We start from the raw sequence: 57671 nt of genomic DNA on the forward strand, positions 1-57671 counted from the left end.
TTCATGGGCAAAAGCCGGACTTCCATATATGGGAGTTGGACGAAATTTAGCGTATAAAAAAGATGAGTTTTTTAATGTAAATGGTTTTATTGATCATATTCAGGTTCGTTCCGGCGATGATGATTTATTTATCAATCAGGCTGCAACCAAATTGAATACTACAGTATCGTATGCGCCTGAAAGTTTTACATATTCAAAACCAAAAGAATCTTTTAAAGACTGGTTTACACAAAAAAGAAGACACGTTTCTACGGCTGAACATTATAAGTTTTTTGATAAATTTCAATTGGGACTTTTCTTTTTCTCACAATTATTCTTCTTTTTATCAGTTATAATTCTGCTGGCGTTTCAATTTCAATGGATTGCTGTTGTAGCAATTTTAGCAACTCGTTATACTGTAGTTTGGACTGTGATTGGTTTTTCTGCAGGAAAACTTAAAGAAAATGATATTAAAATTTGGTTTCCAGTATTAGAAATTGTGCTAATTGTAACACAAATTAATATCTTTATAACTAATATTTTTTCAAAACCTGTATATTGGAAATAAATTCTAAAATAGAAAAAGCAAAAAAAGGTGACCAGGTCGCCTTTACTTTTTTATTAGATTATTTCTGGAATGAAGTTTATGGCTTTATGCTTAAACGTACAGAAAATGAAACTACCGCAGAAGATATCACCATTGAAACTTTCTCAAAAGCTTTTGATAAAATAGGTTCTTATAACCCGGAATTTCAGTTTAACACTTGGTTAATTGCCATTGCAAAAAATGTTTATATTGATTTATTACGTAAAAAGAAAACCAATCTTTTTATAGAAATCACTGATACTGAAGACCAACAGGCATACAATATTGCCGACACTACTCCATCTGCCGAAGATGCATTAATTAAAGAGCAAAACCTCTCCCGTTTGCTTTTATGCATCAAAGAATTAAAACCCCATTATCAGGAAGTAATTCACCTTCGATACTTTCAGGAAATGTCCTATCAGGAAATTGCTGACAAAATTAATGAGCCTCTAAGCAACGTAAAGGTAAAATTACTTCGTGCTAAAAAATTATTGGCAGAAATCATTGAACGTAATAGATAATTTATTATCTTTAAGAAAAGAATAAGATATAATCATATTTTTTCTTAAAAAAATAATTTATTCACACACTAAAACAACAACTTCTACGTTGTTTGCTTAAACCCAATTCACTATCGCGTATGATTTAAAGTTACTTAACCTTAAAATCCAAAAATCATGACTAAATTAAGCATCTATGAAAACAAGTGGATCGACCTTGTTTTCGAAAACAAAAACAAAGAATACGGAGCGTACCAATTACGCCAGGAAAATTCTAAAACAACAGTTACGGCTCTATTTATGGCCTTGTTGTTACTAACTGCCATAGGAAGTGTATCGATGTTGCTTAATAAATTTAGAACAATTGATCCCATTGAGGAGCCTGTTCCTATTACACCTCTTACTTTAACTGATGTTGATCCAATAGTGGTTCCAAAAACAAAGGATCCTGTTGCCCCACCAATGAAATCAACGCCACCGGCAGCAACAGCACCAGTAACGTCAACTCAATTAACAAATCCGGTTATAGTACCTACAGATCAGGCAACACAAACTATCGCAGCTAATGTGGACAATACTCCTCATGTAGATAATGCTAATGGAACGGAAGGAACTGTAGTAAATGCAGTACCTGGAAATACTGGCGGAGAACCTGCAATTGTTGATACGGGAGAAACTGGAACTACAATTGTTAACGTAGCCGTTTTAGACAAATTACCAGAATTCCCTGGAGGAATTAAAAAGTTTTATACTTATGTGGGTAACAATTTTACAAAACCAGAATTGGATGCAGAAAAAGTATTACGTGTGTATGTTTCATTTGTAATCGAAAAAGACGGTACAATGACAGACATTGTAGTTAAAAACGATCCAGGATTTGGAATGGGGAAAGAAGCTGTTAGAGTTTTAAAATCATTAAGAACAAAATGGGTTCCGGGAATATTAGCTGGAAAACCAGTTCGTACAGCGTACAATCTTCCAATAACAATACAAACAGGACAAACTGAATAAAAATAAAATATAGAAAAAGAAAAGCAGAATTTAGGTTCTGCTTTTTTTATGGTTTTAATTAATGACATATCTTTATCATTAATTTATAAGTTAAAAATGCCTTTTACATTTGCCCATCCCGCAATAGTTCTGCCTCTAAATTATTTACCTAAAAAATGGTTTTCATTAACTGGACTTATCATCGGAAGTATGACTCCAGATTTTGAGTACTTTATTAGAATGAGAGTAGAAAGTCATTACAGCCATAGTATTGATGGTGTTTTTTGGTTTGATCTGCCGCTTGCAATTCTACTAGCATTTACATTTCACAACATTGTTAAAAATCAATTATTCCAGAATTTACCCGAATTAATTCGATCACGAGTTCTTACTTTTAACCAATTTAATTGGAACAGGTATTTCAAACAACATTGGATTATTGTAGTAATATCAATTTTAATTGGAACTGCTTCACATCTTTTTTGGGATAGCTTTACACATGAACATGGCTATTTTGTAAATCATATTGCCTTATTTCATGATTCCATTTCTATTTCTCATCTAAAAATTCCAATTTTTAAAGCTGTACAGCACTTAAGCACTTTTATTGGCGGGTTGATTATTTTATTTGCTTTTTCTAAACTTCCAAAAGATAATACTTCAACAAAACCTGTAAATAAAAACTATTGGATTTGTCTTGTTTTATTTTCACTTATTATTTTAGTCTTTCGATTTGCGATAGGATTAAACCCAAAACAATATGGACACTTAGTAGTTTCTGTAATTTCCTCTGTTTTATTTTCTCTAATATTGACTCCTCTTTTTTTAAATCTAAAAGCAATTGCTAAAAATTAACAAAATCGATTACTTTTACATTAATTAAAAAACGGAGACAATTAATCAACTTTTAAAAACAATAAAATGGGAATATTTTCAGCTCTTATGGGCAATGCCGGTACAGTAAGTCAGGAAGATTTACTTAAAAAATACGGTCAGCTTTTAACAGATAACGAAGAAATTGAAATGGGTTTTAAACTTATTCGCGATACTTTTATCTTCACAAATAAAAGATTAATCTTAGTTGATGTTCAAGGATTAACAGGAAGCAAAACTGAATATAAATCTATTGCTTACAAAAGCATTACTCGTTTTAGTGTAGAAACTGCGGGAACATTTGATCTTGATGCAGAATTGAAAATCTGGGTTTCAAGCGAATTAAATCCAAGTATTGTAAAACAATTCAATAAATCTGTAAACGTATACGATGTGCAAAAAGTTTTGGCACATCATGTTTTAGGTTAATTTAGAAATAAAAAAACGGCAGATTTAAATCTGCCGTTTTTACTTTATATCAAAAACTACTTTTTCTTCTTTGTAGTCGTTTTTTTCGTTGTTGTCTTTTTAGGAACTGTATTGTCAATTTTTTGCTGAACGTATGGTTTGTAAACTCCATCTTTTTCAGCTCTTGCTTTTGCATCATCTGCTCTTTTCTTAGAATCAGGATGCGAACTCATCATTTGATCAATAAATGACGCTTCTGCACCTTCACTCATTTTAGCTAAAATTCTAAAAGCAGATTCTTCTGCATTTACATTATAACCATTTTTCTTTAAGAAGTTATAAGAATATAAATCAGCTTCTGTTTCTTGTTTACGGCTGTGTTTGCTATCAATTAAAGCACTTCCAATTTTCCCTAACTGGCTATCTGTAACTGCAGATATTTTTGTCGATTGTGATGAAGCTCCATCAATTAAAGCTTCTTTTTGGTAAGCCGCACGCATTGCATCTCTTGAATCATTATTAGCAACGTGTCCAATTTCGTGACCAATTACAGCTAATAATTCGTTATCATCCATAATATCCATTAATCCTGAATATACACGAACACTTCCGTCTGCGGTTGCAAAAGCATTTACTTCTTTTACTTTATATACTTTATAATTTAAAGTAAAACCATCACCTGCTGTATGTTTTCCAAATACTCTGTTTAATCGCAAAGTATAACCATCAGTTGCTGGCGCTACTTGATTGGTAGAGTCTAATTTTCTAACCGCTTCTTTAGATAATGCTGCTGCATCTGCATTTGTTAAAGTGAAAGCTGCCACACCTTTTTGAACTGCTCCTATCGCCTTTTCACCAAAATTAATCTGTGCATTCATTTTTGTAAAACCAAATGCTGTAAATATTAGTCCTACTATTATAAATCTTTTTTTCATGTTTTTATAATTACAATTTAACAACAAATGTAAATAACATAATGCTATTTCATTTCACACAAAGTTTATTTTTTTAACAAATTAAAGATATGAATTTTAAACGAGCTATTTATCAATATTGTAGGTGTTTCTGACATAACGATCAAAAAAAAACCGGTAAATTCTGCAGAATTACCGGTTTTACTTTTATACAAAAATTACTTCTTTTTTGTTGTTGCTTTTTTAGCAGTTGTTTTGGCAGGTGCTTTAGTTGTTGTTTTTGCAGGTGCCGTATTTACAATTTTCTGCTGTACATAAGCTTTATACAAACCATTTTTTTCGGCTCTTTTTTTAGCATCATCGGCTCTTTTGCCAGAATCCGGATGTGAACTCATCATCTTGGTAATAAAAGATGATTCTGCACTTTCACTTAAATTTTGCAAAATTCTAAACGCTGATTCCACTGCATTCACATCATAGCCATTTTTTTTCATGAAATCATACGAAAACGTATCTGCTTGAGATTCTTGCTTTCTACTGTGTTTGCTGTCGATCATTGCGCTTCCTATCTTTCCTAATTGAGATCCTGTAAGTGTCTCAATTTTTCCTGATTGTGATGAAGCGGCATCTAACAAAGCTTCTTTTTTATATGCTGCTTTAATAGCATCTCTTGTATCATGATTAACTACGTGACCTATTTCATGTCCAATAACGGCAAGTAATTCATTATCATCCATAATATCCATTAAACCTGCAAATACACGAACACTTCCATCTGCACAGGCAAAAGCATTAATATCTTTTACTAAGTAAACTTTATAATTTAAAGTAACTCCTTCACTTGAAGTGTGTTTTCCAAATAAACGATTTAAACGAATTGAATATCCGTCTGTCACTGCGGCAACGGGATTATTGGCATCCATTTCAGCAATTGATTCTTTTGCTAAAGCAGCAGCATCTTCATCGCTGAAAGTAAATCCTGAAACACCTTTACCTAAAGCTCCCATAACTTTATCTGAAAGTATCTGTGCATTCATTTTTGTAAAACTAAAAGCTGTCAATAAAATTCCTAATACAATAAATTTCTTTTTCATGTCTTTCTAAACTATTATTAAATTAATAGCAAAAATATTACAGCAAAAATCCTCCATTGTCTAAAAAAGGCAAATTTGCAGCAGATTAAGGTTAAAATTGAAATTTTAAAAAAGTCAGGCTAAATATCAAAATCTTAAGTAAAAATTAAAAAGATAAGCTTAAAACATATTTATAATCAAACTATTAATACTTAAGCTTCATAATCTTAAATAATATTAGGAGATATGAAAAGTAAACGAAAAGCAAATTAGCATCATCAAATAAACAACATTCCGTATCTTTGTGTTCAGATTTATGATATATGGAAACAGTCATTGAAAACATACCACCTGCAAAACCGAAATGGTTAAAGGTAAAATTACCAATTGGACAAAAATATACTGAACTACGTGGTTTAGTTGATAAATACAGCTTAAATACGATCTGCACCTCTGGAAGCTGCCCAAATATGGGAGAATGCTGGGGAGAAGGAACTGCAACTTTCATGATTTTAGGAAATGTCTGCACCCGTTCCTGCGGTTTTTGCGGTGTTAAAACCGGACGCCCGGAAACGGTAGATTGGGACGAACCTGAAAAAGTAGCTCGTTCTATAAAAATCATGAATATTAAACATGCTGTAATTACAAGTGTTGACAGAGATGATTTAAAAGACGGAGGTTCTATCATTTGGATAGAAACTGTAAAAGCAATCCGTAGAATGAACCCAAATACTACTCTTGAAACTTTGATTCCGGACTTTCAGGGAATTGAAAGAAATATTGACAGAATTGTTGAGGCAAATCCTGAAGTAGTTTCTCATAATGTTGAAACCGTTCGTCGTTTAACACGCGAAGTTCGTATTCAGGCAAAATATGATCGCAGTTTAGAAGTTTTACGCTATTTAAAAGAAAAAGGAATAAACAGAACCAAATCTGGAATCATGCTTGGTCTTGGTGAAACCGAAGAAGAAGTTTTCCAGACTATGACTGATTTACGAAATGCAAATGTTGATGTTGTAACTATTGGACAATATTTACAGCCAAGTAAAAAACATTTACCTGTAAAAGAATTTATTACTCCTGAGCAATTTGCCAAATACGAAAAATTTGGTCTTGAATTAGGATTCCGTCATGTAGAAAGCGGACCGCTTGTTCGTTCTTCATACAAAGCACAAAAACATATTTTATAAAAAGTTTAATTGTTTAATCGTTTAATTGTCAAACCGATTAAACGGTTAAATGATTCAACAAATAAACAAAACATTGAAAACAAGAATTGCTATTAATGGTTTTGGAAGAATTGGAAGAAATTTATTCCGTCTTCTTATAAATCATCCTGAAATTGAAGTCGTTGCAATTAATGATATTGCAGATAACAAAACCATGTCGCATTTAACAAAATACGACAGTATACATGGAGTTCTTCCTTTTGCTGTAAGTTATGATGAAACAGGAATTATTGTAGACGGAAAACATATTTTATTTTTTCATGAAAAAAGCATTTCAAATCTGGACTGGAAAAGCCATTCGATAGATATTGTAATTGAATCGACCGGAAAGTATAAAACGCATGAAGAATTTAATGCACATATTGAAGCCGGAGCAAAAAAAGTAATAGTTTCTGCACCATCAGAAGTTGATACTATTAAAACAGTAGTTCTTGGAGTTAATGAAAATATATTAGACGGAACAGAAAATATTGTTTCAAATGCGAGCTGTACAACAAACAACGCCGCTCCGATGATTAAAATCATTGAAGAATTGTGCGGAATTGAGCAAGCATACATTACAACGATACATTCTTACACGACAGACCAAAGTCTTCATGACCAGCCACATAAGGATTTACGCAGGGCCAGAGGGGCAAGTCAGTCAATTGTTCCAACAACTACGGGTGCAGCTAAGGCATTAACAAAAATTTTTCCTAAATTGCATGAGAAAATCGGAGGCTGCGGCATTCGTGTTCCGGTTCCCGATGGCTCATTAACAGACATCACGTTCAATGTTAAACGTGCTGTTACGATTGAAGAAATTAACATTGCATTTCAAAAAGCCTCAAAAACAAATTTAAAAGGAATACTAGATTACACAGAAGATCCTATCGTTTCTGTTGATATAATTGGCAATACACATTCGTGCTTATTCGACGCACAATTAACCTCTGTCATTGACAAAATGGTAAAAGTTGTGGGTTGGTATGATAATGAAATTGGCTATTCATCAAGATTAATTGATTTGATTTTACTGATAAGAAGAACATAAGAATTCATTGTAAATGCACTGCCATACATGAAGTACTATCTTTTATCTGTTGTTTGTTTTTTTAATTCATTTTTGTATTCTCAAATCAAACAGAATACAGATAGTGTTTCCTATTATAATAAACTGGCTAATAAAAAACTGAATAGTAAAGAGTACAATGAAGCTGTCTTTTACACTAAAAAATCAATTGATTTTTGCGAGACGAATAACATTCCCGAAAATTTAGCCAACCAAACTTTTAAGCTTGGGAAAATTTACTACAATCAGCGGAAGTATGACGAAGCGTTAAAAAACTTTCACAAAAGTGTTTCTTCCTTTGACAGCGTAAAACCAACTTGTACCAAAATCTTAGCATTACAATATATTGGCGCTGTAAACACCGCAAAAGGCGATTATAAAACTGCAGACGTTTATTATGCAAAAGCTCAAAAACTTTTAAAACAGCTTGGTATTGTTGATAGTTCTGAAATTTTAGACTATCAAAAAGCAATTGCATATAAAACCAATAAAAATTTCTATCAGGCGACCAAAACCTTCCGCAAAATTATCAGGGTGCCAGATAACCCATTAATCTTAAAAACTAAAAGTGATACTTATTATCAACTGGGATTAATTGAAACGCAGCTTAAGCGGAATGATTCTGCCATGGTTTATTTTGAAAAAGCGCTTGATTATACCGAGAAGACAAATGACCTTACGCAGAAATCAAAAATAACTTTAGCGATAAGTCAATATTACAAACAAAGCAAAAATTTTGATTTAGCTTATTCTTACTTAGATGAACATTATCAATTAGAAAATTATATTCTAAAACTAAAAAATGCTAAAATAGATTTTAACGAATTTCAAAAATTCAAAAAAAATCAAACTTTAAACAATACACTTAAGCGGGAAAGTGAAGAAAAAATCCAGCTTAAAACGTATCGTTATTCTAAATTAGTCAGCATTTTAGCGATTGCCTTAATTTCGATTCTATCTCTTTTGAGTCTGGCGTTATACAAAAACAATATTATTCGTAATCAGAATAATTTACTTTTAAGAGAAAAAAACAAAGAACTTATTTTGGCTAAAAACAAAGCCGAAAAAGCCTCAAAAGCAAGATCAGAATTTTTATCAACCGTAAGTCACGAACTGCGGACACCGCTAAATGCAATTAACGGAATCACACATTTACTTCTTGAAGATAACCCGAAAAAAGCACAGCTAAAATACTTAGAATCTCTAAAATTCTCCGGAAATTATCTTACTACTTTTATAAACGAAATTCTTGAAATTAATAAAATCGACTCGACTAAAGTGGAAGTCGAAAACATTAGTTTTAATTTAAAAGAATTGCTTTTTAATATTCAAAGCTCTTTAAAAGAACTGGCAACGGCTAATAAAAACTATTTTAACTTAGAAATAGACGATGCAATTCCAGACAATTTAATTGGTGACCCAACCAAATTATCTCAAATTATATTAAACCTGATTAATAATGCATTAAAATTCACCCAAAACGGAAATGTGAATGTAATTGCTAAATTATTTGGGCAGGAAGATGAAAATGCAACCGTTTATTTTGAAATAGTCGATACCGGAATTGGTATTCCCGAAGATAAACTTCAAACCGTTTTCGAAAGTTTTTCGCAAGGTTCTATCGAAGTAAACCGAAAATACGGAGGTACAGGATTAGGTCTTACTATTGTAAAAAAATTAATCGAACTTTTAGGAGGCGAAATCAAACTAAAAAGTGAAGTTGGCAAAGGATCAACTTTTACTTTCAAATTAAATTTTAAAATTAATAACGAACCTTTGGAAGCTGTTACAGAAGAAAAACCATATAACGACAAACAATTAAAACACAAGTCTATTTTACTGATTGAAGACAACAAAATCAATCAAATGATTACGCGTAAAATGCTTGAAAACAAAATGATTACCTGTGAAATTATCGACAATGGCGAAGATGCAGTTGAACTTTTAAAAGTGAAACGTTTTGATATGATTTTAATGGATGTTCATTTACCTGGAATTAACGGAACTACTGCAACGCAGCACATTAGGGATTTCGATAAAACAACTCCTATTATTGCATTGACGGCTATTTCGCTTGACGAAAACAGAGATATGCTTTTATCTTTTGGAATGAACGATGTAATTACAAAACCTTTTGTTCCTGACGAATTTTACAGTACAATTGCTAAGTTTTTTGATTAGCACAAAGCTTCTAAGATGCTGATTTTCTAAGATTCTGAGTTTTCTTTTATATACTGTAAAATCGAAACATCAAAATTTTGCTGGTGATTGATGAATGTGCTTTTTATGGGCAGATAATACAATTGAGAAACCAGTTTCGAATCTTTTAAACGAACATAATCTTTCTCAGTTGTAATAATCTTTCTTCCGTTTGCTTTATTTTGAATGGAATCTAAATCGGCATCAGAAAAATGATGATGATCTGGGAAAGTCAAACATTCATCATTTTCATTTTTTAAATAATCAAAAAATGGTTTTGGTTTTGCAATTCCGGCTAAAAGCAACTTTGATTCTGATTTTATTTCATCCACAGTAATCTTTTCATTTTTACCATAAATTACAGTATCGTAATCTATAAAAGTAAAGAAGATTTGCTGCGAACAATTTAGCTTTAACTTTAAACGAATCTCTTCTTGTTTTTCTTCCGATAAATTATTTGGGCATTTAGTAACCACAACAATATTAGCTCTATTGGCTCCGCTTCGGCTTTCTCTTAAATTTCCTGTTGGCAGCATAAAATCATCTGCATATAAATCGCCATAAGAAGTCAGCAGAATATAAAATCCAGCTTTTACTTTTCGATGCTGATAAGCGTCGTCTAATAAAACTACCTGAGGTTTTTCTTTCTGCGAAAGCAATTGTGTGATTCCGTTTGTTCGATTCGCATCAACCGCAACCTGAACATTTGGAAATTTTTGATAAAACTGAAAAGGTTCATCGCCCAGAATTTCAGCATTTGAAGCTGCATCTGCCAAAACAAAACCTTCCGATTTTCTTTTATAACCCCGGCTTAAAGTCGCCACTTTATATTTATCAGCTAATAACCGAATCAAATATTCAATTTGTGGAGTTTTTCCAGTTCCGCCCACACTTAAATTTCCAACCGCAATAACCGGAACATTAAAAGAAGTTGATTTTAGAATTCCTTTATCAAAAAGAAAATTGCGAATGCTGGTAATGAATCCGTATAGAATGGCAAAGGGAAAAAGTATTTTTCGAAGTAAGTTCATAGAATTATTTATCTGAATAATGACCCATTGCAGAAATTACAAATACGGTTACAATATCTTCCTGGACTTTATATATAATTCTATCTTTAGAATTTATTTCTCTAGACCAAAACCCGCTTAATCCATATTTTAATGCTTCTGGTTTCCCAACACCTTCATAAGGTGTTTCACTAAGCTCTTCTAAAATCTGATTAATTTTTTTGATACTAGCCTGATTACCTGCTTTGAAATGTTTTTTTAAATGTGACTCCGCTAATTTTTCTATTTTAAGCCTAAACTTCCCCATACATCTTTTGGATCAACCTCTTTATAATCACCTCTTTTATCTGATTCTAATACCATTTTTACAAATTCAGGATTATAGGGACTTTTTTCCTCTTTAAGTTTTTTTGAATCTGTTTCAATAATCTCAATTTCATCAAACCCTTTAAAACTATCAAACATGGCGATAAAAGCTTTCCCTATCTTAGTGCGTTCGTTTATTTTTACAGTTAGCGTTTTCATAGTTCTTGATTTAAACACAAAGATACAAAAAGTAAACCATTCGTTTATAGAATGTAAATCAAGTCACAGAACAATCTGGAGCATCTTCTAATCAAGTATAGTTTTATTGAAGTAGTTTTTTTCGTTAATTTGTTTTAGGTTTCAGTTGTCAAAAAACTTGAAACCTGAAACTTGAAACAAAATAAAAAAATGAAAATCAAAGACATCATAACCGTACTAGAAGAAATGGCGCCTCTCGCCTATGCAGAAGATTTTGATAATGTGGGACTTTTAGTGGGGAATCCGGAAAACGAAAGTAACGGAGTTTTAGTTTGTCATGATGCATTAGAAAATGTAATTGAAGAAGCCATAACTAAAAATTGCAATCTCGTAGTTTGCTTTCATCCTATCTTATTTTCTGGAATTAAAAAAATTACCGGCAAAAACTATGTCGAGCGAGCTATTTTAAAAGCAATTAAAAATGATATTGCTATTTATGCCGTACATACCGCTTTAGATAATCATCCGCAGGGAGTTAATAACATTTTCTGTAATACTCTAGGTTTAATAAACACCAAAATTTTAATTCCAAAACAGCAATTTTTACAAAAATTAGTAACTTATACTGTTCATGATAATTCTGAAAAAGTTCGAAATGCAATGTTCGAAGCCGGCGCAGGAACTATCGGAAACTATGATAACTGCAGTTTTAATTCTGAAGGTTTTTTCACTTTTAAAGGAAATGAAAAAAGCAATCCAACAATTGGAGAAAAAGGAAAATTACATACCGGAACAGAAATAAAAATCGAAGTTATTTTTGAGAAGCATTTACAATCTAAAATTTTAAAAGCGCTTTTAACGAATCATATTTATGAAGAAGTGGCTTATGAAATCTACGATCTGCAAAATTCACATCAAAATATTGGCTTAGGAATGATTGGGGAATTGGAGAATGAAATGGATGAAAAGGAATTTCTTCTGCACATAAAAGAAATTATGATTGCCCGCGGCATTCGTCATTCTGCCTTTACAGGAAAAAAAGTAAAAAAAGTAGCCGTTTTGGGAGGTTCAGGAAGCTTTGCCATAAAAAATGCAATTCAGGCTGGAGCCGATGCTTTTTTAACTGCTGATTTAAAATATCATCAGTTTTATGAAGCAGAAAACAAGTTACTTTTGGCCGATATTGGTCATTTTGAGAGCGAACGCTATACAAAAAACTATATTGTTGATTATCTTCGAAAAAAAATTCTTAATTTTGCGATCATTTTATCGGAAGAAAATACAAATCCAGTTAAGTACTTATAGAATATGACGAATACGAAAGAATTAAGTGTTGAGGACAAGTTAAGAGCAATATATGATTTACAGCTTATTGACTCTAGAATTGACGAAATCAGAAACGTTAGAGGAGAACTTCCTTTAGAGGTTGAAGATTTAGAAGATGAAGTTGCAGGTTTGAGCACTCGTTCAGAGAAACTGAAAAGTGAACTTGAAGTGATTGAGGAGCAAATCAAAGCAAAGAAAATTGCTATTGAGGAGCATAAAGAGGTTATCAAGAAATACACAAAACAACAAGAATCAGTTCGTAACAACAGAGAATTTAATTCTTTGACTAAAGAAGTTGAATTTCAGGAATTAGAAATTCAATTAGCTGAAAAGCAAATCAAAGAAATGAAAGCTTCTATCGAGCATAAAAAAGAAGTTATTTCTAATTTAAAAGAAAAACTTGATGCTAAAAGCTCTCATTTAAAACATAAAAAATCTGAATTAGACGCTATTATGGCTGAAACTCAAAAAGAAGAAATCTTCTTATCTGAGAAATCAGCTGAATTTTCAGCTCTAATCGAAGACAGATTATTAGCTGCTTACAACAGAATCAGAAGCAGTGTTCGTAACGGATTAGCTGTAGTTTCTATTGAAAGAGGTGCTTCTGCAGGATCTTTCTTTACAATTCCACCACAAACTCAGGTTGAAATCGCTTCTAGAAAGAAAATCATTACTGATGAGCACTCTGGAAGAATTTTAGTTGACACTCAATTAGCTGAAGAAGAAAAAGAAAAAATGGAACAATTGTTCTCAAAATTCTAAATATCAAGTCCCGATTTAATCGGGACTTTTTTTTTGCATATTTTTTTGCCACAGATTAAAAGGATTAACACAGATTAAATTATTCTTACGCTGAATAAAATCTTTTTAATCCTTTTAATCTGTGGCAAAACATTTTTTACCTTTAGAAAAAAATTTAAGTTTTGGGAATTAAAAAAGGAATTCGTTTTATTACATTAAAATCAGTTGGATCTTATATTAACTTTTTGAGTTATGTGCGTCCGCAAAAAGCTCTTGAACTTTCTTATGCACTTTTTAGCCAGCCGAGAATTGGAAGACTGCAAAAAGAAACACTTCCAAAAGTTTTAAGACATACCGAAACAGAAACTTTCCATCATAACGAACATCATTTTCAAACCTATATCTGGAAAGGAAATGAAACCAAAATTTTACTAGTTCATGGTTGGGAAAGTAATGCTGCGCGCTGGAAAAAAACATTGCCGCATTTACAAAAATCAGGAAGTACTATTATTGCAATTGACGCTCCTGCCCACGGACAAAGCAGCGGAAAAGAATTTAATGTTCCGCTTTATGCCGAATTCATCAATAAAGCCGTAGAAAAATATCAGCCTGAAATTATTATTGGGCATTCTATTGGCGGTGCGGCCTGTGTTTATCATCAATATTTATTTCCGAATACGAGCATCAATAAAATGGTTATTCTTGGCGCTCCTTCTGATTTAAAAACTTTGATTGATAATTACATTTCAATGCTAAGTTTGAACTCCAAAATGTTACCTCTTTTAGAAAGCAAATTTATAAATCGCTTCAACTTTAAACTGGAAGATTTTTCAGGGCAAAAATTTGCATCTCAATTTACTATTCCTGGTTTCATTGCGCATGATACTTCAGATAAAATCGTCGCTTTTGAAGAAGGAAAAAAAATAGCCAGCAATTGGAAAAATAGTCAGTTTATTGAAACCAAAGGTTTAGGCCACGGAATGCATGATGATGAGTTGTATGATAAGGTGATTGAGTTTCTTTTTGAAGGTTCAAAGTAACAAAGAGACAAAGGTTCAGAGGTTTCTCTTACTGAGACCGCATTTTTGTCATCCTGAGCGAAGTCGAAGGGCTCACAAGTAGCTCGATCAAGATTGGCGATTTTAGGAACGGAGTTTCTTGCGAAGATTGCTTCGCCAATTCACTATCGCTCGTGTCCTCGTTCCTCGGAATGACAAATGTTAAGGAAAAATCTAAAATTCTAACAATCTAAGAAGTCTAAATTGTCTAAACAACAATTTTAAAATACTTAAACAGCTCCTTCTCTCCTTTTCCGGTAATAGTAATTGCTCTGGAATTAACGGTTTTTCTGAGCCAGTCTTCCTTTATCATTTTGTTGAAAAGCAAAGTTCCGACTGAACCGGCAATATGATTTCTTCGTTCACTCCAATCTAAACAAGGTTTTAAAAATATTCGCTTTTGTTTTTGCGCTTCTTCTAAATTAATTCCAAAATCAGAAAACCATTTTTCTCCTTCCTTGCTAATTTCAAACGCATTGTTTTTTTCTACAACTATTTTTTGTTCCAATAAACTATCCGTTAAAGCAACTCCAATTTTTCCGGCTAAATGATCGTAACAAGTTCTACAGAATTTTATTGGAGGATAATTTTCTGTTTTATTTTTTAAAGAAACTGCTGGTTTCGGAACTATGTTTGCCATTGCTTCAAGCGCGTATGCAACTTCCTTATTCGAAAATCTATAATATTTATGACGTCCTTGTTTTTCTACACAAAGCAAATCGGCATCGAGAAGTTTTCCTAAATGCATACTTATATTTTGCGGCGAAGTATTTGCGCTGACTGCTAATTCTGTCGCTGTAAAAGCTCTTCCGTCCATTAAAGTCCACAGAATTAAAGCGCGCGTTGGGTCGCCAATTAAAGATGCCGTTTTTATAAATTGATCTTCCATTTAGATATCGATAGTTAAGTACAGAATGAACTATTGCTTTGTAAAGTTAAATAACTTTGCTAAAAACATTCCATATGACTTCTGCTTTATTTCTTCAATCTAATACTGCCGATCCCTATTCGATCTATAAAAACATGCTCAAAAACAACTCTGTTTTTTGGGATGAAACAAATAAAATATGGGCGATTTATTCGTATGAAGATTGTGTTTCAATTTTAAAAAATCCTAAAGCTGAGATTCCGCCAGTAAATCCAGACAACGAACAAAAACTGAATAAAACGGCATTAGAAATTTTAAATAATCTGACACGATTATCAAACGGAATTTCGCATGAAATTTCAAAAGAAATCGCGATGTTATTATTTTCAAAGATGAAATTAGTCGATATTAATTCAATTATTTCTCAATTAATACAAAGTAATTTAGTCGAAAATAAAATGGATTGGGTAAATTCGGTTTGCAAAAAACTGCCCATTTTAGTTGTTTTGAAAAGTTTTGGTTTTGAAGAAAAGGATTGTGATTTTATTTCAAACCAAATGGAATCTTTAGTTAAAATAATGCTTTCGCAGAAAACAGAAGAACAGATAAAATATATAAATGAAATTGCGCCAGAAATCTTTTCAATTGCCGAAAAACAGCTTTCTTCATTGTATTTTTACGAATCTATCCTAACCAAAATTTCAGAATCAAATTCTCTTTCGCTCAGCGAAATTAAAACAATAAGTATTAGTAATTTAATTGGATTATTTATTCAGAGTTTTGATGCCGGAAGGGGAATTTTGAGCAATTCATTATTGCAGATTCTTAATCATAAAACTTTTTCCAGTAAAACGGAAATTGAAAAATCGGTTATTGAAACTTTGCGTTTTGATCCGCCCATTCATAATACAAGACGAATTGCTGTCGAAGATATTTTTATCAGCGAAAGCCAAATTAAAAAAAATGACTCGATTTTAGTCGTACTTGCATCCGCAAATCGAGATCCGAAAAAGTTTGAAAAGGAGTCCAATTTTGATATGGAAAGAAATAACAATGCCGAAAACCTAACTTTTGGAACTGGCAGACATATGTGCCTGGCAAAACATTTCTCCATTCATTTAGCTGCCGAAGCTTTATGGTTTTTATTTAATGAATTTAAAACCGTAAAAATTTTAGAAAATAATATTCAATACGAACCAATGATTAATGCCCGATTACCAAAAACAATCTGGGTTTCATTACAATAAAAAAAATAAAAATATGATAGCTGTAATTTTTGAAGTGATTCCAAACGAAGGAAAAAAAGAGGAATATCTTGATATCGCTGCAAGTCTGCGTCCTGAATTAGACCATATTGAAGGTTTTATTTCGATAGAACGATTTCAGAGTTTTTCTGATCCTTCAAAAGTTTTGTCTTTATCTTTCTGGAGGGATGAAGAGAGTATTCAGCAATGGAGAAATCTTGAAATGCATCGCGCTGCGCAGGCAAAAGGTAGAAATGAAGTTTTCAAAGATTATCATTTACGAATTGCAACCGTTGTGCGTGATTACGGAATGTTTGAAAGAAAAGAAACTCCAGAGGATAGTTCGATTTTTCATGATTCTTAATTAAGGTACTGAGGTTCTAAGTTGCTAAGATTCTAAGTTTTTTTTAGTTCAAAGCTTTTGAAAAATCTAAAATCTGAATTCTAAAATCTAAAATCATTTTTTTGCCTACTTTTGCAGTATGGAAGAAAATCTTAAACGTCTTAATAAATTTATTGGTGAAACGGGATATTGTTCTCGTCGTGAAGCCGATAAATTAATTGAAGAAGGACGTGTAACAATAAATGGCGCTGTGCCGGAAATGGGAACTAAAGTTTCGCCAGATGATGAAGTACGCATAGACGGAAAGTTAATCGTGGAAAAGCACGAAAAAATGGTTTATTTAGCTTTCAACAAACCAGTTGGAATCGAATGCACCACTAATTTAGAAGTCCGAAATAATATTGTGGATTATATCAATTATCCGAAACGTATTTTCCCAATTGGAAGATTGGATAAAGCGAGTGAAGGATTAATTTTTATGACGAATGATGGTGACATTGTAAACAAGATTTTACGTGCCAGAAACAATCACGAAAAAGAATATACGGTTACGGTTAACAAACCTATTACAGATCGTTTTATACAACGAATGGGAAATGGTGTTCCGATTTTAGATACGGTTACCAAGAAATGTAAAGTCGAGCAAATTAGTAAATACACTTTTAAAATAATTTTGACTCAGGGTTTAAACCGTCAGATTAGAAGAATGTCTGAATATTTAGGCTACGAAGTAACGGCACTTAAACGTATCCGAATTATTAATATTTCTTTGGATGTTCCGGTTGGGCGTTACCGCGATTTAACCGATGCTGAAATTAAAGAATTAAATCAGTTAATTGAGCCTTCGAGTAAAACGGAAGAAGCGAGTTTTCCTAAAGTTGAAGCTCCAAGTCAAAGTTCGAATCGAAGAACAACATTTATTTCAAAGCACGATCCCCGATTTAGAAAAAGAGGTGATAACAATTAAATAAAGTCCCATTTGAAATTTCAAATGGGACTTTTTAATTTATTTCTTATTATCTAAAAATTCATAATACAAAGCCTTAGATAAAAAACCTGCATTTTGATAATTTGAAATTAATTCTTCTCTTACCGCTTCTGGATATTTTCCATCTAAATTATTTTTTGAAAGATATTCTCTTCGTGCATCATCATTAAAATTTAATCCGCTTAAAAACACAGGTTCTACTCCTTTGTTTACCGAAATATTATAATTGGTTACTAAATTTCCCCAATTTACATAACTGCATATCAATATTGTTCCGTAGAAATACCAAATCATTTGGTTGAAAAGATAGGCGTTGGTTTTTTGTTTCGTGATCTTCAAGAAAGAATAAACTAAACCGATAATAGCCAAAATTAAAAAAGCATAAACTCCGAGACGTTTGTATGTTAAACCATAGAAAGAAACATATTCTGAGTTTTTAACGATGGCACTTACAATTAAAACTACATTTAATATAATCCATACTTTTGCCAGTTTTTTTAATGTTGTTGCTTTTTCATCAAAATTAAATCCGCCTTTAAAGTAAAATAAGATTACGCCAACTGCCATTAAAATTGAAAATATAACTGCATTTACACGTTCGTGTGTATCTGCACTTAAATTTGTTTTTTCGACTACTTCAAAAAATTGCTCGTAATTATATGTTCCGATGAAAATTAGAAGCATAATATTCAACATAAATAATGTGATCACGCCGCTTTTTCTTTCAAAATCCAAATCTAAAAATGAAAATGTACTTTGATTTTTTACTTCAGAAATGTTAGTGAATTCATTGTTTAGTTTTGGGTTGAACTGATAAGAAACATCCGGAACCCAGTAATTCCAAAAACTGAATGAGATATAAAATCCCAAAATGCACATAGCGATTAATTGAGGCAGATTGATATCTAATGTATAATCAGTAAATAATGAAGAGAAATGATTACTCCCGAAAGAATAAACGATAAAAAATAATCCAAGAAATATTACCGGAATAATTACAAACGCTACTAGTTTTTTAGCAAAATCATTGTGTATTTTTCGTTCAGGAAGCCATTGACTAAATATAAAAATACGCCCTATTGTAGTAATTCCGTTTAGGAATATTAAGGGAAAAATCTGAACGATTTTAAGTTCTCCATCCTGCGTTTTAAATTGTAAAAACAGAATTGATAATGCTAAAGCAAAAAATGAAGCGGCATCTCCATACCACGCAAAGGCGAAACAAGACAAAATAGAAGTCATTACCAAAACAAGATGTGATCTGTTTACAAACTTTTCCTGAAAGAAATAACTAATTAACAGAGTGAGTATTACTCCAAAAATAGAGATATTGATTCCGACAGATTCATTGTAAAAAAGCAGTATAAAAACCGCTGTACAAGCTAAAATAATTTGATGTTTTTTCATTTTTGTAGATTTTTATTTGTTATTGGTCAAAAATGTAATTGCCTTATCTGCTAATTGTAAAAACACTATCGGCAATTTCATGATTTTAATTTTAAAAGTACTTTGCGATTCAAAGTTTTTAGGTAAAAAAATATAGTTATTAGGATTTCATTAATTTTTCGAGATAAGAAAGGTGTTCTTTGAACGCTGCGCGGCCTAGCGGCGTTACCTGATAAGATGTTTTGGGCTTTTTGCCAACAAATTCTTTCTTAACTTCGATGTATTCAGATTTCTCCAACGCAGAGGAATGACTTGCTAAATTACCATCGGTGATATTTAAAAGTGTTTTCATCTCGGTAAAGTCTACCCAGTCGTTAACCATCAGAACGGACATAATACCCAGTCTGACACGGCTTTCAAAATCTTTATTTAGTTTATCAATAATTCCCATTGGGTTATTTGTATTTTTTGAACATCACCAATCCATATGCGATATGCAGGATACCAAATCCTAAGATCCAAAATATTAAACCATATCCAATATAAAAAAGTGAAATACATCCTAACAAAAGCTCAGAAAAACCTAGATATTTTATATCTGAGAATGTATATTTTTCGGCATTGATAACGGCTAGTCCGTAAAATAGTAAAGTCGACGGCGCTACTAAACCGTAATATCCGTGATATATTAATGCTAAACAAAATATCCCTCCTGCTGCAAGTGGAACTGCCAGATTAAACAACATATTTTTTGTGGCAGAGGTCCAAATTGGCAAATTGTATTTTTTACTTTTCCTAACGGTAAAAAAGGTTCCGAATACAAAGGCACAAACTAAAATTATTACGCCAATCCAGATTAATTCTGAAACTAAACTGCCAGATAATATTATATGTTCGTCAGTGAAATATTCGATTCCATTTACTTTAAAAAGCTGATAAACATACAATCCGCCAATTAATGCCGAAAGTCCCGCGAAAACTCCTGAAAGTCCGCTTAACGATATAAATCTTGAAGAACGTTCCATCATGGAACGAATATGTGCTAAATCTTCTTGGTGCTTTTGATTCATAATTAAAGTACTTTGCGTTACAAAGTTATTATTTATTTTGAATTGACAAATAAAAAAATGAGTTTTATTTTAATTAAATTAAATCGCAGACATAATGAATGAATTGTTAAATCAGAAAATGTATAATCCCTACGGGATATTTTACCTGTGAAATAATATTATAACTACCGATATATAACTCCTAACGGAGTATCTCGGAGAGATTAAATATCGGTAGCTAAATCATTTACCACGATTTTTTGTCTCGTAGGGACTACACATTTTAATTAAAATTCATAGTCATACCTACAAGGTTTTGAAAACCTTGTAGGAACGGGATTTGTTGTTATCTGAGTGCTGCGTGAGGGATAGGAGCTGGCTACCGAAGTAGCGCGGATAGCCCGACCGTCCCGATATAAGAAGGCGTATTTACATAAAGTATATTGGCCTTCTTATCTCGGGACGGTCACGCCCAAAGTATAAAAACGAAAAAGCCTATTCGTAATGAACAGGCTTTTATATTATCGTAAAATTTCAATTTAAAACCATCTTCTTCTTTTGAATAAAAAGACTCCGAAAGTCGATAAGATTACGGAGACTAAAAGCAGAATCCAAATTCCGTATTTACTTTCTTCCAAGCCGTTTGGTACGTTCATTCCGTACAAACTGGCGATTAAGGTTGGAATCATTAAGATGATCGAAATCGAAGTCATCTGCTTCATGATATTATTCATATTATTCGAAATTACTGAAGCATAAGCATCCATCATTCCGGTTAAGATGTTACTGTAAATATTGGCTGTATCCTGCGCCTGGCTTAATTCGATTTCGACGTCTTCTAATAAATCCAGGTCGTAGCTTGCTTTATATGCTCTTAGATTTTTTATGCGATGGAACAAAACATCATTTGCTTTTAATGAAGTAATAAAGAAAACTAAACATTTTTCGATTTGAAGCAATGCTTGTAATTCTTCATTTTTAATGGATTTCTCTAAATTATCTTCTGCCAGTTTTATTTTCTGATTGATTTGTTTTAGGTATTTTAAATACCAAACACTTGATGAAAGAAGTAATCTTAAAACCCAGTCGCAATTATCTTTTACCTGAATGTTTTTGCGTTGTGAATACAACATAAAATCGTGTATGATTTCTGTTTTGTAAAAAGTTATGGTTACGCAAACATCGTCTTTAAAAATTACGCCCAGAGGAATGGTTTGAAAAGGAAGTTTGATGTCGTTACTTTTTATTGGAACGCGCATGATGATAAGCGTCCAGCCGTCTTCGATTTCGATACGTGGTCTTTCGTCGATATCTTCAATATCATTGTAAAAAGCTTCGGGAATTTGAAGTTCTTCTAGTAAGTATTTTTTTTCTGTTTCTGATGGATCTTCAATGTTGATCCAGCAGTTTGGAGTCCATTTTGGTATTTCTAGTAATCCGTTGTTGTTTGTGTAAAAGGCTTTCATTTCAAAATACAGGGTTTTAACGCAGCATTTTGAAAGATTTCAAAAGCTGCTTTTTAATTTAATACTAACGAATAATAATCGTCCATTTGGAGAAGTGTTTTTTAAGTGTGGCAAAAGTATCTTTTATTTTTAAGAACCAAAACTTTAAAGTATTAATTATATATTAAAAACAACAAAGCCTGTTCGTTTGAACAGGCTTTGTAATATATTAGAAACAAATTACTTGTTTTTTTGGCTTCTCATTTTGCGTGCTAAAAGTGTATTTTTAAGCAACATTGCAATTGTCATTGGTCCTACTCCACCCGGAACTGGTGTAATAAATGATGCTTTTTTACTTACTCCGTCAAAATCAACGTCGCCTTTGATAACATAACCTTTTGGGTTTGATGCGTCATCTACACGAGTAATTCCAACGTCGATGATTGTTACTCCATCTTTTACCATATCAGCTTTTAAAAATTCAGGAACTCCTAAAGCTGTGATAATTATATCGGCATTTTTAGTGTATTCTTCTAAGTTTTTAGTACGGCTGTGTGTTAACGTAACTGTCGAATCTCCCGGATTTCCTTTACGGCTCATTAAAATACTCATTGGTCGGCCAACGATATGGCTTCTTCCAATTACTACGGTATGTTTTCCTGAAGTTTCTACTTTGTAACGCTCTAACAATTCCATAATTCCAAATGGTGTTGCCGGAATGAAACTTTCCATTTCAAGAGCCATTCTTCCAAAGTTTGTTGGGTGAAATCCGTCTACGTCTTTATCTGGATCAATTGCTAATAATATTTTTTGCTCGTCGATGTGTTTTGGTAAAGGAAGCTGTACGATATATCCGTCTAGGTTATCATCTTCATTTAACTCTTTAATTTTAGCAAGCAGTTCATCTTCGGTAATGGTTTCCGGCAGACTTACTAAAGTTGAATCAAATCCGATTTCCTGACATGATTTTACTTTACTTCCTACGTAAGTTAAACTTGCTCCGTTTGTTCCAACTAAAACTGCGGCTAAATGAGGTACTTTTCCTCCGGCTGCTTTTATGGATTGAACTTCGACTGCAATTTCGTTTTTAATGTCGTTAGATGTTTTTTTACCGTCTAGTAGTTGCATTGTGTTTTGTTGTTTTTGTTTCAGGTTTCAAGTTTCACGTTACCGTTGAAACTTACTATTTATGTAATTAAAAAAGTTTCAAGTTTTGGCTTCTTAACTTGAAACCTTAAACTTGAAACTTTTATTATTTTATCTCGGCATTCCTCCTGGCATTCCTTTCAAGCCTCCCATCATTTTCATCAGGTTTTTTCCGCCTGGACCTTGCATCATTTTCATCATCTTGCTCATTTGGTCAAACTGCTTCATTAACTGATTTACCTGCTCGACTTTCGTTCCGGAACCTTTTGCGATTCTGGCTTTTCTTTTTACGTCGATGATGGCTGGTTTGCTTCTCTCTCCCGGCGTCATGGAGTGAATGATTGCTTCTATATGTTTAAAAGCATCATCTTCTATTTCTACATCTTTCATGGCTTTTGAAGCTCCTGGTATCATTCCTACCAAGTCTTTCATATTACCCATTTTCTTTACTTGCTGAATCTGAGTTAGGAAGTCGTCAAAACCGAATTCGTTTTTAGCGATTTTCTTTTGAAGTTTTCTTGCTTCTTCTTCGTCAAATTGTTCCTGAGCTCTTTCTACAAGAGACACAACGTCCCCCATACCTAAGATACGCTCAGCCATACGATCCGGATAGAAAACATCAATTGCTTCCATCTTCTCGCCTGTACCTACAAATTTGATTGGTTTGTTTACAACAGATTTAATCGAAATTGCTGCTCCACCACGAGTATCACCATCTAATTTCGTTAAGATAACTCCATCAAAATTTAAGATATCGTTGAAAGCTTTTGCTGTATTTACAGCGTCTTGTCCTGTCATAGAGTCGACAACGAACAATGTTTCTTGTGGTTGAATTGCTTTGTGTACACGTGCAATTTCATCCATCATTTCCTGATCTACTGCTAAACGTCCTGCAGTATCGACGATAACTACATTGAATCCGTTTGCTTTTGCGTGTTTGATTGCGTTTTGAGCAATCTCAACAGGATTTTTATTTTCTGGTTCTGAGTAAACCTCAACACCTATTTGGTCTCCTACAACATGTAACTGATTGATCGCTGCCGGACGGTAGATATCACACGCTACAAGAAGTGGTTTTTTGTTTTTCTTCGTTTTTAAGAAGTTGGCTAATTTTCCTGAGAAAGTAGTTTTACCAGAACCTTGAAGTCCAGACATTAATATAACGCTTGGATTTCCAGATAAATTAATTCCGGCAACATCACCTCCCATTAATTCTGTCAGCTCATCTTTTACCAGCTTCACCAATAATTGTCCTGGCTGAAGCGTTGTTAAAACGTCCTGACCAATTGCTTTTTCTTTTACTTTGGTTGTAAAATCTTTAGCAATTTTAAAGTTAACGTCGGCATCAAGTAAGGCACGACGAACTTCTTTTAAGGTATCGGCAACGTTTACTTCTGTAATTTTACCGTGTCCTTTTAATATATGGAACGCTTTATCTAACTTATCACTTAAATTATCAAACATACTATTTTCTTTATTTGAAGTGCAAAGATAATCTAATTAGATATTTCAGGCAATTTTTATTTAACTGCAATTTTGCCACTAAGGTGTGTTGTTTTGCCACAAAGACACTAAGGCACAAAGTTTTTATTTCATGCAGATTTTAAAAATCTTTTTAATCCTTTTAATCTGTGGCTATAAATAAAAAAAGCGCAAAGAATAAAAATCTTTGCGCCTTAGTCTCTTTGTGGCTATATTTTAAAACTGGAAATATATAAACGGTTGTGAACCGGCAACCGCTGTCGCGTAAACGATCCAGTAAACAAAGCCCAGAATTATTGCTTTTATTAGTAATGGCGTTTTATCAAAAACCAATTTCATTTTGTCTGTGATAACTTCTGGTAAGAAATGCCAAACGTATCCAAATAACATTAATAAGAATACATTTTTATATCCTAAAACAATAGCTTTCCAGTTTTGCGGTTCGAAAGTTAACTGACCAATATTATTGATTACCTGCAAGGCTGTTTCGAAATCTCTGGCGCGGAAAAAGATCCAGCAGAAAACTACAAAATGGAATGTAATTAGAATCGAGAAAAATCTCCATAAGAAATTACTTTTTCCGTCTTTTTTAGAAGGAAAGAATTCAAGGAAGATTTTATGAACCGCTAAAGCTAATCCATGTAAAGCTCCCCAAACAATAAATTGCGCTCCGGCTCCGTGCCACAATCCGCCTAAAAGCATTGTGGTAAAAAGGTTTAGATTGGTTACTAACGTTTGTTTTCTTTTATTCGAAAGCAGAAATGACAAACAAAATAATGCAATTGAAATTGAAGCAATAATCAACGGAATTATACTTGTATTGTAACTTGTGATTCCCCAAAGTAATAATCCGAAGAAGAATAAACTTGGAAATAAGAATCCGGCGAACGAACCTTCTCTGTTTCCTCCTATCGAAATGTATAAGAAATCTTTTAACCAGGTTGAAAGTGAAATGTGCCATCTTCTCCAGAAATCGGTAATAGAAGTTGATTTATATGGCGTTCTAAAGTTGGCTGGTAATTTGAATCCTAGCAATAAAGCGATTCCAATTGCCATATCTGAATATCCTGAAAAATCGCAATAAATTTGAATAGCATATCCGTAAGATGCCATTAAATTTTCGAACGAAGTGTAATTTAAAGGCGTATCAAAAACACGATCTACAAAGTTTATAGAGATGTAATTTGAAATTACCGTTTTCTTAATTAATCCGCCAATGATCAAAAACAAGGCATTGTTTACATCTTGTCTTGTTAAGTTTAGCTTTTGATAAATCTGCGGAAGAAAATCTTTTGCACGTACAATTGGCCCGGCAACTAACTGCGGGAAAAACGAAACGAAAAATAAATATTCGATGTAATTCTTCGTTGGTTTAATTTCTTCACGATAAATCTCGATAATGTAACTCATCGATTGGAAAGTATAAAACGAAATTCCGACAGGAAGAAAAATGTCATGAAATTTAAAATGTCCATTGAACATATCGTTGTATGTCCCTATCATAAAGTTCATGTACTTGAAATAACCCAATAATCCCAAATTCAGGATTACACTTATAACCAAATATACTTTCTTGGTAGCGACTTTTGTTTCTTTATAGATAATTTGGCTCAAGCCATAATCCACAACTGAAGAAAGTAATAATAGTAAAAAGTAAATTCCACTTGACTTATAATAAAAGAAAAGCGAGAAGAGAATAACGTACGTTAATCTTAAATAAAATGTTTTGCGTAAAAAGCCGTACACAAAATAAAAAACAAGAAATAATCCTAAGAATAAACCTGTATTAAATAATAGTTTTTCGTCTGGATTATAAATAAACCAGCCTTTAACTTGTTCTATTGTAATTGCACCAAAATTTTGGATGAACCAATTATTGATGTTATCTATTGTTATCAACTTACTTCTTTAATTTAAAATTATCGTATGCTTTTAAAAATGCCTCTGAAAACAAATTTCCTTGTTTTTCGTATCCTTTTTTAGAATAATGAACCCAATCAGGACCAATTAATTTTGCCGATTTTAGATTTCGAATTCCTTCCATTCCGCCAAATTCATCGTATAAATCCCAAACTGCAAAACCATCTGTCTGCGCGATTTCAATAATTTGTTTGGTGTAATCTTGAATAAAAGTGTTTGGTCTTTTTCTTAGAAGAGACGGCGGCGGCGTCATAACAATTATCGGAACATTTATATTCTGCGCTTTTATATTGCTTATAAATTCTCTTAATTGTTTGATGTAATTTCCTGATTCTAGTTTTTCGTAACTTTCATTTGTTCCGAGTGAAAATACCAGCATATCCGGATGCAAAGCTTTTAACTGCTCAAAAAATAACGGATATTTATTATAATCTGAATATTTTGCTCCGTTCACTCCAATGCCGCTGTAAATTAATCCCGGTGCATCTTTTTCTAAAAATATTCCGTTTAGTTGGAATTTTGAAGCTTTTTTATTCGGAATCAAATAAATCTTATCCAAAGCTTTTTCTGAATTATAATAGTGTGAATACGAATCAGATTCCATGTTTAAAGAAACATATTCAGACGTTTTTATATTTCTGGACTGTGTTTCGTTTGTTGGAATTCTTAATATTCTTCCTGCACGAATGTTATTTGATTTTAGCGAATTTGCTCTTTTTATTTCGGTAATCGAAACGTTGTATTTATCTGCAATTACAGAAATCGCTTCTCCTTTTTTAATTTTATGCTTAATTATTTTTGGTTCTGCTGTTTCAATAAATTTTGTTTGAGATGCTGTTGACAAATCAAACATATCTTCGTTTTGAGGGGTTATTATTTTTATTGAATTGAACTTATATACCGGATCTTTAATATTCAGTTCTAAAACAAATCCGCCAGAATCTCTCCAAAGTCCTATTCCGCTTAAACCAACAGGATAATTTCTAATCGGATATATATTCCGATACGTTTCCCAAACTCTGTTGCAGCGAAAACGCTCGTTATAAGATCCGTTTGTTTTAGCCAGTTGATACGGAAAAACTAATCCACGACCGGCATTTCCAAATTTTCTTTGCAGATTTTTCCTGATTTCATTGGTCATTAAATCTCCCTGAATGTGAGAATCTCCAATATGAACAATATTTATTTTTTGATTGTTGTCGCTTTCATTGTCTTTTAATTTCTTAAAAAAACTTTCTAAAACTGTCGCATTATAAATATTATTCCCGTTGAAAGATTCAACTGTTGTTGAATCGATTTTACTAACCATATTTTTAGTTATTGGAGGTGAAACTGGATTTTGCGGTTTATCATTTGTTGAGAAAAATAGACAACAAAAGAAAATAATAAGTTTATTCATTTACGCTATCTTTTTCTACAGAGACGGAATCTGCTTTGGGTTTTCTAATCGCTTTAGGTCTAACGCCTGTTTCACGTTTTTGACGTAAAATTTTATATTGTTCGTATCCGTTATTTAACTGACTGTATAACAAATTACCAATTGCTTTTGCACCTCTTTGGTTAAAGTGTGTGTAATCTTTATTGGCTTTTGCCGGAGTTTCATCAACCCATTTTACCATCGATCCGTCACCGCCCATTAAGGTATATAAATTTACAAATCCTGATTCGGTTTCTAAAGCATATTTTTTCTGTGCTTTCATTAATGGAACAACTGCAGAATCGGTTTTCATTTCTAAATCGTATTTAGTCGATTTATCTGCGGTTGAAACAATTAAAATAGAAACTCCCGGAAATGATTCTTTTATTTTATTTACGGTTTTTGTCATTCCTTTTTCGTACCAGAAATAGTTTTTGGTTCCATAATTCAATACGTTAGTTCCGTAGTGAAGTACGATTAAATCGTATTTCAGGTTATTATCAAAGGCTTGCATTACGCTGGCATCAAACATAGAAATTGGCAATCCTGAATTTCCTCTTTGAGAGAAATTATCAACGTGAACACCAATACCGTTATCAAAATTAAATCCGTAAATTGGAATTGAATCGGCGTGAATAAAGTTTGCTTTGAAAGCTTTTATACTTCCCGAAGTAACTTTTAAAGTGTTTACTAAGTTGTTTGGAGAAAGGCTTTTTTTCAAGGTATCTTTTCCGATAATGAAATTTACGTTTCCTCTTTTAGATGCTCTTCCATAAAATAAGGTTGGATTATCTAAAGTAGTAGTATGTTTTGGAAGTCCCGCTTCATACTGAACCCAGGTTGGGTTTGTTTGATCATTTGCAAAAAACACGTGTCCGTTTACACCAAAAGGGCTTGTGGGTCTTTTTACATTTAAATATGATTGTGTTTTCCAGTTTTTAGAATAGGTAGCTTTAACAGAACCTCTTGACGCTGCAGATTCTGAAGTTATGGATACAAAACCAACACCATTTCCGCCAAAGCGGTCCTGATAATTGTTACGCACATCCTGAACAATTAAATCTCCATCGGTCATAGAATCTCCGTAATAAGCAATTCTAACATGCCTTTGCGGATTTTGTTCGAGTTGATATAATTTTTCGTAAAAAGAAATCAGGTATTGATATCCTTTGTAATTATCGAAGGTTTCAGATGGAAATTCGATCCCTTCAGAAGCATCATAAACAATTTTCTGCTGACCCAATTTACGCTCGCTTTCTTCGATGCTGTCACTCTTTAGCGACAATGAATCTTTAGCTACTGACTCCAGAAGCAGGCTGTCTATAAGTACATTTTTGGAATCTACTTTACTATCAGAAAATATTTTATCTGGTAAGATTTGTTTAAAACCAATAAAAGCAACAAATGCCAATGCTACGATTGCGAAAGATTGAAAGAAATATGACTTAGTATTCACTTAATAAATTAAATTTAAAGAAATAACTACGAATATTTAAAATTGTTGTAAAATTCCTATTAATTCGTAATGGATAAATGTAGACAAAGATAGAATTAAACATTCATTTTTAATAATAAAGAAATAAAAAAAAGAGGTTAGATAAATCTAACCTCTAAATCAAAAAAAAATAAAAAAAACAAAGCTAATGATTAACTAAATTTTTGATGTTAAAACATCATAACCTAGAATGAAATAATCTTTATAATCTTTAGATTTTTCATTATGAATTATTTCAAGATAGCATATTGAAATTTAGGGAAACCTCTTTCACCTGTAGCGCTTGCTCCACCAGTAAATTTCAATTTGTAGATATTTCCTGCAGGATCTTTAACTACGAAGAAACGATCCGTTTTTAATACAAATTGAGAAACAGGAATTCCATCAGCACCTACTGCACTTGTGCTTCTCCAGTTTGAACCAATATTTCTTTGGTCTTCTGTAAATTTAGCGTTGTCAACATTTGCTAATGTAAATGCATCATATGTAAAAGCAGTTGTAAGTACTTGGTATGCTTTTGCACCACCTTTTAAGTTACTCAATACAAAATCTGGGTAATAGTAAGGTGTAGGTGTAGCACCTGGAATTATGTTTGTAAATGTTGTAAAGTTAAGATCCCATTGTGCTTTTTGAGGCTCAACATCAACTGTTTTCTTGTCTAATAAACTAAAGAATGTAAAGTTAAATGCAGTATTTTTAGATACTATAACTTCGCTATGAGTTGTTGCAGCGATATCAGCGTATTGAACTTTATAATCGTTTCCACTTTTCAAAACTCTGATTTTTTTCCATCCTCTTGAAGTTCCACCAGCAGATCCTTCAGATCCTGAAGCAGGTGTAGTTGTTGAAGGATTACTTCCCATATTGATTAAGTAAACTTTGTTTTCAGAATCTGTAGCAGAAACTTCAGCAATAGCAGTTGTTTTAGTAAAATCTCCAGTTGGATCATCAATTTGACTTGCATTTCCTTGTCCTTGAGAAATAATCATCGTTTCATCAGCTACCTGAACTTCATCTATGTTTGAAGTTGTTAATACTTTAGCTGCCATTTTTAAAGAGCTGTTTAATACTACTCTGAATTTATCTCCTGAATAGAATCCTAAATCCCAAGATGTTCTAACAACTTTTGTCATAGTTCCACTGCTCAAATCAACATAAACTTGATTTGGCTCTAAAGAACCACCAACTTCTGGAGACAAAGCACTTCCTAAAGAAGCTGTTTCAGTAAAGTTTACCTGGATAGATTTGTTTTCAGCAATTGTAGTATTGATAGTAGCACTTACAATTGTAAAAACAACTTTTTTAGTTTTATTTTCACCTTCAACAGCATCTTTTAGCTTGTTAAAAGTAAAACTTACAGAAGAAACATTTTGTCCAAAAGGAACTACAATCGTATTTGCAGCAGCAGCTGGTAAAGTTGTAAAATCTGTACCACTAACAACATCAGTTTCAACAAATGATAGTGTTACAGTTCCTGCAGCAGCAGTAGGAGTAGCAAATTTTATTTCGATTGGAGTTGCTGCAGCAGTTAAGTTAACTGAAGTTGCTGCAAAAGCAATTGAATTTACAACAGGTGCATCATCGTCACTATTACAAGCTGTAAAAGCAAGTAAAACGAAAGAAAGGATTAAAATAATGTTTTTTTTCATGGTATTTATATATTAATTAAAATTTAGGTTATACGTAAGTTTAAGAAAATAGGAACGTCCATATCCTAACAGTAAATCTGAACTTCCAGAAGCATGAGCTCCTCCTCCAGTGGAACCTCCTCCATTTTGAATCGTTTGTACACTTGTAATGTCAAATAAGTTTCTAGCTCCAACAGTAACTTCAAATTGGTTCTTAAAGAATAATTTACGGATAGAAGCATCCATCCAGCTATAAGGTTTTATTTCACTTAAAAAGAATTTAGTACTTCCATCTGTATCTGTTCCTGCTACAAATTGTTGTTGTTCTCCATTGTATTTATAAAACAAAGCAATCAAAGTATTCCATTTAGGGATGTTGTATGAAATGTTGGAGTTTAAACGTAACGAATACAAGAATTTATCATCTGAAGTTACATTCACAGCTGCTAAATCTAATTTTCGAGAAATTCCAACTAAAGCAGCACCAACCTGTACATTCCAATTTTTATAAGAATATTGTTCTGTAGTTGAAATATTCCACATTTTATATTTATTGATATTTACATATCTGTAATTTTGAGTAGGAGTTGCTTGAGTCATTACCAAATCAATTCTATCATCTACATCCATATAAGTTACAGCCAGATTATTTGCAATCTGAGCTCCTGAATTAAAAAGACAAGATCTTTTAAAACTCAATTCATAAGAAGTACTTTGCTCTGGAACTAAGTCCGGATTACCCTGAAGATTATGATTTGAATCTACAAAATAGGTGTATAATTCATCAAAATTTGGTGTACGATACGCTTTCCCAACTGAGGCTCTGGCTTCTAAACCTTTTTTGAATAAATATCTTAAACCTAAAGAACTTGCATATTGATTATCAAAATACGATTGAAAAGAATAGCGAATTCCCGGGCGAATAGAGAATTTGTCTGTCAAATTAATTTCGGCTACAGTAAAAATGTCGTAATTTTCGAATTTTCTTCTTATGTCTGTTAACTGCTGGTTATCATCTTTAAAGGTTCCAGCCGTTGCATCATAAAATCCATTTTCATTCGTAATCTCATATCCCAATTGAAAATCAACTTTTTTACTATCGAAGAAATTGCTTAAAGTTCCCGTAGAATAAAAAACTTCTTTAGATTGATAGGTTTGTCTCTGATTCGCAAATTCATTTCCTGTTTCAATTTGATAATTGAATTTCTCTACATCACGTTCTTGTTTTTGTTCAGAAACGGAAATATTATAATTTAATTTAGAAAAAAGTTTTCCGTTAGAATTTAGATGATGAAAATAACGGTTGGTAATATAACGTCTGTCATTTGCAAAATAGGTCTCAGGAAAAGGGTAATTATCCTGCGGAACTAAGATTGGGTTGTAATAATGAACATTTTCTCCGTAGTAATCAAATTTGTAGAAAATCCTAAAATCATTTTTCTGATATCCTAAAATTGCATTTCCTACTAATTGTTCTTTTGGAAGTTGTGTATACCCTCTTAAACCATCGTTTAAATCGTAATCTTTACCTTCTCTATTATCAAAATATCCTGAAAAATCATTACGATTTCCTCCAACATTTATAAACCAATTTTCATTAAAATTGTGCGCTATTTTAGCAGACTGAATATGACGGCCTTTGTCAAACAAGGCATATTCTTTACCAACGGTTTCTTCCTGAACAGTTGCAGCTATCTGCCATTTATATCCGCCGCCTTTTTTTGTTATAATATTTAAAACACCGCTTACAGCATTAGCACCATGTGTAACTCCCATTGAACCTTCAATAATTTCAATGCGTTCAACATCATCAAGGTTTACTTGGGTTAAATCAACATTTGTCCCCATTCCGGTATCACTTACTAAAGGAATATTGTCAACTAAAATTTTAAAATATTGCGAATCCAGTCCAAACATAGATACTGTTGAACGTCCATCTTCTCCACTAGTTTTAATAGTAATATTTAAATATTGATTTAAAACATCCGAAAGATTATTTGCGGCCAATTGTTTTATAGTCTCTTTTGAAATTACTCGAACATTAAATACTGATTTCTTTATTGATTGCGGTTCTAATTGCCCTGTTACAACCACTTCCGAAAGTTTTTCTTGAGACGCAATAGTATCTTTTTGCTGTGCAAATGAGATTTGACAGAAAGTTAATACAGCAAAAAGGGATAGTTTTATTTTCATTATTTTTATTCAATCTTAATAATCGGTGCAAATATATAACTATTTTTAATTGTTCTAAATAAAATTTATATATTTGCAAAAATTAAAAACAAATAATAAGTTATGATTTCAAAAAGCCTTTATTTTTCAGCCATTATGGCTTTGACATGTGGTCTTGGTTTTAGTCAGGACAAGAAACAACAAGACATAAAATCAATTAAATCTATGTGTGGTTGTTATGAAGTGAAGTTCAACTTTGCTGAAACTTTTCAATATGCTAAAGATTCGGCTACATACAAACCTTCACAAACTAAACATGAATCTGCTTTAGAGTGGGTTGAATTGTTAGAAGATACTCCAAACAAAATTATTATGCAGCACTTATTAATTGTAAGTGATGATATGATTATCAAGCACTGGAGACAAGATTGGTTATTTGAAAACACAGACTTATATTCTTTTGATAAAGGAACATCTTGGAAATATAAAAAACTTGACAAAAAAGCTGTTAAAGGTCAATGGACTCAAAAAGTATATCAGGTAGATGATAGTCCAAGATATGAAGGATCTTCAACTTGGGTACACGTTGACGGACAAGATTACTGGACTAACGTTGCTGATGCTCCGCTTCCAAGAAGAGAACAGACAAAACGTAATGACTATAATGTTTTAAAAAGAAGAAACATTCACGAAATCACTGCTACAGGATGGAATCATGAGCAAGATAACGACAAACTTATTCGTGATGACGCTGGAAAAGATGTTTTGTTAGCACAAGAAAAAGGTTTTGATGTTTATACTAAAGTTCCAGACATCAAATGTATCGCTGCTCAAAAATGGTGGAAAGAAAACAATGTCCTTTGGAAAAATGTTCGTGACAAATGGCAGACTCTTTTCGACAGACATAAAGACTTAAACTTAGAAGCTAAAGTTGATAGAAAAGCGCTTTATTCTCTTTTGTTTGATTTAAAACCAACTGCAACAAAAGCAGAATCTGATGCAATTATCGACAAGTTCGTAAAATAAAAAATGTTTGTGTTAGTTGTAAAAAAGCCGGTAATTTTAATATTACCGGCTTTTTTTGCTCTATAATAATTGGTTAATTTTTATCCCACCAAACATTAGTCGTTACATTACTAACTACTGTAGCATTTGGATTATATTGTCTTTCATCTGATGGAGTTGGAAGTCTTACAGGAATAATCTTTGTTTGTGAAGACTGGTTTGGAACTAATACAGGGAATCCAGTTCTTCTATAGTCATTATAAGGCTCCATAGTTAAGAAAAGAGCCAGATATTTTTGCTGAATAATCGTTTCTAAATTTACCGTTGTAGTTACAGCAGATAAAAATTCTGTTTTTGCAGTACTGCCTGTAACTTTTAATACTGAAGCAGCAACAGCTTCTTGTAATGCTGGTTTTGCATCTTGTCCTAATCTAAACTTCGCCTCAGCTTCTATGAACTTTGCTTCTGCGTATGTTACTATACCAATCGGTGATTTTTCACTTGCAAAAGCAGAACCAATATAAGAAGATGAAGTTGTATCTAAATCATCTGCGGCATTACCAGTATAATTGCCATTTTTATCTTTTGCTATCGCAAATGATAATCTAGGATCATTATTATCTTTTAAAGAATTAACAAAATAAGCTCCTGTCTTAAGATAGTTCACCCTGCTTTCATTAAAAGCATACCATTGATTAAGACCATTTGAAGTACCTGGAAAAAAAGTATTCGCATCATCATTATTTGAACTAATCTCTGATGCAGTAAGATTATCTAATGCTTTTTGAGCTGCCTGCGTATCAACTTCTGTTAATCTTAATGAATATCTTGCTTTTAAAACATAAGCAATTTGAATCCATTTTTTTGTATCTCCATTAAAAATATAATCATCTTTAGCTGGTACAGAAAGATTATTTGAAGCAGGTTTTTGCAGATTTAAAATTGCTTCATCAAGAATTGCTTGCAGCCTTTGATAAATTTCTTCCTGAGTATTGTATTTAGGAGTTCTATTTCCTTGATCAGCCTTAAAAGCTTCATCATATGGAACGTCTCCCCAAAGATCAGTTGCATATCCTAAATTTATCGCCGTTAATATCTGCCCCATACCTGTATAATATGGATATTCAGCTGCAAAATCACGTGTTAAGATATGACCATTCATTAAAGTTGTGCCATATAAAGTATTCCATTCGTTATTAACATCTTGCTCACTAACAAAATAACGCTGAATATCTCCCAATTGACCTATACTAGTTCCTGCAAGATGCTGATCAAAAATATTAGAAGTTCTTATTAAACCTGCTGTGTGTGTTGAAAAAGTCGAAACTTCCATCGCAGCTAATAATAAACTTGGATTGCTTGACATAGGATCATTTGGGTTTTCATTAAAATGATCCAATTCAGATTGACAACTTGAAAGCATCCCAACGCTTAAAGCTGTCAAGATTAAACTTTTTATATATTTTTTCATTTTTTTTAAATTTAAAATTTAGAATCCAACTTTAAGAGTCATTATAAATGATTTGCTTCCCGGGTTATTAAAATAATCCAATCCATTAATTCTTGAACCTGCACCTGTTAAACTAGTTTCAGGATCAACACCTTTATAATTAGTATTTAACCACAAATTTCTACCTGTAAATGATAATTGTGCTGAATTAATTGCGGTAAATTTTTTCACATTAAAGTCATAACTTAATGTCACGTCACGCAATCTTATCCAGTTTACATCTGTTACAGCTTCTTCAGAAGCTCCTCCACCATCACCTAAATATTTTTGGTAATAATCTTTAGCAGAAATTGCAATATTGTTTGGAGTTCCATCTTCTTTCACACCATCAATAATATAGTTATGTTCTCTATCTGCTGAAGCTTCAGAAACACCAAAATTGTGCAGTCTTGCTAATGTGCCATTATACACAACTCCTCCGTGTCTGAAATCTAATAATCCTGACAAAGTAACTCTTTTATAAGTGAATGTATTTCTAATTCCTCCTGTCCATTTAGGAGCTGAATTGCCTAAATTTCCTGTTTCGTCGGCAATTATTGGTAAACCATTAGATCCTATTATTTTTTGTCCATTTTCATCACGTTCCCATTTTGTACCATAGAAACTTCCTAATGGCTGTCCTTTTACGGCATAGTATCCAATTGATCCAAAAGCTGTTTCAATAGAAATTTCATCTAAGCCCCCATAAATATCAGTCACTTTATTTTCGTTTTTAGCCCAATTCAAATTAATGTTCCATTGTAATGGCTTCGCTTTTTTGAAAACATCATATCCTAATTCAACCTCAACACCTTTGTTTACTAATTCTGCAGCATTTTGGTAAACAACCGCAAATCCACTTGATTGTGGCAATGGAACGTCTATTAATAAGTCTTTAGATGTTTTATAATATAAATTCAAATCAAAAGTTAAACGATTTTCAAAAAATTTAGTATTTAGACCAACTTCATGACCTAAAACTCTTTCAGGCTTTAATTGTTGATTTCCTAAACTTCCTGAAAGTCCCATACCATTAACCCCATTATATGGAAAACTTAAACCATCTGTAAACCCATCTGTCATAAATGGTTGAGAATAAGTACTAATTGTTCTATATGCTCTTGGTGCAATACCTACTTCTCCATATCCATAAGTTAATTTTGCAAAAGTTGTCCATTCTGGTAAATCAAATGAACTTGACAAAACCCATGAAGCAGATGCTGATGGGAATAATGCACTATTAGCATCAGTTCCGTAAGTTGAAGACCATTCTTTTCTAAGAGATCCTGTAACAAAAACCTGATTTTTAATATCAAATTCTAATTGACCAAATAAAGCTCTAGACATAATATCTGACTCTACATTTGATGCATATAATTGTGTTGCATTTGATAAATTATATACTCCTCTTACCGCAAGTTCTTTACCTCTTGAAAACACATCTGTATTTTGAGATGAACGCAAATTAAGGCCTGCTGTATAATTTATTTTAAACCATTCTGATTTCAACGGCAATAATCCGGTTGCTATAAAATCTCCGTAAAATTGTTTATTATTAATATTATTAAACGCAACTTCTCCAATTCCTCTTAGATTATCTCCATTAGATGAAATTGCATAAACTTGTTTTCGATAATCTGAATAAGCATCTATCCCACCTTTTGCAGTTAAAGACAACCATGTATCAGGTGAATAAGTTAAATACATATTTCCAAAAACACGATTTACATCACTTGTTGCTGGGTTTTCGTTAACAGTAAAATAAGGATTATCGTAAGAAGAATAATAGTTCATATTATTTCCTTCGGCATCCTTATAATTTCTTAGATCATAGTTTCCAGGAGAACGAAGTAAACTTAACATCACTCCAGAAGAATTACTTCCGTTTTGAGCTAATGTATTTGTTGTATGAGTATATTGCAGACTTCCTCCTGTTTTCCACTTATTATTAATTTTTAAATCTCCAACAACTCTTAAAGTGTTTCTTTTTAAACCAGTTTCAGGAATCATACCTGTTTGAGTTACATTTCCATAAGAAGCCCTATAGACAGCTTTTTCGTCACCACCATAAAAAGATATGTTATTTGTAAATGTCAGACCTTCTTTAAAGAAATTACTTGTATTATTATACATTGGCATCCCAAGAGATTCTGCAGATGGCCCCCAGCTTTGTGGAGTTCCTCCATTATATTCAGGAATACCTGTTTTAGGATTTAGACCACCTTGAACATATTTATTTTGTCTTGCTGGCAATTGACTTACTTTATCAATAGCTAATGAAGTAGAGTAATCAATACCTAAACCTTTTCCGGCTTTCCCTTTTTTAGTAGTATAAATAATAACCCCATTACCTGCTCGCTCTCCGTATAATGCTGCAGCCGCAGGACCTTTAAGTACTGATACACTTTCGATATCATCCGGATTTATATCTAATGCACGGTTAGAGTTATTAATACCAGACAAATTTGCATTAAAAGGATTATCTCCTGCACTAGTTTGACTAGTACTATTGTCAATTGGAACTCCATCAACTACAATTAAAGGATCTGAACTTCCTGTAATTGTGTTTACTCCTCTAATAATAATCTTACTAGAAGCACCTGGTGTTCCTCCAGACCCAACCACTTGTACACCGGCAGCTTTTCCTGCTAATGCCTGCATAACGTTTTGTTCTCCTGATCTGCTAATTTCATCAGAATTTATTTTCGATACTGCATATCCAAGTGTCTTTTCTGATCTTTTTATTCCTAAAGCAGTTACAACTACGCCTTCTAATTCTACCGAATCATCTTTTAATTTTACATTTATAGAAGTTGAACTCGCAGGTAATTCTTGAGTTTTCATTCCTATGTAGCTAAATACTAAAATTTGACTTGGAGATGCTTTAATAAAATATTTTCCATCAAAGTCTGTTTGCACTCCATTACTTGTACCTTTTACAACAACATTTGCTCCCGGAATTGGTCCAACAGCGTCCGCCACAATTCCAGATATTGTTCTTTCCTGCGCAAAAAATAAATGCGTTGTAAGAACAAACACCAGAACTAATAGCCCTTTAATTTTTCTTTTCATTATAGTTTATTTGAATTAAGGGGCGCAACTTATAAAATTAAATTAATTTTAACAAGATTTTATTTCGTTTTAACATTAAAAAATGTAGCTTTATTTTTACAAATAAAAAAACCGTCTAAAATCAATTAGACGGTTTATGATCCTTACTATTCTTACTAAAAGGTGTACTAATTCAAAATAGATAAAAATGATATAAGGAAAATATCTTTAATCTTACAGAGCTGAAAATTCAGATAACTTATAAAGCATTTAACACTTTAATAACTAACTAAAAAACAACAAATTATAAAGATTTTAATTGAATACTTTTGAATTTGCGAGCGCAAAATTAACATGAATTATCTTTAATTCATATGCGAAAGCAATATTTAACTTAAAATATGTCTTATCTTATTACTTTTCATCCTTTTAGTGAACAATTCTAAAACAAAAAGCCGATAGTTTTAAACTATCGGCTTTTTTAATTCTTGTAAAAAGTTTTTACATTCTTTCCGGAACTTCGATTCCTAATAACGTAAAAGCTGATTTTATAACTTCGGCAACTTTCTGCGAAAGCTGTACTCTGAAAATCTTTTTAGTCAAATCAACTTCACCTAAAATGTGAACAGATTGGTAAAACGAATTATATTCTTTTACTAAATCGTAAGTATAATTTGCAATTAATGCAGGGCTATGATTTTGTGCTGCATTTTGAATTACTTCCGGGAAAAGTTCGATTTGTTTTACCAATTCTTTTTCTTTTTCATGAAGTTCTTCGATGTTGGTTTTTTCAGAAAAATCAAAATCGGCTTTACGGATAATGGATTGAATTCTGGCGTAAGTATATTGAATAAAAGGGCCTGTGTTTCCAGCAAAATCTACAGATTCTTCTGGATTAAACAGAATACGCTTTTTGGGATCTACTTTTAAAATGTAATATTTCAAAGCCCCAAGACCAATTGTTTTATACAATTTTGCTTTTTCATCGGCAGAATAGCTGTCTAATTTTCCTAAATCTTCAGAAATTTGTTTAGCTGTATCTGTCATGTCCTGCATTAAATCATCAGCATCTACAACAGTTCCTTCACGGCTTTTCATTTTTCCAGATGGTAAATCAACCATTCCGTATGATAAATGATATAGACTTGAAGCCCAGTCAAAACCAAGTTTTTTCAGAATCAAAAACAAAACTTTAAAGTGATAATCCTGTTCGTTACCAACAGTGTAAACCATTCCGCCTACATCTGGCATATCTTTTACACGCTGAATTGCTGTTCCAATATCCTGCGTCATATAAACCGCAGTTCCGTCAGAACGTAATACAATTTTACGATCAAGTCCTTCATCTGTCAAATCAATCCAAACAGAACCATCAGGATCTTTTTCAAAAACTCCTTTATCAAGACCAACCTGAACAACATCTTTTCCTAATAAATAAGTGTTGCTTTCGTAATAATATTTATCAAAATTAACTCCAAGATTGGTGTAAGTAGTCGCAAAACCGTCATAAACCCATTGGTTCATTTTTTTCCAAAGCGCAATAACAGCTTCATCTCCTGCTTCCCATTTTTTAAGCATTTCCTGTGCTTCAATAATAATTGGCGCTTGTTTTTTTGCTTCTTCTTCGGTTTTACCAGTTTCTATTAATTGATTGATTTCGGCTTTATAAGCTTTATCAAATTCAACATAATATTTACCAACTAATTTATCGCCTTTTAAATTTGAGCTCTCCGGAGTTTCTCCGTTTCCGAATTTCTCCCAGGCCAGCATCGATTTACAAATATGAATTCCACGATCGTTTATGATCTGGGTTTTGTACACTTTTTTACCGGATGCTTTAATAATTTCTGCAACAGAATATCCTAACAAATTGTTACGAACGTGCCCTAAGTGCAAAGGCTTATTGGTGTTTGGAGAAGAATATTCAACCATAATTGCTTTGTCGGCAGGGTCTGGCGTTACATATCCAAACTTTTTATTGTTTTTTATTTCATTGAAGAAATTCAGATAATAACTATCTGAAATTACAATATTCAAAAACCCCGAAACTACATTGAAACGAGCAACTTCAGAAACATTTTCAACTAAGTAGTTTCCAATTTTATTTCCTAATTCGGCAGGATTGCTTTTGATCACTTTTAACAAAGGAAAAATTACCATTGTAATATCGCCTTCAAACTCTTTTCTGGTAGTTTGAAACTCGATTTTATCAACAGAAACGTCAAATAATGCCTGTATTGCTTTTTGTATAGAAGGTGTAAGAATTTGTGATAATGACATGTAAACTTATTTTAAAGTGAGCAAAGATACTGCTTATTCATCAATTACAGAAAATGAAAAACATATTAAATTACATAATCCTGCTAGAATTTCTTAAAAAACGTTTTGTTTTGAATGTTAAAATTATCAAAAAATCAAAACGCTAACCTGCTACAAAACAGAACTTCCCAAAAAATAAAAAAGTTTTTTTTACTTTTTATGTAACATATCGATAACAAAATAGTCTTAATAGAGACTTTAAATTTTATTTGAAGTAAAAAAAATCAAAACAAAAACAAAAAAACAACCTCATCATCAATCAAATCAAAACAATCATTATCTCATTATGAAATTAAAATTCTTTCTGCTTGCATTACTGGGGGTAATTGCAACAGCACAAGCCCAGAATACCGGAACGGTCACGGGGAAAATTACCGAAAAATCAAACAATGCACCTATTTCTTACGCAACAGTTTCTCTTAAAGAAAACGGAAAAGTAGTATCAGGCGTTAATACAGATGACAACGGAGATTTTACTTTTAAAAACGTAGCCCTAAAAAGTTATACTATCGAAATTCAATACATTGGATTTAGAAAATATATTGGTTCTGTAATTTTAGCCGACAATAAAAAATCTGCAACTGTAAATGTTTCTCTTGAAGAAGAAGCAACACAGCTTAAAGGTGTTAATATTGTTGCTGAACGTTCGACAATGGAACAAAAAATTGACCGAAAAGTTATTACTGTAGGGAAAGATTTGACTACTGCCGGAGCTTCTGCATCAGATATTATGAGTAATATTCCATCTGTAAATGTGGATCAGGACGGAAAACTTTCGCTTCGTGGAAATGACAATGTTCGTGTATTAATCGACGGAAGACCTTCTAACATTGATCCTGCTCAGTTATTGAAACAAATTCCTTCAACTTCGATCAAAAAAATTGAGTTGATTACAAATCCTAGTGCAAAATACAATCCGGAAGGAATGTCTGGGATTATCAATATTATTTTACACAAAAATGCTAATACTGGTTTTAACGGAAGTTACAGCGGTGGTATTACTTTTGGTGAAACAGCAAAATACAACCAGTCTTTAGATTTAAACTATAAAACCGGAAAAGTAAATTTCTTTGGAAATGCCGGTAATAATTTTGGAACTTATTTTAACGATGGTCACATTCAAAGATTAGATCAGGATATGGTTCAAAAATTAGATATTTCTAATGACAATGATAACTATTTGTATAAAGTTGGAATGGATTTTTTAATCAATGACCACAATACTTTATCATTTTACACCAATCAAAATAAATCAAAAGGAACTGGATTAGTAAATACTGATATTGATTACAATAACGGAGATCCGGATATTAAAAATATCTACCAAAAATCGAGATACGAAGGTCCAAACGAAACCGGAACTTATAATTTAGCGTACAAACATATCTTTAAAAAAGAAGGTCATACTTTAGATTTTGAAGGAAACTTTAGTAATACCAGAGAAACTCAAGATGCAAGTTTTGATACTAAAACAACAAAGCCGGATAATACCGCTACCTCTCTTTTATATAACGATTATATTAATGACAAAAGAAAATTAGGAACAGTAAACGTTGATTACGTGAACCCGTTAAATGATAAAACTACTCTTGAAGCAGGTGCAGAAGCGAGAATAACAAGAACTGACAATATTTACAACACAACCAATGCTGCATTTAGTAATTCTTTTTATACTTATGATACAGATATTTATTCTGCATATGTAACTTTTGGTCAGAAATACAAAAAATTCAGTTATCAGTTAGGAGCTCGTTTTGAGAGTTATAAAGTTGCTGCTAATTTAAATCATGGTGAGACAAAATTTGATGATGACTATATTACATTATATCCATCAGCTTATTTAACTTATAACTTAAATGAGAAAAACGTGTTGCAATTAAGCTACAGCCGTCGTGTTGACCGCCCAAGTTTAGAGCAGACAAAACCTATTCGTGAGTTTTCTACTCCATTAGTAACTTCATACGGAAATCAAGAATTAAGACCTCAGTTTACAAATTCTGTTGAAGTAAATTATACTAAAACTCTTGAAAAAGGAAGCATTACAGCTGGAGTATTTGTAAGAGCTATTAACGATCAAATAAGCAGAACTTTAAGTCCTGACCCTAACGATGCTTCTGGTTACAAACAAATTTTAGGTTTTGCTAATTTCGATCACAACAGTGCTTATGGTTTTGACATTTCTGCCAACTATAAAATTACTAAATGGTGGGATATTCAGCCATCTGTTGATTTTTCTAGTATAAACCAGCAAGGTGTTGTCTTCCAGTATGATCCTGCAACAAAATTAAGTTCACCTTTAGAACGCAGTGTAACAACTTCAGCATTCAATGCTCGTATGAACTCAAACTTTAAACCTACAAAACGTTTAAGCTTTTTATTATTCGGTTTTTACAGAGGCGGAGTTGAAGAAATTCAACAGCATAGAAATGAAATGTACAAAATGGATATTGGTTCACGTTATACATTGTTAGACAACAAGATGAATATCAGCGTACGTTTTAATGACGTTTTCAATACAATGAAATATTCATTTGACGGTGTTTATCCTTATCCTCAAAATGGTCAGTTTACTTGGGAAAGCCAAACGGTTTATTTAGGTTTAACGTACAACTTTGGTGGAGCAAAAATTAAAAAATTAGAGCGTAAACAAAGAGAAGAAAACACTAATCAAGGCGGTGGCGGAATGTTCTAATCACTGCTTTTATTAGAATCAATTTTAATATTTTTAAATAATTTTCTTGTAGAAAAAAGCCTGAAGTTTGCCAGCTTCAGGCTTTTTTATTTTTTTAATGTTATAGAAAATTTCTTAACTCTTTTATTTCTTCGGGATTTGCAGTTTCTGAATTGTTTGTAATTGCAGATGAATGATAAAAAGTCAAATCTAATCGTTCTTGTAATAATTTAATATTTGAAGATCGTAAACCGCCGCCCGGCATTATTTCGATTCTGTTTTTAGCAAGATCCTGTATTCGTTCTAAAGCCAAAATTCCTTCCTCTACATTTATCGCTTGTCCCGAAGTTAAAATCGTTTTAAAACCACAATCAATAATATCTTCAAGAGATTTTTCTACATCTTTGACCACATCAAAAGCACGATGAAAAGTACAAGGAAGCGGATGTGCCAAATGCACTAATTCCCTATTCTGTCTTTTATTAATATTACCGCTGTCTTTTAAAATTCCAAAAACAAAACCATCAACGCCCAATTTTTTATACTGTTTAATATCTTGTTTCATTTCTACAAGTTCTTCATCAGAATAAACAAAATCACCGCCGCGAGGTCTAATGATAACATGCATTTTAATATTTAAGCTTTCGCGGACTTTTACGACTAAGATTGAATTTGGAGTTGTTCCGCCAAGTTTCATATTTTCGCATAACTCAATTCGATCTGCACCATTTTCCTGAGCTATTATGGCCGATTCGTAATTAAAGCATGCTATTTCTAATTGATTTTTTTTCATTGTAATTATAATTAAAGGGGCTTCGACTTCGCTCAGCCTGACAAACGTTTTTCAGAAATCTCAACACAAGTGTCATCCTGAGCGAAGTCGAAGGCTAATTTACTACTAAACCTCCTTTTTATAAAAATTTTTATGACTTGTTTTATTTAAACATTCTGATAACTTTTTTAAATCTTCCCACTTATCATTTATTATCGCTTCTTTCTTTTTTCTACTCCAGCCTTTTACCTGCTTTTCAAAAGCAATAGCCTGTATCACATCATTAAATTCAGTACAAAAAACTAATTGTAAAGGCCTTTTATTAAACGTATAACATTCTTTGTTTACCCCAAACATATGTTCATTTAATCTTCTTTCAATATTATTTGTAAATCCCGTATAATAACTATTATCAGAACATTTTAGTATATAGACGTAATATTGTTTCATTTTATTTAAAAGTTTTATTTCTAAATAAAAGTAAGAAAAATATTTCTTTTATATATTTTATTAAGCCCCAATTGTCAGGCTGAGCGAAGTCGAAGCCCCGCTCCTATTAGCACGCCCTTTTCTTAGCGCATCTAACAAAGTTTATTTAGTGTAAAATTGATAGTTTGCCAATTGGGACGTGGGCTTCGACTTCGCTCAGCCTGACAAATCGTTGAGAACAAAAGAACACTATCTTAAATCAATAACCCGGATGTCATCCTGAGCGAAGTCGAAGGCTCGTTAAAAAGGCTTGCCAATAGGAACTGGGCTTCGACTTCGCTCAGCCTGACAGATCGTTACTCATCTAAATAAAGGGTATAAAAAAACCTGCTCCAAAACGAAGCAGGTTTTAAATATAATGTAAGATGAATTAATTTACCATTTGATGATTGCACTTGCCCAAGTGAATCCACTACCAAAAGCGGCTAGAACAACAGTATCGCCAGATTTGATTTTACCTTGTTCCCAAGCTTCTGTCAAAGCGATTGGAATAGATGCTGCGGTTGTGTTTCCGTATTTCTGGATATTATTATGAACCTGATCATCACTTAATTTGAATTTGTTCTGAATGAACTGAGAAATTCTCAAGTTAGCCTGATGCGGAATCAACATATCGATATCTGAAACCTGAAGTCCATTTGCTTCTAAACCTTCATTAATAACTTCGGCAAAACGAACCACTGCATTTTTAAATACAAACTGACCGTTCATGTAAGGATAATAACTTTCGTCATTAGGATCATTATCTGCTAAAATATCAGTTACCCAGCGCGCTCCCATTCCCGGTGCCTGCAAAGCCAATTCTTCAGCATGCTGTCCTTCTGAATGTAAATGCGTAGATAAAATTCCTTTTGTCAAATCTTCTTCACGGCTTAAAACTGCCGCTCCTGCTCCATCCCCAAAAATAACCGAAACCCCGCGTCCGCGAGTGGTCATATCTAATCCCGTTGAATGAACCTCAGAACCAATAACCAAAATATTTTTATACATTCCGGTTTTAATATATTGATCAGCAACAGAAATTGCGTAAACAAAACCAGAACATTGGTTTCTAACATCTAAAGCACCAACAGTTCTTAATCCTAAATCACGCTGTACTAAAACTCCAGGTCCTGGAAAATAGTAATCCGGGCTTAATGTAGCAAAAACTACAAAATCAATATCTTCTTTGGCAACGCCAGAACGTTCTATAGCAATTTTAGCAGCTTTTACACCCATTGAAGTCGTAGTATCTTCTCCACGAATGATATGCCTTCTCTCCTGAATCCCTGTTCGTTCCTGAATCCATTCGTCATTGGTATCCATTATCTTAGACAAATCATCGTTTGTCACAACATTTGAAGGAACATAATATCCTAAGCCTGCTATTTTTGAATGATACATATAATATTGTTATTTGTTAAAAATTTAGAATGCAAATTTACGTATACTTTAAAACATAAGAGTACAAAATACTATTTTTTTCGGTATTAGCAATTTAATATACTTTAATTATCAGACTGTTTAAAAACAATTACTTTTTGAAAAACCAGTTTATTGAGGAATTCATTGAAAAGAATGAAAAATAAGATTTAAAATGTAACAAGACTAAAGTATCTTAGACAAACATTTTGAATACCATTTTTTTTAAACCCAAAAAATTCAACTCATGAAATTAAAGGTTACGTTGTTCCTATTTTTAAATATCGGTTTTTTCTCTTTTGCTCAGGAGAATTTAACTTACCAAAAACCTTCTAAATCTATTTTAGATTTGGCCGATTACCAAAGGGCTCCAACCGTTTCAATGGATACAAAAAAAGAAAATATGCTTTTATTGTACCGAAACACATACAAAACGCTCGACGATTTAAATCAGGACGAAATTCGTTTAGCCGGTATACGAATTAATCCGGTTACCAATATATCAAGTACTGTAACGTATGTTACCAATTTGAAACTTAGAAAAATAAACGGTAAAGAAGAAATTCAGGTTTCTGGTTTGCCGCAAAATCCAAAAATTGCCAATATTCTTTGGTCGCCAAACGATAAAAAAATCCTGTTTTCTCACACTACAACTACTGGTGTTGAGCTTTGGGTTTTAGATGTTGCATCGGCGCAAGCCACAAAACTTACGGAAGCGACTGTAAATGCCAATCTTGGAAATCCGTTTAACTGGTTTTTAGACAACGAAACGATTTTGGTGAAAATGCTTCCAAAAAATAGACAGCCGCTTTTAGATTCTAAAAAAGATTTACCAACCGGGCCTATTATTTCTAATACATCTGGAGAAAAATCTCAAAACAGAACTTATCCTGATATGTTGAAAAACAAAAATGACGAAGCTAATTTTGAAACTAGTGTTACGTCTGAATTATATAAGGTCAAATTAGATGGTGATGCTGTTTTATTTAAAGAAGCAGCCATGTTTGCCGGCGAGAAAATTTCGCCAGACGGCAATTATATTATGCTGACTACCATTCAAAAACCATTTTCGTATGTGGTGCCTTTAAACAGATTTCCTTCTAAAACAATTGTTTATGACATTAGAGGAAAAGAAATTAAAACAGTTAACGAAGTCCCATTAAATGAAATTATGCCAAAAGGTTTTATGGCTGTTCGAAAAGGAAAAAGAGAAATGACCTGGAGAAATGATAAACCGGCAACATTATCATACGTAACGGCTTTAGACGAAGGAGATCCTGCAAACAAAGTAGATTTTAGAGACGAAGTTTTTCTTTGGGATGCCCCTTTTGATAAAGAAGCTGCATCATTAGTAAAAACACCTCAGCGTTTTAATACTATTACTTGGGGAAATGAAAATGTTGCCGTAGTTTCTGATGAATGGTACGATACCCGAAATGAGAAAACGTATTTGATAAATCCTTCAGATGCAAATCAACAGCCAAAACTAATAACCGACAGAAATTCGCAAGATGTTTATTCTGATCCCGGCGTTTTTGAAACTAGAAAGAATGAATACAACAAATATGTTTTAGCTCTTGAAAAAGATAATTTATACCGAATTGGAGACGGTTATACAAAAAATGGCCAGTTTCCTTTTATTGATGAATTTAATTTTAAAACATTAAAATCAAAACGTGTTTATACTTCACCTTACAAGGATAAAAAAGAGGAAATTTTAGAAATTGAAGATTTTAAATCCGGTAAAGTTCTGGTTCAGATTCAATCAAAAACAGAATATCCAAATTACTTTTTCAGAAACATTAAAAAACCAAATAGTCTAACTCCGATAACAGATTTTAAAAACCCGTTTGAAAGCATTAAAAATGTCAGCAAAGAGGTAATTAAATACAAACGTAAAGATGGACTGGAACTTTCGGGAACTTTATACCTTCCTGCAGGTTATGATAAAGCTAAAAAGGAAAAACTGCCTTTATTAATCTGGGCTTATCCGGCAGAATACAAAGACAGAAACAGCGCTGGCCAGTCCACTCAAAATTCAAATGAATTTACGTTTCCTTATTACGGATCGTTTGTGTATTGGGTAACAAAAGGATATGTTGTTTTAGATGATGCCGCTTTCCCAATTATTGGTGAAGGAACTACAGAACCAAACGACAATTTTATTTCTCAATTAGTAGACAATGCCGAAGCTGCTATTAATGCAGTTGATGCTCTGGGATATATTAACCGTAAAAAAGCAGCCATTGGCGGGCATTCATACGGTGCGTTTATGACTGCAAATTTATTGACACATTCTAATCTTTTTGCCTGCGGAATTGCGCGAAGCGGTGCTTACAACAGAACTTTGACGCCTTTCGGATTTCAGTCGGAACAGCGTAATTACTGGGAAGCTCCAGAAGTTTACAATGCTATGTCGCCATTTATGAATGCCGAAAAAATGAAAACTCCAATTTTATTGGTTCATGGCGAAGCCGATAACAATCCGGGAACTTTTACTTTGCAGACAGAACGTTATTTTCAGGCTTTAAAAGGTTTAGGTGCGCCTGCAAGAATGGTAATTTTACCGAAAGAAGCACATGGTTATGTAGCTAAAGAAAATATCCTGCACTTACTTTGGGAACAAGATCAGTTTTTAGAAAAGTATTTGAAAAACTAATTTATTTTTAACGTCTATATAAAGTAAACCCGACAGGTTTTAAAAACCTGTCGGGTTTGTCTTTTGTAATAAATATTTTTTCTTATAGATAATTCAGTCCAAGAAATATTTCCTGTTCAAGTGGAAGATCAATTTCACTTTCAAAAAATATTAACTGCCTTTTATGAACAGTTTCTATTAAATAATGACCTCCTCTAAAATAAGTTCTTCTAATTTTTACCGGAAGCTTAGATTCTGAAACCATTTTAAACTGATGCGGATAAACCAGCGTTTTATGCGTTTCATCTTCATATGGAAGCAATAAATGTGTCGCAACCTCATTTACTTCTCCAAATAACGAAGCCACATATTTAGTCTGCGGATCTTCATATATTTTTGACGGATCGCCTTTTATGATAACTTCGCCATGTCGCATTACAATTGCTTCATCTGCAAAAGACAAAGCATCTGTACTGTCATGTGTCGCAATAATACAGGTAATTCCTTTTTGTTTTAAGTATTTAAATAAGTTTCGGCGTAAAGCATTTTTACGAAAAGTATCAATCTGGCTGAAAGGTTCGTCAAGCAAAATTACTTCTGGTTCTAAAGCCAAAACTCTTACCAACGCAACTCTCTGCTGTTGCCCGCCGCTCAAAAATTTAGCTTTAACATTAGAAAATTGTTCCATTTCTACCATCTCCAACAATTCCTGAACACGAAGTTTTTTCATGTTTGCAAAACCATTCGAAAGAAACTTCCCAACATTCTCTGCCACGGTTTCATAAGGAGACAAATCGAAATCCTGCGCCAGATATTTCATATACGGCATTCCGGGAATCAAATTGTATTTTGGCCCCAGAATAGGTTTTTCGTTATAAAATATTTTGCCTTCGTCTAAATCGAACAAACCGTACATAAGCTTTAACAGCGTACTTTTTCCACAACCACTTTCACCAATAATAGCAATATTTTCGCCTTTATTGATCGTAAAAGAAACATTATTTATAACTGGTTTATCAGTATACGAAAAAGATATATTTTGAATATCAAGCATGTGTTGTATTTAGAGAGGTCAAATTTACGATGTTTAATTTCTAAAGTCAAAAAAAAGCTGCTTCAATTATGAAACAGCTTTTTTTATATTTTATTTTATCTGAAATTACTTTCCAGCTTCAGTTTTTGCATCGTTAACCATTTTGTCATTTGCTGTAATAGAAAATTCAACACGACGGTTTTGAGCTCTTCCTTCCGGAGTATCATTCGTTGCAATAGGATCAACAATACCTAAACCTGAAGTTTTAAAGCGGCTTGATTTTAATCCTTTAGAAACTAAATAAGACTGTACAGAAGCTGCTCTTTGTCCTGAAAGTGTCAAATTATATTCTGGTTTACCTGTATTATCAGTATAACCAAAGATTTGAATATCAGTATCTCCGTACTCATTAAAAACAGGAACTAATTTATCTAAGTTTGCTTTTGCCTGAGGAGTTAAAGTTGATTTGTTTGTATCAAAACGAACAGCGTTCTCATTTAAAGTTAAGTGAATTCCTTCACCTACTCTTTCTACAGATGCACCTGGTAAAGCCTGATCAATTTCACGGGCTTGTTTATCCATTTTGTTACCAATTAAGGCTCCGGTTCCACCACCTACAGCAGCTCCAATTGCAGCTCCTAAAGCAGCGTTTCCACCTTTTCCTAAATTATTTCCTAAAATACCTCCAATAATACCACCGGCAACTACACCGATTCCGGCACCTTTTTGAGTATTATTTGCGTTTTTAACTGAATCGCAGCTTGTAAATAAACTAACTAATACAAGTAAACTACTTAAACCTAAAACTGTTATCTTTTTCATCTTTATACTTTTTAATATTAATTAGCTCTTTGAAATTGGTAAGTAACATCTTTAACTTGTCCACCAACATTAATATTGTCTATTAACTGAAAAGAGTTATCTGTTAAACCTGCAACTTTTAGTAAATACCCTGATTTTACATTTTTAGATTTTAATCCCGGATCTACAATTTTAAGAACAAAAAGTCCTTGGTTGTTAATACTCCAAACGATTGGAGAAGTAAAAGCTGTACAATTTGGAGAATTTAGATTCATGGTACCTTTGTTATTATTTGAAATAAAATTCCAGGTACTGCCAATAAAGCATTTAGAATCTGCAAGATCAAATGAGGTTACTTTGATATAATCAGAACCTGCATAAGATACATTAGTAAGAACCCAGTTCCCTTTAATAGCGACTTGAGTAGGTCTGTCAAGTTTAGTCGAAAGCGTAGTTGCTTCTGTTGAAGCTGTAGACGAAGATGATTTACACGCGAATAACATCGTGGCAATCATGCAAATGAAAATTATTTTCTTCATTTTGTACATTTATTTAAGTTAATACTTACACGTTTAACAATTATTATACCACAAATATACAATTCATTGCGTGAATTTCTTTTTTAAAATCTAATTATTTTCTTTCAAAATTAACATTTACGCCAATTTGTCACTTAAAAAAAATTGGTATTTTATTTGACTAAATGAAAATCATCAAGTTAAATCAAAAAATCAAAAAAAATATGACAACAGGTAAAATTAATGTTTCAGTAGAAAACATCTTTCCCTTAATCAAAAAGTTCTTATACAGCGATCACGAAATCTTTTTACGTGAGCTGGTTTCAAACGGAACTGATGCTACCTTAAAGTTAAAACATTTAATAAGCATTGGCGAAGCAAAAGTAGAATATGGAAATCCGGTTATCGAAATTAAAGTAGATAAAGAAGGTAAAAAAATCCATATTATCGACCAAGGTTTAGGTATGACAGCTGATGAAGTTGAAAAATACATCAATCAGGTTGCTTTTTCCGGAGCTGAAGAATTTTTAGATAAATACAAAGATTCTGCAAAAGATTCTGGAATTATTGGTCACTTTGGTCTTGGTTTCTATTCTGCATTTATGGTTGCAGAAAAAGTAGAAATCATTACAAAATCATACAAAGATGAACCTGCTGCACACTGGACTTGTGACGGAAGCCCTGAATTTACTTTAGAGCCAGCTGACAAAACTTCACGTGGTACAGAAATCATTCTGCACATTGCCGAAGATTCTTTAGAATTTTTAGAAGATTCTAAAATCAGCGGTTTATTGAATAAGTATAACAAGTTTATGCCTATTCCAATTAAATTTGGAACAAGAACAGAAACGCTTCCAAAACCAGAAGATGCTCCGGAAGATTACGTTAATGAAACTATCGAACTTGATAATATCATTAACAATCCAAATCCGGCTTGGACAAAACAGCCTTCTGAATTATCTGATGAAGATTATAAAAACTTCTACAGAGAATTGTATCCAATGCAGTTTGAAGATCCTTTGTTCAACATTCACTTAAACGTAGATTATCCGTTTAACTTAACTGGTATTTTGTATTTCCCTAAGTTAGGTTCAGATATGCAAATCCAAAAAGATAAAATTCAATTGTACCAAAACCAGGTTTACGTTACAGATAACGTAGAAGGAATTGTACCTGAATTTTTGACGATGTTAAAAGGAGTTATCGATTCACCGGATATTCCGTTAAACGTTTCTCGTTCTGGTTTACAGGCAGATGGAGCGGTTAAGAAAATTTCAAACTACATTACTCGTAAAGTAGCAGATAAATTAAAAGCTTTATTTAACGAAAACCGTGCTGATTTTGAAGCAAAATGGAACGACATTAAAATCGTTTTAGAGTACGGAATGCTTTCTGAAGATAAATTCTACGAAAAAGCTGGTGCGTTTGTTTTATACCCAACGGTAGACGATACTTATTTTACTTTAGAGGAATTAAAAGAAAAACTAAAAGAAAACCAAACTGATAAAGATGGTAAATTAGTTATTCTTTATGCTGGTAACAAAGATGCACAGCACTCTTATATTGAAGCAGCAAAAGAAAAAGGATACGAAGTATTGCTTTTAGATTCTCCAATTATCTCGCATTTAATTCAAAAAATTGAAGGTGATAACAGCGAATTGACTTTCGTTCGTGTAGATTCTGACCATGTTGATAATTTAATCAAAAAAGACGAAAACACGATTTCTAAATTATCTGATGAAGAAAAAGCAACATTAAAAACTTCATTAGAAGCTTATATTCCTAAAGCATACAGTGTTCAGCTGGAAGCTATGGACAGTCAGGCAGCTCCATTCATTATTACGCAGCCAGAATTTATGCGCAGAATGAAAGAAATGAGCCAAACAGGCGGCGGCGGAATGTTCGGAATGGGAAATATGCCGGAAATGTACAATCTGGTTGTAAACACCAATTCTGATTTAGCTTCAAGTATTTTAAATACGGAAGATAAAACACATCAGGAACATTTGGTAAAACAAGCTTTAGATTTAGCAAAGTTATCTCAAAACCTTTTAAAAGGTGAAGCGTTGACTGCTTTTGTAAAAAGAAGCTTTGAAATGATCAAATAAGAGTAGCATAAAATAATTTATTCCAAATAGCCCGCAGGTAAAACTTGCGGGCTATTTTATTTTTATAAAAAAACAAAATCATAAAAATTTAAAAAATAGACTGCTTTACATGTAGCGATTTAAGAAAAATCATATATTTTTAACTCCGTTTTGTTTAAATTCTTTTTCTATTCTAAGTAATAGAAACTTATAACCGGAGCGAGCCAAAAATCCTAAACAGAGTAGGCAAATAAATTCTAAGATTATGTTTTATGTAAGACTAAACAAATTAAGAATCATCAAAAATGGTGATATAATAGGAAAAGGTGAAATCCAATTCATGAGTTTTATAAACCAATCCAATGATAGTTTGCCCAATCTAAACGAATTTTTCGAAACCAATGATGAAGATCGAAAAAAAGAAATCATTAAAGATTCTGTATCAAGAGTTATCCAATCCCGAATTTTAATGACGATCGACAAAGTAAAAGATAAAAGTATTATCACTTTTGGAGACACCGGATATATTGTTTACAAAGATGAAAAAATCCCAAAAGATTTTAGCTGGCAGATCGTTGCTGTCGAATTAGATAAAAAAACCCGAGATAATGCCGCATTAATTAAATCGGTCTTGACAGATTCTAATGTTGACACGATTACAAAAGGAATACAGGCACTCGCAAAAGCAAGTAATCCCGTTAGCGGAGCTGTTGTCGAACTTTCTAAATTAGTTGTTGGCGTAATTTTAGACATCGCAAAAAACAAGAAAGACGATCAAATTGGTTATTACCTAACTTCTTTCATTGAAAAATTAGATTATCCAAACGGGATTAGAGACCGACAAGACATTCCTGATTTAACAGGCAATATGTTTGTAGATTATTCCATTTTTGGATATCAGGATTACGCAGTTGAAGCTGTTGAAAATTTAAAACCATTGTAAACATTTCCTCAAGATATATTAAAATCCTGCAGATTAATTTCTGCGGGATTTTTTTTGCCCTATACTCATTTCAACTATTTAAAAAAAGGGTAATTCTCCCCTTTTATGCCAGTAATCGAGTTCGTATTTTTACATGCCTGAAAATCAAATATTTAAACAAAATTAATTTGTAAAAAACAAACCAAAAACTTAAATACTGGAAATCATGGAGAAAACGAAATTTACAGAAAACGGTGAAGTCTTATCAATTATAAAAGATTTAAAGGAACAAATTAAAGAGAAGAAAAAGAAATTCTCTGATATTGTAGATGCAAACGGTAACGAATATGTAGATTTAGTTCAGGAAGGCGGCGGCGTTCTTGGTGTTGCATTGGTTGGATATGTCTATGTTTTAGAACAAGTCGGAATTCGGTTTTTGAGTTTAGCCGGAACATCGGCCGGAAGTATTAATACCATGCTGATGGCGGCTGCCGGACCAATTGATATTACAAAGTCCGAATGGATTTTAGAATGTTTATGCAATAAAAATTTATATGATTTTGTCGACGGAGATCATGATGCGCGCGAATTTATTGATGCATTACTGAGCGATGCCGGGAATCTTAAATTAGTTATGAAAGGCTGTCAGGTTGTAGATAATTTTAAAGATGATTTAGGATTAAATCCCGGCACTAATTTTCATCAATGGATGACAAATTTGCTTTCGCAGAAAGGAATTAAAAACTATGGCGATTTAAAAGCGCTGCGCGAAAAAGGCGTTTCAAACGACAATAAATTATTCCGAATTAACAAAGTAAAACTTGGCGATAAAGAAGATTATACCAGACAAGATCATTGGAGCGAAATAGCTATAATAACTGCTGACATAACTACAGAAAGCAAAATTATTTTCCCTAAAATGATTGACTTGTTTTACTCTAATCCGGATGTTCAAAATCCAGCTGATTTTGTGAGAGCTTCCATGTCGATTCCGCTTTTCTTTACTCCTTTTAGAATTAAAAATATTCCCGGCGGTATTGAAGCATGGAACAAATGGAACGAAGCAACCTGTTTGCGCGCTTCGGTTCCGTCAGAAGTTATGTTTATGGATGGCGGGATAATTTCAAACTTTCCTATTGACATTTTTCATGAAAATATGAATGTTCCGGCGTCGCCTACTTTTGGCATAAAACTCGGATATGACAAAAATGAAATCAATACAAACGAAAAAATAACCAATGTAATAAGCTCTATGTTTGACACGGCGAGATTTGGTTATGATTCAGAATTTTTAAGAAAAAATCCCGATTTTAAAAACCTCATCGGATATATTGATACCGGAAACCACAACTGGCTGAATTTCAATCTTACTGATGATGCAAAAATTGATTTGTTCATTCGCGGAGCGCAAAAAGCCGCAGAGTTCTTAAACAAATTTGATTGGGAAGAATATAAAAAAATCAGAAAAGCCAAAAGCGAATATTACAAAACCGTTTAAAAACAATTGATTTACAAACAATTAAAAACCAAAATCCTGAAAGTAGAATTTTCAGGATTTTTTTTGTGAATTATTTTTTTTATTACATTTGAATGCCTTTAATCTAATCTTAAACAAAAACCAATATGAAAAAAACGGCTATTTTACTTTCTGTAATGTTTGCTTCGGCATTTATTTATGTTTCATGTTCCAGCGATGAAGTTGTCAATCAGGCAGACACAACGGCTGTCAGCGCATCTGTCGTAATTGACGCTATAAATGAAATGGATGTTAAAACAGGATTGACTGTATCAAATACAAATCCCGCTGCAAAACCATCAGAAACTTCTCCGGGAACTTGCTACAATGTTGCGGTTACAACTCCAAACGGAACTCCTTATCCAAAAGTCTTTACTGTTGATTATGGAACAGGCTGCACGGTAAATCAAATTACAAGAAAAGGAAAACTAAAAATTACACTTTCTGGTCCGGTAATTACAACCGGAAGTAAAATGACGGTAGAAAGAATCGATTATTCTATAAACGGTTTCAAACTGGAAGGAACTATAGAATATACTAATACCACTACTGTTGCAACTGTACCGCAGTGGAGCAGAAAAGTAACAAACGGGAAATTTACAGATTTACTTGGAAGAGTTTTCACCAATTCAGGCATACACACCATAAAACAAACTGCTGGTGTTGATACTCCGTACGTATTAGAAGATAATATTTATGAAATGCCAGAGGGAACTCATACTGTTACTACAGAAAAAGGAGGAGCTTTGACTTTAACTGTACAGGAAACCTTAATTAAAAAATATTCTTGCGAGTATATATCTAAAGGAAAATTAAAAATTCAGGGCGGATATTTAAACGGTGTTATTGATTATGGAAATAATGACTGCGACGCTAAATATACGTATACGCATGAAGATGGAGCGACTTACACTTTAGCAATGTAACCAATTCATTTTTAAAAAAATATAGAGATCCCAATTTAGAAATAGATTGGGATTTTTATTTTTTAGAAAAATTAACGGTGACTTATTTACATTCAAACTATTTTCTTTATTTTGCACCAAAATCCAATAAACTAATGAAAAAATCAATTATTGCCTTTGTTACTCTTGCACTGCTTGCATCATGTAGCAAAAAAGAATCTGCTCCAGATAATTTACACCTTACAGGAAATATTAAAGGGTTAAAAACCGGAACTTTATATATTCAAAGAATCGTTGATACATCGCTTGTTGCTATCGACAGTGTCAAAATTGACGGAAATGCTGCTTTTGAAAGAGATATTAAATTAGAATCTCCAGAAATGCTTTATCTGTTTTTAGATCGCGGTGTAACGAATTCTTTAGACAATAATATTTTATTCTTTGCTGAACCGGGAAACATCAATATTGACACTAATTTAGATAATTTCATTTCGAGCGCAAAAATTACCGGATCTAAAAATCAGGAATTATTTGAAGAATACAAAAAAGTAAATTCTCGTTTTATCGATGAGAACTTAACAATGGTTGAAGCGAGATTTAAAGCGATCAAAAGACAAGATCAAAAAGCGATTGACAGCATTGATGCAAAACAACAGTCAAATATCAAAAGAAAATATTTGTATGCTACCAACTTCGCTATTAACAATAAAGATCACGAAGTATCGCCTTATATTGCTTTAGCAGAGATTTATGACATTAACATCAAATTTCTTGATACGATTCAAAAATCAATGACTCCAAAAGTAGCACAGTCCCTTTACGGAAAAAAGCTTACTAAATATGTAGCCGAAATTAAAAAAGAAGAACAAAAAACAAACGTAAGTGAATAATAAACAATAACTTACATTTAAAACATACTCGATTTAGGTTAAAGTTTAATCCTGTTTTATTTAATAGAACAGGATTTTTTTGTGCTTTTTTTTAAGCTTCAATCAAAATCAACATAAATATCTGACAATTAAATAAT

At 32.6% G+C, this 57671-nt stretch carries 48 protein-coding genes (1 of these 48 only partly in view); 22 read left to right on the forward strand and 26 right to left on the reverse strand.

The window, feature by feature from the left end; translation table 11 throughout:
* The 5 genes from B3C18_RS03520 to B3C18_RS03540 all read left to right on the forward strand — a co-directional run.
* On the forward strand, positions 1-547 hold the 3' end of the coding sequence (locus B3C18_RS03520) for a glycosyltransferase (protein WP_291142467.1). Its footprint begins 560 nt before the window's first position; 547 of the gene's 1107 nt are visible here — the last part of the coding sequence; its start codon lies off the left edge, out of view; the stop codon is at positions 545-547.
* On the forward strand, positions 538-1089 hold the full coding sequence (locus tag B3C18_RS03525) for an RNA polymerase sigma factor (protein ID WP_056200936.1): 552 nt from the start codon (positions 538-540) through the stop codon (positions 1087-1089). The genes B3C18_RS03520 and B3C18_RS03525 overlap by 10 nt, the downstream gene beginning before the upstream one ends.
* Before the next feature lie 156 nt (positions 1090-1245).
* Positions 1246-2079: an energy transducer TonB gene (locus tag B3C18_RS03530; RefSeq protein WP_291142476.1), complete on the forward strand. Its 834-nt coding sequence runs from the start codon at positions 1246-1248 to the stop codon at positions 2077-2079.
* Positions 2080-2175: 96 nt separating this feature from the next.
* Positions 2176-2913, forward strand: a complete 738-nt coding sequence (locus tag B3C18_RS03535; RefSeq protein ID WP_291142480.1) for a DUF4184 family protein — start codon at positions 2176-2178, stop codon at positions 2911-2913.
* Positions 2914-2979: 66 nt separating this feature from the next.
* The gene (locus B3C18_RS03540) at positions 2980-3360 is read left to right on the forward strand and encodes a PH domain-containing protein (protein ID WP_012022332.1); all 381 of its coding nucleotides are present in this window, start codon (positions 2980-2982) and stop codon (positions 3358-3360) included.
* A 56-nt stretch (positions 3361-3416) separates the two neighbouring features.
* On the opposite strand, the gene B3C18_RS03545 is transcribed toward B3C18_RS03540, so the two are convergent.
* A complete protein-coding gene (locus B3C18_RS03545; protein WP_291142486.1) occupies positions 3417-4274 on the reverse strand; it encodes a M48 family metalloprotease in 858 nt (285 codons plus the stop codon).
* A 197-nt stretch (positions 4275-4471) separates the two neighbouring features.
* Positions 4472-5347 carry a M48 family metalloprotease gene (locus B3C18_RS03550; protein WP_291142488.1) on the reverse strand — a complete coding sequence of 292 codons (876 nt, stop codon included), beginning with the start codon at positions 5345-5347 and terminating at the stop codon, positions 4472-4474.
* Positions 5348-5649: 302 nt separating this feature from the next.
* Between B3C18_RS03550 and lipA the strand changes: the two genes are divergently transcribed.
* The 3 genes from lipA to B3C18_RS03565 all read left to right on the forward strand — a co-directional run bounded on the left by lipA (position 5650) and on the right by B3C18_RS03565 (position 9787).
* Positions 5650-6516 (forward strand): lipoyl synthase, encoded by an 867-nt coding sequence (lipA, locus tag B3C18_RS03555; RefSeq protein WP_073486544.1) that lies wholly within the window; start codon positions 5650-5652, stop codon positions 6514-6516.
* 73 nt (positions 6517-6589) lie between these two features.
* Positions 6590-7588 (forward strand): type I glyceraldehyde-3-phosphate dehydrogenase, encoded by a 999-nt coding sequence (gap, locus tag B3C18_RS03560; protein ID WP_291142916.1) that lies wholly within the window; start codon positions 6590-6592, stop codon positions 7586-7588.
* 27 nt (positions 7589-7615) lie between these two features.
* Positions 7616-9787 carry a tetratricopeptide repeat-containing hybrid sensor histidine kinase/response regulator gene (locus tag B3C18_RS03565; RefSeq protein WP_291142492.1) on the forward strand — a complete coding sequence of 724 codons (2172 nt, stop codon included), beginning with the start codon at positions 7616-7618 and terminating at the stop codon, positions 9785-9787.
* A 26-nt stretch (positions 9788-9813) separates the two neighbouring features.
* Here B3C18_RS03565 and lpxK read toward each other — a convergent pair whose 3' ends face one another.
* From lpxK to B3C18_RS03580, 3 genes are read right to left on the reverse strand one after another with little or no spacing between them, the layout of a single operon-like run.
* Complete coding sequence (gene lpxK, locus B3C18_RS03570; RefSeq protein ID WP_291142495.1) at positions 9814-10836, reverse strand: tetraacyldisaccharide 4'-kinase; 1023 nt, start codon at positions 10834-10836, stop codon at positions 9814-9816.
* Positions 10837-10840: 4 nt separating this feature from the next.
* The gene (locus B3C18_RS03575) at positions 10841-11122 is read right to left on the reverse strand and encodes a Txe/YoeB family addiction module toxin (RefSeq protein ID WP_091496383.1); all 282 of its coding nucleotides are present in this window, start codon (positions 11120-11122) and stop codon (positions 10841-10843) included.
* Entirely contained in the window at positions 11098-11340 is a 243-nt protein-coding gene (locus B3C18_RS03580) for a DUF2683 family protein (RefSeq protein WP_291142500.1), read from the reverse strand. Before B3C18_RS03580 ends, B3C18_RS03575 begins: the two co-directional genes overlap by 25 nt.
* A gap of 189 nt (positions 11341-11529) precedes the next feature.
* Here B3C18_RS03580 and B3C18_RS03585 point away from each other — a divergent pair, with 189 nt between their 5' ends.
* The 3 genes from B3C18_RS03585 (at position 11530) to B3C18_RS03595 (ending at position 14426) form a co-directional block, all read left to right on the forward strand.
* Entirely contained in the window at positions 11530-12624 is a 1095-nt protein-coding gene (locus B3C18_RS03585; protein WP_291142504.1) for a Nif3-like dinuclear metal center hexameric protein, read from the forward strand.
* Between the two features lie 3 nt (positions 12625-12627).
* On the forward strand, positions 12628-13407 hold the full coding sequence (locus tag B3C18_RS03590) for a zinc ribbon domain-containing protein (protein ID WP_291142507.1): 780 nt from the start codon (positions 12628-12630) through the stop codon (positions 13405-13407).
* Positions 13408-13568: 161 nt separating this feature from the next.
* On the forward strand, positions 13569-14426 hold the full coding sequence (locus B3C18_RS03595) for an alpha/beta fold hydrolase (protein WP_291142510.1): 858 nt from the start codon (positions 13569-13571) through the stop codon (positions 14424-14426).
* 226 nt (positions 14427-14652) lie between these two features.
* Here the strand turns inward: B3C18_RS03595 and B3C18_RS03600 are convergent, their stop codons facing one another.
* Positions 14653-15333, reverse strand: a complete 681-nt coding sequence (locus tag B3C18_RS03600; RefSeq protein ID WP_291142513.1) for an ArsR/SmtB family transcription factor — start codon at positions 15331-15333, stop codon at positions 14653-14655.
* A gap of 74 nt (positions 15334-15407) precedes the next feature.
* Between B3C18_RS03600 and B3C18_RS03605 the strand changes: the two genes are divergently transcribed.
* The 3 genes from B3C18_RS03605 (at position 15408) to rluF (ending at position 17866) form a co-directional block, all read left to right on the forward strand.
* A complete protein-coding gene (locus B3C18_RS03605) occupies positions 15408-16559 on the forward strand; it encodes a cytochrome P450 (protein ID WP_291142516.1) in 1152 nt (383 codons plus the stop codon).
* A gap of 13 nt (positions 16560-16572) precedes the next feature.
* On the forward strand, positions 16573-16920 hold the full coding sequence (locus B3C18_RS03610; protein ID WP_180860750.1) for an antibiotic biosynthesis monooxygenase family protein: 348 nt from the start codon (positions 16573-16575) through the stop codon (positions 16918-16920).
* 118 nt (positions 16921-17038) lie between these two features.
* Positions 17039-17866 carry a 23S rRNA pseudouridine(2604) synthase RluF gene (rluF, locus tag B3C18_RS03615; RefSeq protein WP_180860753.1) on the forward strand — a complete coding sequence of 276 codons (828 nt, stop codon included), beginning with the start codon at positions 17039-17041 and terminating at the stop codon, positions 17864-17866.
* Positions 17867-17905: 39 nt separating this feature from the next.
* Here the strand turns inward: rluF and B3C18_RS03620 are convergent, their stop codons facing one another.
* From B3C18_RS03620 to B3C18_RS03670, 11 genes are all read right to left on the reverse strand, one after another.
* Complete coding sequence (locus B3C18_RS03620) at positions 17906-19294, reverse strand: DUF4173 domain-containing protein (protein ID WP_291142524.1); 1389 nt, start codon at positions 19292-19294, stop codon at positions 17906-17908.
* A 139-nt stretch (positions 19295-19433) separates the two neighbouring features.
* A complete protein-coding gene (locus tag B3C18_RS03625; protein ID WP_053472423.1) occupies positions 19434-19724 on the reverse strand; it encodes a winged helix-turn-helix domain-containing protein in 291 nt (96 codons plus the stop codon).
* 4 nt (positions 19725-19728) lie between these two features.
* The gene (locus B3C18_RS03630) at positions 19729-20343 is read right to left on the reverse strand and encodes a hypothetical protein (protein WP_180860757.1); all 615 of its coding nucleotides are present in this window, start codon (positions 20341-20343) and stop codon (positions 19729-19731) included.
* A gap of 518 nt (positions 20344-20861) precedes the next feature.
* Entirely contained in the window at positions 20862-21788 is a 927-nt protein-coding gene (locus B3C18_RS03635) for a magnesium transporter CorA family protein (protein ID WP_291142530.1), read from the reverse strand.
* A 219-nt stretch (positions 21789-22007) separates the two neighbouring features.
* Positions 22008-22895 carry a bifunctional 5,10-methylenetetrahydrofolate dehydrogenase/5,10-methenyltetrahydrofolate cyclohydrolase gene (locus B3C18_RS03640; protein WP_291142533.1) on the reverse strand — a complete coding sequence of 296 codons (888 nt, stop codon included), beginning with the start codon at positions 22893-22895 and terminating at the stop codon, positions 22008-22010.
* Between the two features lie 129 nt (positions 22896-23024).
* The gene (ffh, locus tag B3C18_RS03645) at positions 23025-24377 is read right to left on the reverse strand and encodes a signal recognition particle protein (RefSeq protein WP_291142536.1); all 1353 of its coding nucleotides are present in this window, start codon (positions 24375-24377) and stop codon (positions 23025-23027) included.
* A gap of 234 nt (positions 24378-24611) precedes the next feature.
* Positions 24612-26294, reverse strand: coding sequence for an MBOAT family O-acyltransferase (locus tag B3C18_RS03650; RefSeq protein WP_291142539.1), 1683 nt, complete (start codon positions 26292-26294; stop codon positions 24612-24614).
* Between the two features lies 1 nt (position 26295).
* Positions 26296-27624 carry a GDSL-type esterase/lipase family protein gene (locus tag B3C18_RS03655; protein ID WP_291142541.1) on the reverse strand — a complete coding sequence of 443 codons (1329 nt, stop codon included), beginning with the start codon at positions 27622-27624 and terminating at the stop codon, positions 26296-26298.
* An 82-nt stretch (positions 27625-27706) separates the two neighbouring features.
* Positions 27707-29188 (reverse strand): SGNH/GDSL hydrolase family protein, encoded by a 1482-nt coding sequence (locus tag B3C18_RS03660; protein ID WP_291142544.1) that lies wholly within the window; start codon positions 29186-29188, stop codon positions 27707-27709.
* 269 nt (positions 29189-29457) lie between these two features.
* Positions 29458-30876: an HmuY family protein gene (locus B3C18_RS03665; RefSeq protein ID WP_291142546.1), complete on the reverse strand. Its 1419-nt coding sequence runs from the start codon at positions 30874-30876 to the stop codon at positions 29458-29460.
* Between the two features lie 12 nt (positions 30877-30888).
* Positions 30889-33048, reverse strand: a complete 2160-nt coding sequence (locus B3C18_RS03670) for a TonB-dependent receptor plug domain-containing protein (RefSeq protein ID WP_291142548.1) — start codon at positions 33046-33048, stop codon at positions 30889-30891.
* A gap of 102 nt (positions 33049-33150) precedes the next feature.
* On the opposite strand from B3C18_RS03670, the gene B3C18_RS03675 reads away from it, so the two are divergent.
* Positions 33151-34053 (forward strand): DUF6607 family protein, encoded by a 903-nt coding sequence (locus B3C18_RS03675; protein WP_291142551.1) that lies wholly within the window; start codon positions 33151-33153, stop codon positions 34051-34053.
* 73 nt (positions 34054-34126) lie between these two features.
* Here the strand turns inward: B3C18_RS03675 and B3C18_RS03680 are convergent, their stop codons facing one another.
* From B3C18_RS03680 to argS, 3 genes are all read right to left on the reverse strand, one after another.
* Positions 34127-35503 (reverse strand): SusD/RagB family nutrient-binding outer membrane lipoprotein, encoded by a 1377-nt coding sequence (locus B3C18_RS03680; protein ID WP_291142554.1) that lies wholly within the window; start codon positions 35501-35503, stop codon positions 34127-34129.
* 18 nt (positions 35504-35521) lie between these two features.
* The gene (locus B3C18_RS03685; protein ID WP_291142557.1) at positions 35522-38593 is read right to left on the reverse strand and encodes a SusC/RagA family TonB-linked outer membrane protein; all 3072 of its coding nucleotides are present in this window, start codon (positions 38591-38593) and stop codon (positions 35522-35524) included.
* A gap of 480 nt (positions 38594-39073) precedes the next feature.
* Positions 39074-40852 carry an arginine--tRNA ligase gene (gene argS, locus B3C18_RS03690; RefSeq protein WP_291142560.1) on the reverse strand — a complete coding sequence of 593 codons (1779 nt, stop codon included), beginning with the start codon at positions 40850-40852 and terminating at the stop codon, positions 39074-39076.
* A gap of 325 nt (positions 40853-41177) precedes the next feature.
* Here argS and B3C18_RS03695 point away from each other — a divergent pair, with 325 nt between their 5' ends.
* Positions 41178-43583 (forward strand): TonB-dependent receptor domain-containing protein, encoded by a 2406-nt coding sequence (locus B3C18_RS03695; protein WP_291142563.1) that lies wholly within the window; start codon positions 41178-41180, stop codon positions 43581-43583.
* Between the two features lie 100 nt (positions 43584-43683).
* On the opposite strand, the gene B3C18_RS03700 is transcribed toward B3C18_RS03695, so the two are convergent.
* The 3 genes from B3C18_RS03700 to B3C18_RS03710 form a co-directional block, all read right to left on the reverse strand.
* Positions 43684-44355 (reverse strand): copper homeostasis protein CutC, encoded by a 672-nt coding sequence (locus B3C18_RS03700; protein WP_291142565.1) that lies wholly within the window; start codon positions 44353-44355, stop codon positions 43684-43686.
* Positions 44356-44460: 105 nt separating this feature from the next.
* Positions 44461-44784, reverse strand: a complete 324-nt coding sequence (locus B3C18_RS03705; protein ID WP_291142568.1) for a GIY-YIG nuclease family protein — start codon at positions 44782-44784, stop codon at positions 44461-44463.
* A gap of 414 nt (positions 44785-45198) precedes the next feature.
* The gene (locus tag B3C18_RS03710) at positions 45199-46206 is read right to left on the reverse strand and encodes a 3-oxoacyl-ACP synthase III family protein (RefSeq protein ID WP_035650216.1); all 1008 of its coding nucleotides are present in this window, start codon (positions 46204-46206) and stop codon (positions 45199-45201) included.
* Between the two features lie 265 nt (positions 46207-46471).
* Between B3C18_RS03710 and B3C18_RS03715 the strand changes: the two genes are divergently transcribed.
* A complete protein-coding gene (locus B3C18_RS03715; protein ID WP_291142575.1) occupies positions 46472-48883 on the forward strand; it encodes an alpha/beta hydrolase family protein in 2412 nt (803 codons plus the stop codon).
* 82 nt (positions 48884-48965) lie between these two features.
* On the opposite strand, the gene B3C18_RS03720 is transcribed toward B3C18_RS03715, so the two are convergent.
* The 3 genes from B3C18_RS03720 to B3C18_RS03730 all read right to left on the reverse strand — a co-directional run bounded on the left by B3C18_RS03720 (position 48966) and on the right by B3C18_RS03730 (position 51235).
* Complete coding sequence (locus tag B3C18_RS03720) at positions 48966-49916, reverse strand: ABC transporter ATP-binding protein (protein WP_291142578.1); 951 nt, start codon at positions 49914-49916, stop codon at positions 48966-48968.
* A 105-nt stretch (positions 49917-50021) separates the two neighbouring features.
* On the reverse strand, positions 50022-50717 hold the full coding sequence (locus tag B3C18_RS03725) for an OmpA family protein (protein WP_073486574.1): 696 nt from the start codon (positions 50715-50717) through the stop codon (positions 50022-50024).
* 17 nt (positions 50718-50734) lie between these two features.
* Positions 50735-51235, reverse strand: coding sequence for a lipocalin family protein (locus tag B3C18_RS03730; RefSeq protein ID WP_291142582.1), 501 nt, complete (start codon positions 51233-51235; stop codon positions 50735-50737).
* 203 nt (positions 51236-51438) lie between these two features.
* On the opposite strand from B3C18_RS03730, the gene htpG reads away from it, so the two are divergent.
* The 5 genes from htpG to B3C18_RS03755 all read left to right on the forward strand — a co-directional run bounded on the left by htpG (position 51439) and on the right by B3C18_RS03755 (position 57534).
* A complete protein-coding gene (gene htpG / locus B3C18_RS03735; RefSeq protein WP_291142585.1) occupies positions 51439-53322 on the forward strand; it encodes a molecular chaperone HtpG in 1884 nt (627 codons plus the stop codon).
* 244 nt (positions 53323-53566) lie between these two features.
* Positions 53567-54244 carry a hypothetical protein gene (locus B3C18_RS03740; RefSeq protein ID WP_291142587.1) on the forward strand — a complete coding sequence of 226 codons (678 nt, stop codon included), beginning with the start codon at positions 53567-53569 and terminating at the stop codon, positions 54242-54244.
* 205 nt (positions 54245-54449) lie between these two features.
* Positions 54450-55721, forward strand: coding sequence for a patatin-like phospholipase family protein (locus B3C18_RS03745; RefSeq protein WP_291142590.1), 1272 nt, complete (start codon positions 54450-54452; stop codon positions 55719-55721).
* Between the two features lie 125 nt (positions 55722-55846).
* On the forward strand, positions 55847-56665 hold the full coding sequence (locus B3C18_RS03750) for a hypothetical protein (protein ID WP_291142593.1): 819 nt from the start codon (positions 55847-55849) through the stop codon (positions 56663-56665).
* Positions 56666-56799: 134 nt separating this feature from the next.
* Positions 56800-57534, forward strand: a complete 735-nt coding sequence (locus tag B3C18_RS03755; protein ID WP_291142596.1) for a DUF4369 domain-containing protein — start codon at positions 56800-56802, stop codon at positions 57532-57534.
* The last annotated feature ends 137 nt before the right edge of the window (positions 57535-57671 follow it).

Origin of the sequence: Flavobacterium sp. UBA7680 (genome assembly GCF_002482975.1) — a bacterium.
Lineage (GTDB): Bacteria > Bacteroidota > Bacteroidia > Flavobacteriales > Flavobacteriaceae > Flavobacterium.

Bases quoted from the DNA above. Each gene is read 5' to 3' on its own strand.
- B3C18_RS03590 (WP_291142507.1), top strand. From the start codon at position 12,628: ATGACGAATACGAAAGAATTAAGTGTTGAGGACAAGTTAAGAGCAATA.
- B3C18_RS03530 (WP_291142476.1), top strand. From the start codon at position 1,246: ATGACTAAATTAAGCATCTATGAAAACAAGTGGATCGACCTTGTTTTC.
- lipA (WP_073486544.1), top strand. From the start codon at position 5,650: ATGGAAACAGTCATTGAAAACATACCACCTGCAAAACCGAAATGGTTA.
- B3C18_RS03715 (WP_291142575.1), top strand. From the start codon at position 46,472: ATGAAATTAAAGGTTACGTTGTTCCTATTTTTAAATATCGGTTTTTTC.
- B3C18_RS03640 (WP_291142533.1), bottom strand. From the start codon at position 22,895: ATGCAACTACTAGACGGTAAAAAAACATCTAACGACATTAAAAACGAA.
- B3C18_RS03630 (WP_180860757.1), bottom strand. From the start codon at position 20,343: ATGAATCAAAAGCACCAAGAAGATTTAGCACATATTCGTTCCATGATG.
- B3C18_RS03535 (WP_291142480.1), top strand. From the start codon at position 2,176: ATGCCTTTTACATTTGCCCATCCCGCAATAGTTCTGCCTCTAAATTAT.
- B3C18_RS03725 (WP_073486574.1), bottom strand. From the start codon at position 50,717: ATGAAAAAGATAACAGTTTTAGGTTTAAGTAGTTTACTTGTATTAGTT.
- B3C18_RS03625 (WP_053472423.1), bottom strand. From the start codon at position 19,724: ATGGGAATTATTGATAAACTAAATAAAGATTTTGAAAGCCGTGTCAGA.
- B3C18_RS03580 (WP_291142500.1), bottom strand. From the start codon at position 11,340: ATGAAAACGCTAACTGTAAAAATAAACGAACGCACTAAGATAGGGAAA.
- B3C18_RS03550 (WP_291142488.1), bottom strand. From the start codon at position 5,347: ATGAAAAAGAAATTTATTGTATTAGGAATTTTATTGACAGCTTTTAGT.
- B3C18_RS03720 (WP_291142578.1), bottom strand. From the start codon at position 49,916: ATGCTTGATATTCAAAATATATCTTTTTCGTATACTGATAAACCAGTT.
- B3C18_RS03575 (WP_091496383.1), bottom strand. From the start codon at position 11,122: ATGGGGAAGTTTAGGCTTAAAATAGAAAAATTAGCGGAGTCACATTTA.
- B3C18_RS03710 (WP_035650216.1), bottom strand. From the start codon at position 46,206: ATGTATCATTCAAAAATAGCAGGCTTAGGATATTATGTTCCTTCAAAT.
- B3C18_RS03740 (WP_291142587.1), top strand. From the start codon at position 53,567: ATGTTTTATGTAAGACTAAACAAATTAAGAATCATCAAAAATGGTGAT.
- B3C18_RS03605 (WP_291142516.1), top strand. From the start codon at position 15,408: ATGACTTCTGCTTTATTTCTTCAATCTAATACTGCCGATCCCTATTCG.
- B3C18_RS03670 (WP_291142548.1), bottom strand. From the start codon at position 33,048: ATGAAAATAAAACTATCCCTTTTTGCTGTATTAACTTTCTGTCAAATC.
- B3C18_RS03655 (WP_291142541.1), bottom strand. From the start codon at position 27,624: ATGGTTAGTAAAATCGATTCAACAACAGTTGAATCTTTCAACGGGAAT.
- B3C18_RS03730 (WP_291142582.1), bottom strand. From the start codon at position 51,235: ATGAAGAAAATAATTTTCATTTGCATGATTGCCACGATGTTATTCGCG.
- B3C18_RS03755 (WP_291142596.1), top strand. From the start codon at position 56,800: ATGAAAAAATCAATTATTGCCTTTGTTACTCTTGCACTGCTTGCATCA.
- B3C18_RS03750 (WP_291142593.1), top strand. From the start codon at position 55,847: ATGAAAAAAACGGCTATTTTACTTTCTGTAATGTTTGCTTCGGCATTT.
- B3C18_RS03685 (WP_291142557.1), bottom strand. From the start codon at position 38,593: ATGAAAAGAAAAATTAAAGGGCTATTAGTTCTGGTGTTTGTTCTTACA.
- B3C18_RS03635 (WP_291142530.1), bottom strand. From the start codon at position 21,788: ATGAAAGCCTTTTACACAAACAACAACGGATTACTAGAAATACCAAAA.
- B3C18_RS03665 (WP_291142546.1), bottom strand. From the start codon at position 30,876: ATGAAAAAAAACATTATTTTAATCCTTTCTTTCGTTTTACTTGCTTTT.
- htpG (WP_291142585.1), top strand. From the start codon at position 51,439: ATGACAACAGGTAAAATTAATGTTTCAGTAGAAAACATCTTTCCCTTA.
- B3C18_RS03700 (WP_291142565.1), bottom strand. From the start codon at position 44,355: ATGAAAAAAAATCAATTAGAAATAGCATGCTTTAATTACGAATCGGCC.
- lpxK (WP_291142495.1), bottom strand. From the start codon at position 10,836: ATGAACTTACTTCGAAAAATACTTTTTCCCTTTGCCATTCTATACGGA.
- B3C18_RS03620 (WP_291142524.1), bottom strand. From the start codon at position 19,294: ATGAAAAAACATCAAATTATTTTAGCTTGTACAGCGGTTTTTATACTG.
- B3C18_RS03545 (WP_291142486.1), bottom strand. From the start codon at position 4,274: ATGAAAAAAAGATTTATAATAGTAGGACTAATATTTACAGCATTTGGT.
- B3C18_RS03695 (WP_291142563.1), top strand. From the start codon at position 41,178: ATGAAATTAAAATTCTTTCTGCTTGCATTACTGGGGGTAATTGCAACA.
- B3C18_RS03705 (WP_291142568.1), bottom strand. From the start codon at position 44,784: ATGAAACAATATTACGTCTATATACTAAAATGTTCTGATAATAGTTAT.
- B3C18_RS03565 (WP_291142492.1), top strand. From the start codon at position 7,616: ATGAAGTACTATCTTTTATCTGTTGTTTGTTTTTTTAATTCATTTTTG.
- B3C18_RS03745 (WP_291142590.1), top strand. From the start codon at position 54,450: ATGGAGAAAACGAAATTTACAGAAAACGGTGAAGTCTTATCAATTATA.
- ffh (WP_291142536.1), bottom strand. From the start codon at position 24,377: ATGTTTGATAATTTAAGTGATAAGTTAGATAAAGCGTTCCATATATTA.
- B3C18_RS03675 (WP_291142551.1), top strand. From the start codon at position 33,151: ATGATTTCAAAAAGCCTTTATTTTTCAGCCATTATGGCTTTGACATGT.
- B3C18_RS03610 (WP_180860750.1), top strand. From the start codon at position 16,573: ATGATAGCTGTAATTTTTGAAGTGATTCCAAACGAAGGAAAAAAAGAG.
- rluF (WP_180860753.1), top strand. From the start codon at position 17,039: ATGGAAGAAAATCTTAAACGTCTTAATAAATTTATTGGTGAAACGGGA.
- B3C18_RS03600 (WP_291142513.1), bottom strand. From the start codon at position 15,333: ATGGAAGATCAATTTATAAAAACGGCATCTTTAATTGGCGACCCAACG.
- B3C18_RS03680 (WP_291142554.1), bottom strand. From the start codon at position 35,503: ATGAAAAAATATATAAAAAGTTTAATCTTGACAGCTTTAAGCGTTGGG.
- B3C18_RS03540 (WP_012022332.1), top strand. From the start codon at position 2,980: ATGGGAATATTTTCAGCTCTTATGGGCAATGCCGGTACAGTAAGTCAG.
- B3C18_RS03585 (WP_291142504.1), top strand. From the start codon at position 11,530: ATGAAAATCAAAGACATCATAACCGTACTAGAAGAAATGGCGCCTCTC.
- argS (WP_291142560.1), bottom strand. From the start codon at position 40,852: ATGTCATTATCACAAATTCTTACACCTTCTATACAAAAAGCAATACAG.